Source organism: Streptomyces sp. NPDC002125, from assembly GCF_053593715.1.
Window position 1 is genome coordinate 1 of sequence record NZ_JBSFDD010000026.1, and the last position, 57,009, is coordinate 57,009.

A 57,009-nucleotide genomic window follows, 5' to 3' on the forward strand; every position below is an offset into this window, starting at 1 on the left:
TACGAAGGGTGGCCGCACCAGCCGATCACCGAGGCCTCGCCCGTACTCGACTGCCCGCCGGACGCCGACGAGACGTTCGGCCACACAGGGCCGGAGCCGACCGGCCGAGCGACGGCTCGGGCACCGGGCGCCGACGGCCCGCCGTCACCAGCGAGACGAGGGAGATCGCCACCGCCCCGAGAACGGCGGTCACAGCGAAGGTCGTGAATCCCAGGCCCGCATTCCCGCCGGCCAGGACCGCGCCGCCGAGGGTCGGGCCGACCACGGCGCCGGTGCGGCCGACACCCGTGACCCAGCCGAGACCGGTGGCACGCTCGCGGGGGGCGTAGACGCGGGCGGTGGCGGCGTAGACCATGACCTGCGCGCTGAACAGCCAGACACCCGTGACGAAGACGACCACGTACGCGACACCCAGCGGAAGCTCGTTGCGCAGCAGGAACGTACCGGCGGCGGTCAGCAGGAACCAGATCGCCGAGATCTTCACCGGGCCGAAGCGGTCCGCCGTACGGCCCGCGACCAGCATGCCGACGATGCCGCCCGCGTTGATCACCATCAGGAAGGTGACGGACGAGGAGAGCGAGTAGCCGGAGGCACGCATGAGTTCGGGCAGCCACGTCGAGACGCCGTAGACCAGGAGCAGACCGGCGAAGGACGCGACCCAGAGCAGCGGGGTGGCCAGGCGGGTGCCCGGCGCGAAGAGCGCGCCGATCGCCGCCATGCGGCCCTTGGCCCCGGCCGGGGGCGCCTCTTGGACACCGGGGCGGTCGAGGCCGTACCGGTCGGCGACGGCATATGCCTCCTCCGTGCGCCCTCGCGCGAAGAGCACACCGGGAGACTCAGGCAGCCACTTGACCACCAGTGGTACGGCGATGACGGCGGGCAGCACGCCCGCCCAGAAGACCCAGCGCCAGCCGTGCTCGGGGGCGACCGCGAGACCGATGCCGGTGGCCGCCATGCCTCCCGCGTGGTACGAGGTCATCATGAGCCCGGTGGCGAGCGCGGCCCGGCGGGGCGGGGCGAACTCGGCGACGATCGCCAGCCCGATCGGCATCAGACCTCCGAGGCCCAGACCGGAGACGAAGCGTCCGGCACCGAAGACGGCCGCCCCGGGGGCCAGCGCGCACAGCGCGGAGCCCAGCGAGAACAGCACGACGCTGCCGGTGACCAGAGGCTTGCGGCCGAGCCAGTCGGTGAGCGTACCCGCGGCAAGGGCGCCGATCAGCATGCCGAAGGTGGTCCAGCTGCCGATGGTGCCGGCGAGGCCCGGGGTGAAGCCGAGGCCCTCGTCGGCGAGAAGGTGCGGCATGGTCGCGCCGTAGATGTTGACGTCCATGCCGTCGAAGAAGACGGCCATCCAGCACAGGGCGATGACCAGGGCGACGTTGCGGAACGAGCGATCGCGCGGGGGTGGGGACGGAGTCACGGAGCACTCCCTTTCTGCCACTGCGGTGTGGCGTGCGGGTGGCCCTTCGCTCACGATGTTCGCGTGGCGAAATTTCATTCACCGGAGGGGCGATGTGAGTGTTCCGGCAGGGTCCCGCACTGTCAATGGTGGTGACTCACCTCGGCGGCATCGCCCCCGGCCGCTCCGCGGTGACGAGGCCGCCCGGACCTCAGGGCGCTCACTCGTCGAGCCGTAGGCTCGCACGCACGCCACTGTCCGGACTGCCGACCTGTTCGAACGTGACGAGGAGACCGCCGGTGAACGCCGAAGGAGCGCATACCGCGATCCAGCTTCCCGAAGGGTCCTGGTGGGACTGGGACGTCGTCGACTGGACGGGCGGTCAGCTCAGGCTGGCCGCGGGCCACGACTTGACCTACCAGCGGTTCGCCCCCTGGGTGTCACCCCCGGGCGAGTAGGCACACGGGCTGCGCGGCCCGGTGCGCCGACCTCGGGTCTACTTGGTCCTCCTCGTGTTCCACACGGGCAGTTGCTCGAAGACGGCGACGGCGTCCTCACGCCAGTGCCGCCGCCAGGAGGCCGCCTCGGCGGCGGCGGCTTCCGCGTATCGGTCGATGGCCGACTGCAGGCGTTCGTGCACGTCGTGGCGGTAGGCGATGTCGCGGATCCGGTCGATCGCCTGCGGTGTGCACTCCGGACTGCCGAGACCGGCCCTGATGGTGTCGTGCTCCTCCGCGTCCGTGGCGGCGAGCAGATCACGGACCAGGTAGGTGAGGCGTCCGGCCCTCAGGTCGGCACCCAGGGGTTTGCCGGTGACGTCCGGGTCGCCGAAGAGGTCGAGGTAGTCGTCACGCATCTGGCCACTGACGCCGGCCAGCGCGGCGTACCGGTGCAGGCTCTCCTCGTGCTCGGCCAGGTCCTCTCCCGCGGCCAGCAGGCCGAGGCGCAGGGGGGCGAGGATGGAGTAGCGGGACGTCTTGTACTCGCACACGGTCTCCAGCAGGCCGTCGTCCTCAGAGGAGACGACGTCGCGTTCGAGGTCGAGGATCTGGCCGATGACGGTATCCGTCGTCACGCCGAGCTGGACGTCGAGCAGGGCCTGTTTGCGATCGGCGGGGAGGTCCGCGTGGAACAGCACGCGCAGGGCCAGGAATCCGGCGAGATCCCCCACCATCATGGCCAGACCCAGCGCGGCCTGCGGGTTCTCGGGGAGATCCGCGCGGCACGCGTACAGCGTCGAGGGTCCCCCGCGGCGCAGAGGCGAGTCGTCGATGATGTCGTCGAGGATGAGCGCGTGGCTGTGGAGCAGCTCAAGGCTCAGCGCGGCTTCCAGCAGCCCTGGCACCTCCTCCTCCGTGACGAGGCGTGCCGCCTCGTGGAGCAGGGCGACCCGCACCCGTTTCCCGCCTCGCAGCGACAACTCCGCCAGCAGCTCCAGGCACCGGGGCGTGAAGCGTCCCAGCCTCGCGCCGTTGAGGTCACCGCCGAGCCCGGCGAAGTACTTCTCGAACGACGAGTCGAAGCGCTGCTGGTGACCTGCGGCACGCTCCAGGACCACCGTCAGTGCACTGCTGTTCATCCGCGTTCGGACCCGCCTTCCTCATAAATATGTCGCTGGACAGCCTGCCACTCCCCTGGACCACGCCACGACATCCCCCTCGGCCGGCGAGGGGCGCTGAGGTCGTACGGTGCGGGCGACGCGCGGGGCCGCCGGGTGCGGAGTCGGCTGGGTCGCGGCCGGCGGCTTCCTCCCATGAGCAGGGCCCGGACGATCGGAGCAGGTGATCTCTTCCTGATGTGCCTCGGTACCTTCAGGAGTGGTGGCGCGGGGTGATGGTGGGTGACGGGTACGGGGCTGGGATGTGCTTGGTGGCTCTGGGGCGTTTGTTGAGAAGGATGAGGCCGGCGATGGTGACGAGTCCGCCGAGAATCGCAAGGGGCCGCGGTTGCTCGCCGAGCCAGAGGTAGGAAGCGGCGAGTGTGACCGGCGGGACGAGGTAGAGCGCGGCGGTGGCGGCGGTGACGCTGAGCCGGGCGACGGCGTAGCCCCAGACGACGAACCCGGCGGCCGAGGGCAGCAGGCCGAGGAAGACGACCGCCGCGGTCGCACCGGCCGGGGCGTCGAGCGCGGCCCGGATGGCGCCGGGGGCGAAAGGAACGAGAAAGGCGGTTCCGGCCCACATCGCGTAGGAAGCGACTTCGAGCCCGGTATAACGGCGCAGCAAGGGCTTGATCGTCAGGTTGTAGACGGCCTGGCTGCACGCGGCCGCGAGGACGGCCCACGCCGCCGCCGTGTATCCGCTTTCCTTGCCGGACACGGCGACAAGGGCCGCGCCCGCGAGGGCGACGAGTGACCCGCCGGTCTTGGCCGGGGTGAACCGTTCGCCCAGGAAGCAGGCCGCCAGCACGGCGCTCATCGCGGGGACGGTGGCCACGATGAGGCTGGCGGTGCCCGCAGGCACATGGATCTCCCCCCAGTTCAGCAGCAGCTGGTAGGCGCTCATCCCGGCACCGCCTGCGAGGGCGATGCGCCATAGGTCGGTGCGCGCGGGGCGGCGCACTCCCAGCGACGGGGCGACGGCCGCGAGGCCGAGGGAGGCGACGGCAAGGCGGAGGAAGGACAACTGGGCCGGCCCGTAGCCGTCCAGTGCCACCCGGATCGCGGGGAAGGCGGTGGCCCACAGCAGCACGGTGGCGGCGAGGGCGAGCAGGGTCTTGTTGAGCTTCACCCTGTCGACTCTGCCGAGTAATATGCATTAGGTCTAGTTATCTTTTTCTTGTTGATCAGTTAGGGGACCTTTCTTGTTGGATGTCCGTCGACTCCGTGTGCTGGCCGAGTTCGCCTCGCACGGCACGGTTGCGGCCACAGCGCGGGCTCTGCATCTCACCGGGCCGGCCGTGTCCCAGCAACTGGCTGTGCTGGAAAAGGAAGCGGGGGTGCAACTCCTGGAGAAGCGGGGCCGGACCCTTCACCTGACCGGCGCGGGGCAACGTCTCGTGGATCACGCACGAGTCCTCCTCGGTAACCTCGCCGCGGCCGAGTCGGATCTGACGGCACTGCGCCAGGGCGAACGCGGAACGGTCCGCGTCGCGGCGTTCGCCTCCGCCGCCCGCACGATCATCCCCGGTCTCTGGCCGGAGCCCGGCACAGCACCGGCCCCGGAAGAGCCGGCCGTGTTCCTGGTCGAACACGAACCCCCGGCAGCGGAGGCCGCCCTCGGCCGCCGTGAGGTGGACATCGCGGTCACCCACTCCTACAGCCTGCTTCCCCGTCCCGCTCCCCCGGGCTGTGAACACACGGCCCTGTTCGACGAACCCGTGCATCTCGTCCTGCACCCCGCCGACGCCGCCGCCTACCGCCTTGCCCCCGGTTCGCAGGCAGACCTGCGCCGGTTCGCCGACGCTCCGTGGCTGCTTCCCGGCCCCGAGACCGCCTGCCACGAAATGACACAACGTGCGTGCGGCGCTGCCGGCTTCGTCCCGCGAGCCGCGGCGATGGCGGGCGACTTCGCGGTTCTGACCGCCCTGGTTGCACGCCGCGCAGGAGTCGCCCTCATTCCCCGCATGGCGTTGCCGGCCTCCAAGCCGAACCTGAGCATCCACACGCTGCGTGTCCCGGTCCACCGCAGCGTCCATGCCCTCCACCGCTCGGGGACGGGCCGGCGACCCGGCATCCGGCACGTCCTCGACCGCCTCACCACAGCCCTGGACGACTGAAGGCGGCCCCCTCGCTCAGCGGATGCCAATCCGGCCACCTGGACCATCTGGGCCGGCCTCGACCAGGACCGGCCTGCCTGCGCCGTCGCTGCGTCTGGCGCTGGCGCCTCAAGATCATCACATTGCCGGGCGTGTGTCTGTGGCCGTCGCGGGGTCATCCAACCGCAGTGGCGTATCGACCTGGCATCCGTCCGGCTCCGCGATACCGATGAGCCGGTCGAGTCGATCTCCGACGCGGTCGGATACGGTTCTCCGCACGCTTTCAGCCGTGCCTTCCGACGTGCCCGAGGCACGGCCCCGGGCGAATATCGTTCCCGCCTTCACGGGTGATCCGGCCTCGACCGGGACACCGATGGGCTCGCATGTCGAGGTGTCGCGCATTCGCCAGGCGCCGTAAGCTCCGCCCTTGCCGGTCAGTGCGAGCATCGGCGTCCAGGCCGGCAAGTCGAGGGCAATCTGCACGATCGCCGGCCGGATCCGGTTCCGGGCGGTGCGGTGCGGTGCGGGGGCAGGTTGCGCAGGCCGGTGGCCCGGGCGGCCCGGACGCGGTCCTCGCCGCGGGCCCGGTGACGGAGCTCCAGCTCGGCGATCGCCCGGCCCAAGGTGTTGGTGGCGAAGCACGTCAGCCGCATGCCGTCCGCATCCGTGAGCCGCAACTGGGCCCAGGGGTGCGGTCGTTCCTTCCTGACGATCAGCCGCACGCCCTTGGGCCAGCCGCCCAGGACACGACCGCCAGGACTGGGGCGGTGGCCGGGCGGGGTCTCGCAGGCAGGGGTGGGCTGCTGGTCGAGACGGTCCGCAAGGCCGGCTTGGGCACCGCGATATCAGCGGCGCTGGTGCCGTGGCGGAAGTCCCGGGCGGTGCACGCACTGAGAAGCGCCTCCGGCCGGTGCAAGGACAAGGACCTCGACAATCCTCGTTCTTGCTGGTCAGAGGCGTTTTGCGCTTACTTGACGACCCGTCGGACAGCCCGCTCCAGGAAGGTGCGAGGCTCACAGCGATCACTGACACGGCAACCCGGATTCTCGGGCCGGCCGCTCCCCCGGCCGGATGTGTGCGGCCCCAGCATGCACACCTGTCATGTTTCGGACAACGTCCGGGTCGAGTCCGTGCCCGAGCCGTCCCGCGGGGCGGGCCCGCCCGGCCGGGGCGGCGGCCCGGGTGCTCGGCGGAGGCGACGGGCGCTCTTCCGCGCGGCCACGATGGCAGACCCGTGGCCTGCGGAAACGAGGGATGCGGGGGCGCGCATGGGGCGCGACCGTGGGGTTTCCGGAATGCGGCCGCCGTCCGCGCGGCGCCGACGACACCGGGCGGCAATACTGCCGAAACGATCGAGGAAAGCGCCACGGTGGCAAGATTGCAACGGCCATTGATCGATGAAACCTTTGGCCCCGTTGACGCCCTGTGGGGAGTGTTTTAGCGTTGCGCCTCGTGCGACCAGCCGGTGGCTGAAATACGGGTCTTATCGCGTCCTTGAGGAGCGGTGAGCATGTCTGCAAAAGAACAGATATCTGCGCTGTCGGCCCAGGAATTCCCCACGCTCGTCCATGTGCTCCGGCACCGGGCGGAAAAGCAGCCGGACGACACCGCCTACGTGTTCCTCCTCGACGGCGAGAATGACGAACTGCGCATCGGGTACGGCGATCTCCTGCGCGCCGCCGCACGGGTGGCCGGCACGCTGGTCGCCCGGCACCGGCCGGGCGAACGGGCACTGCTCCTGTTCCCGCCGGGACCGGACTACGTCGTCGCGTTCTACGGCTGTCTGCTCGCCGGTATCGTCGCCGTGCCCGCCTATCCGCCCCAGGACGCCCGCGGCCTCGGGCGGCTGGACGCCATCGTGGCCGACGCGGGCGCGAGCATCGCGCTGACCACGAGGGACCTGCTGCCGGTTGGCCGTACCGCCCTGCGGGCACCGCTGGCCTGGATCGCCACGGACGCCCCGCCGGAGGAGGCCGCCGAAGCGTCCGCCGCGGCGGACCCCGCCGGACCCGAGCCCGGACAGGTCGCCTTCCTCCAGTACACGTCGGGCTCCACCCGGCTGCCGCGCGGGGTGGTGCTCACCCACGCGAACCTCACGCACAACGCGGAAGCCATTTACCGGGCATTCGCCGGAACGCCGCGCGACGTCATGGTGAGCTGGCTCCCTCCCTATCACGACATGGGACTCATCGGTGCCATTCTCGCCCCGCTCCACGGCGGATTCCCCGCCGTCCTGATGGCGCCGTTGCATTTCCTTCAGAATCCTTACCGATGGCTCCGGGCGATATCCGTGCACCGCGGCACCATCAGTCCGGCCCCGAATTTCGGGTACGAATTGTGTATCCGCAAGATCGACGACGAGCGGCTGGCGTCGCTCGACCTGTCCTCCTGGCGCGCGGCGGTGAACGGCGCCGAGCCGGTGCGGGTGGAGACGGTCGAGCGGTTCGCGCGGCGCTTCGCCCCGGCCGGCTTCGACCCCGCCGCCTGCCGCCCCAGTTACGGCCTCGCGGAGGCGACTCTGCTGGTGACGGGTGACCCGCTGGGCGAGGAGGTCCGGCGCTTCCCGGTGGAGGGTGTGGAGCGGATCGCCTGCGGGACGGCGAGGGGCGGCCAGTCGGTCGTCGTCGTGGACACCGCCACTCTCGCCCCCGCCGCACCGGGCCGGGTCGGCGAGATCTGGGTGGCGGGTCCCAGCGTCGCCACCGGCTACTGGGGCCGCCCCACCGAGAACGAGGCGCTGTTCGGCGCCACCCTGCCCGACGGCCGGGGCCCCTACCTGCGCACCGGCGACCTCGGGGCGCTTGACGAGCACGGCGCCCTGGCCGTCACCGGGCGGCTCAAGGACCTCATCGTGCTGCGCGGCCGCAACCTGTATCCGCACGATGTGGAGAACGCCGCCGAGCTCGGGCACCCCGCGGTGCGTCCCGGCTGCGGCGCGGCGTTCACCGTGCCCGTCGACGGCGAGGAGCGGCTCGTCCTGGTGGTGGAGACGGCGGACGGCGCGGACCTCGACGAGGTCGCCCTGCACGGCCGCCGCGCGGTGTGGGAGGAGTGCGAGGCGGAACTCCACGAACTGGTGCTCCTGCCGGCCCGCACCATCCCCAAGACCTCCAGCGGGAAGATCCAGCGGCGCGCGACGCGTGAGGCGTACCTCGCCGGGGAGCTGCCCCGGATCGGAGGGCTGCGGCCCGACGCAGCGGCGACTGCCTCAGGCCCCGACCGCACGCCCCCGGGCACCCCCCTGGAATCCCTGATCGCCACGGTCTGGGCCGAACTGCTCGGGCGGCCCGACGTCGGGGTCCACGAGGACTTCTTCGCCTCGGGGGCGCAGTCGCTGCTGCTCGCCCGGCTGGCCGCGCGGATCGAGGCCGAGCTGCCGGTGCGCGTCACCGTCGGCGACCTCTTCCAGGCGTCCACCGTGGCCAAGCTGGCCGCGCTCCTGGAGAGCCGGCCGCTCGCCCTGGACGAGGAGCACGCCGCCGGCCTCCTCGCCCGGAGCGACGACGGCTGAGCCGGACCTCACCTCCGCCCCCGGGTCCGGCCGCACCGCGGCCCGGCCGACCGCCCCGCACCTCTCGTACGCACGCCGACCGCCGAACCGGCAGGGGAGACCATGGATACGTCAGACGTGGTGGAGACGCTCGACCACCTGGTCGCCGACGCGACCGATCACCACTACAGCCCGTACACGCGCTTCGACTGGGTCGACGAACTCGCCGAGCAGCAGTGGTGGATGACTCCCGACCTGCTCAGCGTGGCCGGTACCCGGTACGCGCACGAGCTGGACGAGAAGCAGCTCATGCGGCTCAGCAAGTGGGAGAGCGTCAATTTCTTCAGCCTGAACATCCACGGGATCCGCGAGCTGCTCATCGAGGTGACCCGGCGCATCCACACCCCCGGGTTCGAGCTGCCCTCGGAGTTCTTCCACCGCTTCCTGGGCGAGGAGAACGGGCACATGTGGTTCTTCGCCCAGTTCTGCCTGCGCTACGGCGGCAAGATCTACCCGGACAAGTCGCTCCCCGTCGCGACGGCGGAGGAGGACATCGATGTCGCCCACTTCCTGGTCTTCGCCCGCATCCTGATCTTCGAGGAGCTGGTCGACCACTTCAACCTCCGGATGGGGCGCGACACCACCCTGCACCCGCTGATCAGGGAGGTGAACCAGGTCCACCACGACGACGAGTGGCGCCACATCATCATGGGCCGCAAGCTCGTCGGACTGCTCTACGAGCCGCTGCGCGAACGCGGCGACCAGGAGCTGCGCGACCGCCTCGACCTGTATCTGCGGCGCTACATCACCGCGAGCGTCCAGTCGCTCTACAACCCGTCGGTCTACCGCGACGCGGGCATCCCCGAGCCCTTCGCCTTCCGCGAGGAACTGCTGAAGGACCCGGCGCGGAACGGCTACCACGAGACCTTCTTCAAGCGCATCACCCGCTTCCTCACCAGCCAGGAGATCATCAGCGGTTCCCCGTTCGAGGGGGCCGGGGTCTGATGGCGGACGACGCGATCGAGCGGGTGCGCGCCTGGTTGCTGACACGCAACCCCGAGGTGTCCGCGATCGGCTGGGACGAGGACCTCATCGACAGCCGGCTCATCGACTCCCTCGACTTCCCCCAACTGCTGTTCCTGCTGGAGGACCTGGCCGGACAGGAGCTGGAGCTGACCGCGGAGAACGTCACCGGCTTCCGGACCCTGCGCGGCATCCGCGACAAGGTGCTGGCCGGCGTCACCGGTGGGGTGGACCATGAGTGACCTCTACACGGCGCGCGGCGGACTCGTCACCCTGGGGCCGGAACTGGTCCACCTCATGGACCTGCTGGACGGGCAGTTCCGGCGGTGGGCGGCCGAGACCGGCGCAGCCCCCATGCTCTTCCCGACCGTGATCGGCGCCGCCGACCTGGCCTCCATCGACTACTTCGACAACTTTCCCCAACTGGCGCTCATGACGGCCCCCTTGAGGCTGCCCGCCGAGGGCGTCGAGGACGGCCCCGGCCCGGTGGACGGCCCGGTGGTCGCCGCGGACCGGCTCGGACCGAGCGAGTACGGGCTGGTCTCCGCGGCCTGCTACAACGTCTACCTGCACCACCGTTCCGGCAGCCTCGCCGGGCCCACGTTCGTGACCACGGTCGCCAAGTGCTTCCGCAACGAGGACTACTACGACGGGCTGCGCCGGCTGCGCGGCTTCACCATGCGGGAGATCGTCTGCCTCGGCCCCCGGGAGGCGGTGCTGGAGCACCTCGCCGCGTTCCGCCCGAAGGTGGTCGAGTTCGCGTCCCGGCTGGGGCTGGGGCTGACGGTCGAGGCGGCCTCGGACCCCTTCTTCGAGAAGGACGGCGGACGGGCGCTGCTGGCCCAGCTCTTCCCGGTGAAGGAGGAGTTCGTACACGGCTCCACCCTGGCCATCGGCTCGCTCAACTTCCACCGCAACTTCTTCGGCGAGCGCTGCGACATCACGCTGGCCGACGGAGGTCCCGCCTACACGGGCTGCGTCGCCTTCGGCCTGGAACGATGGATCGCGGCGCTGCTGGAGACCCACTCGGACCCCGACGACCTCCTCGTACGGGTCGCGGAGGCCACTTCGTGAGCGATCTCCTGGGGCGGCTGGCGTCGCTGCCCGCGGCGGAACGGGCCCGGCTGATGGCCCGGCTACGGCAGGAGGGCGCCGGTCCTGACGCCGGTCCCGGCGCCGGGACCACCACCGGTCCCGACGCCGGAGCCGGTCCCAACGCCACCGACGCCCAGCGGCGGCTGTGGCTGCTGCAACGGCTCGACCCCGCGAGCCCGGCCCACCACCTGTCGGCCGCGTTCCGGCTGGCCGGGACGCTCGACACGGGGGCGCTGGGCGCGGCGCTGACGGAGATCACCGCACGGCACCCCGCCCTGCGCACCGGGTTCCGCGAGCACGACGGCCGGCCGGTCCCGCACGTCGTGGAGCCCGCCGCCGTCCTGCCGCGGACCGTCGACCTCGGCGCGCTGCCGCCGAAGGACCGGGAACCGCGGGCGCACGCGCTGCACCGGGAACACGGCACCCGCCCCTTCGACCTGGAGCGCCCGCCGCTCGTCCGGTTCACCCTCTACCGCTGCGCGGACGACCACCACGTGCTGACGGTCGTCGCCCACCACCTGGTCTGCGACGGATGGTCGGTGGCCGTCTTCGCGGAGGAACTGGCAGCCCTGTACGGGGCGTTCGTCGAGGGCCGTCCGTCCCCGCTGCCGCCCCCGCCGGTCGCCCCTGCCGAGGAGCGGCGGCCGGACGACGCGGAGTACGCCCGCTCGGCCGCGTACTGGCGCGCCGCGCTCGACGGCGATCCGCCGGCCCTCGACCTGCCCGCCGACCGGCCGCGCCCGGTCCGGGAGACGGTCCGGGGCGCCCGGCACGGCCTCCGTCTCCCGGCCGCGCTGCTCGACGAGGTGCGCGCGGCGGCCGGCCGGGACCGCTCCACCGTCTACGCCTTCCTGCTCGCCGCGTACGCCGTGACCCTGTACCGCGTCACCGGCGGGCGGGACCTGGTGATCGGCGCGCCCGTGGACGAGCGCCGGGGCGCCGCCGAGGAGCGGCTCATCGGCTTCCACGTCAACACGCTTCCGCTGCGGGTGCGGCTGCGGCCGGACCAGACGCACGCCGCCGCGGCCCGGCACGCGGGCGAGGTGCTCTCGGGGGCGCTGGCCCACGACCTGCCCTTCGGGGACATCGTCCGGGAGGTCAACCCGCCGAGGCCGCCCGGCCGTCCGGTGCTGAGGCAGACGGCCTTCTCCCTCCAGCCCGCCGTCGCCGGCGTCCTCGGGGCGGGCGGGATCGCCCTCACCCCGGTCGCTCCCGACGCCTTCCACCTCGGCGTCTCCCCCCTCGAACTCGCCCTCCATCTGCGCGAGCAGGACGGCGAACTGCTCGGCTGCCTCGAATACCGCACCGATCTCTTCGACGCGGTCACCGTCGCCGGATGGGCCGAGGAGTTCCAGGAGACCGTTCGCCGGGCCGCCCGCTCCCCCCGGGCCCTCCTCGCACCGCCCGCGCGCGAGCCCGCCCCCACCCCGGGGGCCACCGCCACCCCTTCCGCCCAGGCCGCCCCGGACACCAACCTCACCGACAGCCAGCTCGCCCTGTACTTCGGCAAGAAGACCTCCGGCGACGTGCGGCTCTACTACGAGAACGTCACCGCGCTCCTCACTCTCACCGGGACGCTCGACCACCCGCGCTTCCAACGGGCGTTCCAGAAGCTGGTGGACCACAGCGACTCCCTGCGCTCCACCTTCCACGAGGTGGAGGGCGTCCCGGTGCGGCGGGTGAGCGAGACCGTGCCCGCCCCGGTGGACCTGGTGGACCTGTCCGGCGCGGCCGACCCGAGGGCGGCGGCCCTGGCCTGGGCCCGCCGGCGTACGGCGACCGGCCTCGACCCCTCACGCGCGGTGTTCGACTCCGCCCTGCTCCGGCTCGGCCCCGACGCCTGGGCCTGGTACCTCGACGTCGACCACCTCGTCTGCGACGCCTGGTCCATGGCCCTGATCCTGCGCACCCTGTCCGACTACTACGACCTGGACCGGGAGGGGCGGCTCGGCGAGGCCCCACCGCTGCCGCCGTTCCAGGCGTACGCCGACCACGAGCGGGCGGGCCGCGGCAGCGAGCGCCGTCGGCGGGCCCGGCGCCACTGGGAGGCGCTCGCGGCCCGACCCGTCGAGCGGCTCGCCTTCCACGGCCGCGAGGAGGACCTCGCCGGGCGGACCCGCACCGCCCGGATCAGCCTCGACCTCGGCCCCCAACGCAGCGCCCGGATCGCCGGGTTTGCCCGCACGGAGGGGTACGCCTCGCCCGCCACCGCCTTCGGCGCGGCGCTCTTCGCCTACCTCCACCGGGTCGGCGGCGGCGAACTCCTGCGCATCGGCACGCCGTTCGCCGGCCGCCCCGCCGCCGAATTCCGCTCCACCATCGGCCTCTTCATGAACGTCCTGCCGCTCCAGGTACGGATCGACGGCGACACCACGCTGCGCACGCTCGCCCGGGAGGTCCAGCGCGCCTTCCTCGACGCGGCCCGCCACCAGGACCACGTCCCCCGGCACCGCGGCGGCACCCGTCTCTACGACGTCTACCTCAACTACCAGAACGCCGTCTTCGAGGGGTTCGGGTCCCCGGCGGGATTCGACCTCGTCGACACCGGCCACTCCCCGGACCGGCTCACCCTCCAGGTGCGCGAGCTGCGCCCGGACGCCGGCGCGGAGCCCCGGTTCGTGCTGGACTTCGACTTCCGCACCGCCTGCTTCGACGAGGCCGAACGCGAACGCGCCACCGGCCACTACCTCGCCCTGCTCGACGCCCTGACCACCTCGCCCGAAGCACCGGTCTCCGCTCCCGCGATGCTGTCGGAGGCAGAGCTGGCCGTCCTCGACGCCTTCAACGACACCGCACGCCCCTACGACCTCACCGCCCCGCTGCACGCACGGGTGGAGCAGCAGGCGCGGCGTACCCCCGACGCCCCGGCGGTGGTCTTCGAGGGCAGCACCCTCACGTACGCCGCGCTGGACGCGGACGCCGACCGGCTGGCCCGGCGCATCCGGCAGGCCGTACGGCTCTCCGGCGGCGGGCGGTTCGAGCCCGGCACCGCGGTGGCGGTCCACCTGGACCGGTCCGCACACCTGGTCGTCGCCCTGCTCGCGGTCCTCAAGGCGGGCGGCGCCTACCTCCCCGTGGACCCGGCGACCCCGGCCGAGCGGATGGCGTTCATGCTGTCCGACGCCGGAGCGGCCCTCGTCCTCACCAGCGGACCGCTGCCGCACGGCGGCCTGCCCGACGACGTCCCCGCCCTCCGGGTGGACGAGGCCGGACCGGCGGGCGCGGACACACCCGGCGGGAGCGGGGAAACGGCTGACCCGGCGGTCCCGGCCGATCCCGACCTGCCCGCCTACCTCATCTACACCTCCGGCTCCACCGGCGTCCCCAAGTGCGTCGAGGTCACGCACCGGGCCATCTGCAACCGGCTGCTGTGGATGCAGGAGACGTACGGACTCACCGCCGCCGACGCCGTGCTGCAGAAGACCCCGTTCACCTTCGACGTCTCCGTGTGGGAGTTCTTCTGGCCGCTGATGACCGGAGCCCGGCTCGTGGTGGCCCGCCCCGAAGGGCACCGCGACCCGGCGTACCTGGCCGGGCTGATCCGCCGCGAGGCGGTGACGACCGTCCACTTCGTGCCGTCCATGCTGCGCGTCCACCTCGACGACCCGGCGACCGCGGGCGGAGGGAGCCTGCGCCGCGTCTTCGCCAGCGGGGAGGCGCTGCCCCCGGACCTGGTGCGTGCGTTCTTCCTGCGGTACCCGCACCCGGAGGTCGAACTGCACAACCTCTACGGCCCCACCGAGGCGGCCGTGGACGTGTCGGCGTGGCGGTGCGCGCCCGAGGACGCCGACGGGCCGGTGCCCATCGGCCGCCCGGTCGCCAACACCACCCTCGACGTGCTGGACGGCCGGCTGCGCCCGGTGCCCCTCGGCATCGCCGGCGAACTCCACATCGGCGGAGTGCAACTCGCCGCCGGCTACCGCAACCGGGAGGCGCTCACCGCCGAACGGTTCGTTCCCGATCCCCGCCGGCCGGGTGGACGGCTCTACCGCACCGGCGACCTCGTACGCCAACGCCCCGACGGGGCACTGGAGTTCCTCGGCCGGGCCGACGGGCAGGTCAAGCTGCGCGGGTTCCGGATCGAACTCGGCGAGATCGAGACCCGTCTGGCCGCCCACCCCGGCGTCCGTGCCGCTGCGGTCCGCACCTGGCAGGACCGCCTGGTGGCCTACGTGGTCCCGGCCGTCGGAGCCGACGCGGCCCCCGGCCGGGACGAGCTGCGGGCCTTCCTGGCGCGCTCCCTGCCCGACCACATGGTGCCGGGCGTCTACGCGCCCCTGGACGCGCTCCCCGTCACCGTCAACGGCAAACTCGACCGCGCCGCCCTCCCCGAACCGGTCCCGCATCCCGCCTCCACCGCCCCCGGAACCGCCGCGCCCGCGCGGACGCCGGTCCAGCGCTCCGTCGCGGAGCTGTGGGGGGAACTGCTCGGACGCGACCCGGACGCGATCGGTCCCGACGAGGACTTCTTCGAACTCGGCGGCCACTCGCTGCTCGCGGCCCGCCTCGTCGCCGCGGTCGGCCGCCGCTTCGGGGTGCGGCTGCCGCTCACCTCCCTCTTCGAGGCACCGACCGTGGCCCGGTTCGCCGCGCTGCTGTCCGCCGGATCCGCGCACGCCCAGGTCCTGCCGCTGCGGGCGCCGGTCACCCCCGCCCCGCTCTTCCTGTTCCACCCCGCGGGCGGCGACGTCATGGCGTACCGGGAGCTGGTCGGCCTGTTGCCGGGGGGACGGGAGGTGCTCGGCATCCGGTCCCGCGCCCTGTCCGGCGAGCCCGAGGCGGAGAGCTTCGCCGCGATGGCCGCCCAGTACGCCGAACTGGTCCGCGGCCACCGGCCCAGCGGCCCCTACCACCTGGCCGGCTGGTCGATGGGCGGCGCCCTCGCCGTCGAGGTGGCGGCGCTGCTGGAGGCGGCGGGCGAGGAGGTCGCCCTGGTCGCGCTGCTCGACTCGTCCGTACCCGGCGCGGGCCGGCCCGACCCGCTGCTGGCCCCCGCCGTCGCCCTCGCCGACACCCTCCCCGACCTCGCCGTGACACCGCAGGAGGCTGCCGGACTCCGCGAGCGGCTGCGCGGACTCCCGTTGCAGGAACGGCTGAAGCTGCTGGTCGCCCGCGCCGAGGAGCGCGGCCGGCCGGCCGCCCCCACCGAGGCGCTGCTGCACCAGGCGGAACTGGCCGAACACCACGAGCAGGTGGTCCTCGGCCACCGGCCCACCGCCGTCGACGCCCCGCTCACCGTGTGGTGGGCCCGCGACCGGCTGCGCGAACCCCGCACCGACTGGGCTCCGTTGACGCGCGGCGGCATCCGCGAGGAGGCGACCCTCCCCGGTGACCACTTCTCCCTGCTGCGCCCGCCGTACGTCACCGAGGTGGCGAGGCGGCTGGCCGCGGCCCTGGACGCCGGCCCGGCCCCGGCCCCCGTACCGCCGGGCCGGGACGCACTGCCGCCGGTCACCCACGAACCCACCACCGGTAACGAGCAAGAACGAGAAGGAAGTGAACAGCTGTGACCTCTGCGCAAGCCAATCAGGGGACCACCCCGCCGCCGGAGAACCCCGCGCCCGCCGCGGGCACGCCCCCGCTGGCGGTGGCGGCGGGGGTGGTCACGGTCGTCCTGTGGGCTTCCGCGTTCATCGGCATCCGGGCGGCCGGCGACGACATCGACCCGGGCGCCCTCACCCTCGCCCGGCTGTTCATCGGAGCCGTGCTCCTGGGCGCGGTGGTCCTGATCCGCCGGGTGCCGCTGCCGCCCCGCTCGGACGCACCGCGCCTGATCCTCTGCGGATTCCTCTGGTTCGGCGTCTACAACGTCGCGCTCAACGCGGCCGAGCAGCGCATCGACGCCGGCACCACCTCGATGATCATCAGCCTCGGCCCGGTGCTCATCGCCGTACTGGCCGGGCTGCTGCTGAAGGAGGGCTTCCCCCGCTCACTGATCGTCGGCGGCAGCGTGGCGCTGGCCGGGGTCCTGCTGATCGGCCTGGCCACCTCCAGCGAGGGCCTGGACGCCGGGACCGGCAGCCTGCTCGCCCTGCTGGCCGCCGTGGCGTACGCGGGCGGCGTCGTCACCGAGAAGCCGCTGCTCGCCAACAGCTCGGCCCTCGTGGTCACCTGGCTCGCCTGCGTGGTCGGAGCGGTGCTGTGCCTGCCGTTCCTCCCGCAGCTCATCGACAACCTCTCGCACGCGAGCGGCGAGTCGATCGCCTGGACGATCTACCTCGGCGTCTTCCCGACCTCGGTCGCCTTCACCACCTGGGGCTACGCACTGGCCCGCTCCACCGCCGGGAAGATGGGCGCGCTCACCTACCTCTCGCCGCCGATCGCCGTCACCCTCGCCTGGCTGATCCTCGCCGAGACCCCGCCGTGGCTGGCGGTCGTCGGCGGCGCGCTCTCCCTCGGCGGCGTCGTCTTCAGCCAGCGCAAGAAGTGAGAGCGGTGCGCGACATGGCGGCGGAGCGGCACCAAGGCGCCGTAGAGCGCCCGGGCGCGGTGCCGGGCGTACGGGTTCCTGCCCCGCGCACGGTGGCCGGGGCCGCCGCCCCGGCCGTCGCGGTCGCGGACACCCGGGACGTGCTGGCGCTGCCCGGCGCCCGAACGTTCGTCCTCACCCCGGCCGAGACGCTCCGCCTCGCGGACGTCCGTACCGAAGCCGCCCGCGCGGACTTCGTCGCGGCGCACTTCCTCGCCCGCCTGTGCGCCGCCCGCCGGACGGGAGGCTCGCCGCTCGACGTCGTCCTGCTCCAGCGCTGTCCGGACTGCGGCGGCCCGCACGGCCGCCCCCGCGTCGCCGCGCGCGGCGGGGAACCGGCGCCGGAGATCAGCCTCTCGTACGCGGGCGGCGTGGTGGCCGCCGCCGCGGCGGACCACCCGGTCGGCATCGACGTCGAACGGCTCCCGCGCCGGGGCGTGCCCGGCCGCGGCATCCGTACACTCCGCCGCTTCCTGACGCCGGGCGAGGCCGGGCGGATCCGCGGATCGCCCGCCCCCGCGGACGCCCTGCTACGCACCTGGGTCCGCAAGGAGGCACTGGTCAAGGCGACCGGTGCCGGCCTGCCCGCCATGGCCGGCCTGGACCTTTCCGACCTGCCGTGCGGCCCGTCGGCCCCCGGCCGGCCGTACCGGATCCGCGTGCCCGGCAGCCCCGGACCCCACGAACTGACCGATCTGACCGACGTACCGCCCGGCGTGATCGGCGCGGTCGTGGTCGCCGTACCCGAAGTGCCGTCCCACCCCTGTTCCCCCGCCGCCTCCGGCACGCGGTCGCTGCGGTCGCCTGGCCCCGACGAACCGATCGACACCCCCTCAGACCAGGGAGACACATCATGACCGAGGTACAGAACCCGTTCACCCCGCACGAGAGCGTCGTCCCGGACGCCCTGACCACGGTGCTGCTCGGACACAACGCCTTCCAGTTCATGCGTGCCGGGGTCGAGCTCGGCCTCTTCGACCTGCTGGAGCGCAGCCCCGGAGCGAGCCGGCAGCAGCTCCTCGACGAGCTCGGTCTCCAGGAGCGGGCCCTGGACATCCTGGTGCTGGGCGTCAGCTCGCTGAAGCTGGTGGAACGCAGGGGCGAGGGCTACTTCAACACCCAGTCCGTCGCCGACCTGTTCACCGGCGGCCACTGGGAGCTGGTCAAGGCGGTCGTCGGATTCGAGGCGTACGTGACCTACCCCGGTCTGGTCGACTTCACCGAGTCGCTGCGGGACAACACCAACGTCGGTCTGCGCCGCTACCCCGGAGACGGCGCCACCGTCTACCACCGGCTGAGCGAGGACCCCGAACTCCTCCAGGTCTTCTACCACTTCATGGGCACCTGGTCGGCGGTCGCCTCCAAGCACCTCATCAACTACGGCGACTTCAGCACTTCCCGCCGCATCCTCGACGTAGGCGGCGGCGACGCCACCATGGCCATCGCGGTGGCCAAGGCGCACCCCGAGGTCGAGGTCACCGTGCTGGAGATCCCGAAGGTGGTCGAACTGGCCCGCAAGCGGGTTGAGGAGGCCGGTCTCAGCGACCGTGTCAAGGTCGTCGAGGGGGACATCTTCGAGGACGCCTACCCCGAGGGGTACGACACCGTGATGTTCGTGCACCAGCTCCAGATCTGGCCGCAGGACCGCATCCGGGTGCTGCTGGGCCACGCGCACGCGGTGCTGCCGGACGGCGGCCGGGTCATGATCCTCAACTCCATGTCCGAGGACGGCTACGACGGCCCTCTGATGGCCGCCCTCGCCAGCCCCTTCTTCGCGGCGGTCGCCGGCGAGGGCGGGATGCTCTACGCCTGGGAGAAGTACGAGGAGTCCCTGAAGGAGGTCGGGTTCGACTCGGTGCTGCGCACCCGCTGCACCGACGCCATCACCCCGCACGGCATCATCACGGCGACCAAGTGACCGCCCCGCTGCCCGCGTACGGGCCCGTGGAGGACCTCGTACGCCTGCGCGAGGACCTCCACCGGGAGCCGGAAGTCGGTCTCGACCTGCCGCGGACCAGGGCGAAGGTGCTGGCCGCGCTCGACGGACTGCCTTTGGAGATCACGACGGGCAGCGCCCTGTCGTCCGTCACGGCCGTGCTCCGCGGCCGTGGCGGCGGCACGGCGGACGGCCCCCCTCCGGTGGTGCTGCTGCGCGCCGACATGGACGCGCTGCCCCTCACGGAGACGACCGGCGTCCCGTACGCCTCCGCGTACGAGGGCCGGATGCACGCCTGCGGGCACGACCTGCACACCGCCATGCTGGTCGGCGCCGCCCGGCAGCTCGCCGGGCAGCGGGACGAGCTCGCGGGCGACGTGATCCTCATGTTCCAGCCCGGGGAGGAGGGACACCACGGCGCACGGCTGATGATCGAGGAAGGGGTCCTGGACGCGGCGGGGCCAGGCCGCCGCCCCGCCGCCGCCTACGCCCTGCACGTGGCGTCCTCGATGCTCCCGGCCGGCGCGGTCCTCACCCGCAAGGGACCGCTGCTGGCCGGCGGTGACGCGCTACGGGTGACCGTACGGGGCCGGGGCGGCCACGACTCCCAGCCGCACCTGCTCCGGGACCCGGTCCCGGCGGCCTGCGAGATGGTCCTGGCCCTGCAGACGTACGCGAGCCGGGGCTTCGACCCCTTCGACCCGGTGCTGCTCTCCGTCGGCAGCATCCACGCGGGCACGGCCGCCAACATCGTCCCGGACGAGGCCGAGCTGAAGATCGGCGTACGGACCTTCGGACCGGGCGCCAAGGCACAGGTGCTGGACGGGGTGACCCGGGTGCTGGAGGGGGTCGCGGCGGCCCACGGGGTGACGGTGGAGGTGGACCACGTCATGGACTACCCGGTCACCGTCGTCGACCCGGCCGAAGCGGACTTCGCCGCGGCGGTGGTCGACCGGACGCTGGGACCGGGCCGGCTCGTCTGGTCCCCGACCCCGCTCAGCCCGTCGGAGGACTTCTCCTTCGTGCTGGATCAGGTGCCCGGCGCCATGCTCTTCCTCGGCGCCTGCCCACCGGACCGCGACCCTGCGAAGGCGAGCTTCAACCACAGCCCGGACGCCGTCTTCGGCAACGAGGTCCTCGGCGACGGGGCCCGCCTCCTCGCGGGTCTGGCCGCGGACCGGCTGGCGGCAGCGGCGGGACGGACACCCGCATGAGCCGGTACGCCCAGGTGGCCTTCACCGGGAACGTCCGGCGCGTGCAGGAGGAGAGGGGAAGCGCCCGAGCGATGGACCGGCTGCGGGACGGGCCGGCGGAACCCGACCGGCTCGGCCCACGCGAAGCGGAGTTCATCGGGGCGCGGGACGGCTTCTACCTCGGCACGGTGGGGGAGGACGGGTGGCCGTACATCCAGCACCGGGGCGGTCCGGCCGGGTTCGTGCACGTCGTGGACGAGGGAACGCTGGCGTTCGCCGAGGTACGGGGCAACCGGCAGTACATCACCGCCGGCAACCTCCGGGGGGACGACCGGGTCTCGCTCTTCTTCATGGACTACGCGCACCAGGCACGGCTGAAGGTGCTCGGCCGCGCGGAGACCAGGGACGCCGGGGACTACACCGGGCTCCCCCGGGGGATCGCGGAGGAGATCGGGAGGCTCAGCACCGAAGGGCTCCGGGAACGGCTGATACTCGTCCGGGTCGAAGGGCTGGCGTGGAACTGCGCCAAGCACATCACTCCGCGCTACTCGCAGGCGGAACTCGCGGACTCGCTGGAGCAGGTCGCCGAACGTCTCGCGGAACTGGAGGCGGAGAACCGGGAGTTGCGGGAGCGGCTGGGAATTGCTGAAACGGCTGGGGGAAGGACAGTGAGCGGCTGAAACCGGCTGGGCGACCGACCGGTTGGGCGGCAGAGGGGCCCAGGACGGGATGCGGTGCCTTCGGGGCCTCGGGGTGCACGCCCCGGGGCCCCTGGGCGCCCGCCCGGCCCATCGGCGCTCACCGGCTCCGGGGTTCGGTTCTCACGGGCTCGGGACCCGGTTTTCACGGGCTCCGAGGCCCTGTGCCACGAGGTCCGATGCCTCCGAGTCCTCCGAGGCCTCCGGTTCTCCGGGCCGGTCAGCGGGCGAGGCCGGACTCCCAGGCCCAGGCGGCTATCTCGACCCGGTTGCGTACCCCCAACTTGGCCTGGATGTTCGTCAGGTGGGACTTCACGGTTCCCGTGCCGATGTGCAGGGCGGCCCCGATCTCGGTGTTGGTGTGCCCGCGCGAGACAAGGGCCGCCACCTCGGTCTCGCGCTGGGACAGGGGTGAGGGGCGGGGCGCGGCGACGGCGGGGCGGGCGAACTGCTGGAGCAGCCGGACCGTGATCGACGGGCTGATCAGCGCCTCGCCGGAGGCGGCGGAGCGAACCGCCTCGGCCAGCAGCCGGGGCCCCGCGTCCTTGAGCAGGAAGCCGCAGGCGCCGTGGTGCAGCGCCTGGTGCACGTACTCGTCGTCGTCGAACGTCGTCACCATGACCACCTTCGGCGTGTGCGCGACACCCGGCCGGTGCAGGTGCCGCAGGGCCTCGATGCCGTTCAGGCGCGGCATCCTGATGTCCATGAGCACGACGTCCGGACGGTGCCGCTCGGACTGCTGGATCGCGGCGACCCCGTCGGCGGCCTGGGCGACCACCTCGATGTCGTCCTCGGCCGCGAGGATCATGGCCATTCCGGTACGCACGATCGCCTGGTCGTCCGCGAGAAGGACACGGATGGTCATCTGGTCGCCTGTCGTAGGGGGTAGGGGAGTTCGAGTGCGACGACCCAGCCGGTGCCGGCATCCGTACCGGGCCCGAGGGCGCCGGCGGTGCGGGGGCCCGCGGTGAGGATGCCGCCGGCGGCGTCGGTGACCTCACGCAGGCCGCGCAGCCCGTAACCGGCACCGTCCGACGGCCCGGGCCGGCCGTCGTCCACTACCCGGGTGATCACCCGTCGCCCGGAGACGTCCAGGCTGACCCGCACGACGGTGCAGGACCGGGCGTGTTTACGGATATTCGTCAGCGCCTCCATGACGACGCGTTCCACCAGCCGGACGGCGTCGGCCGGAAGGGCGTCCACCGGGCCCGCCTCGACGAGATCGACCTGTACGCCGGGGATCCGGCAGTCCGCCACGAGAGCGCGCACCCCGTCCGCTCCGGGCGTGCGGGGGCCGGGAGCCGTGTCCTGCCGCAGCGCGCCCACCATCGTGCGCATGGCGCCCAGCGCCTCCGCCCCGGTGGACTCGATCAACTCCAGCGCCTCACCCACCATTTCGGGCTTCTTCGCGGCCATGGCGCGGGCTCCCTGGGCCTGCACCACGATGCCGGAGATGTGGTGGGCGACGAAGTCGTGCAGGTCGCGGGCGAACGCCAGGCGCTGTTCGAGCCGGATCTGCTCCGCGTGCTGCCGACGCGACGCGACCACCAGGCGGACGGTGAGGCCGGAGGCGAGGGCCCCACCGCCCACCAGGGTCAGGATGAGCGCGACGATGCTGCTGCCCTCGTCCACCTCGACCACCAGCGGACGCAGTACCAGGGCGGCCAGCAGCAGCGGCAACGCGACGGCCGTCCCCTTGGGCGACCCCCGGCGTGCCGTGAGGTGCAGCAGCACCGTCAGGGCGACCGGCTCGAACAGGGTGTATGTGTCGGATGCGTCGTCCGGCCCCGAAGGGCCGCCGGCCGTCACCCCCAGAGCCACGGAACAGGCCAGCGAAACCAGCGGGACCGCGCACGCCCCCCAGGCCAGCACCGGCGGCGGCAGCCGGATCCCCACGGCGGGGAAGACGCCCGCCGCCGCGGAGGTCGACAGGACCAGCAGGATCCCGGTGCCCTGCCGCATGAGGGTGCCGGTGTCGATGTCGAGCAGCAGGACCGCTCCGAGGAAGCAGAGCACCAGGGCGCTGACGGCGAACCTGCCGACAGCACATGCTCCGAGGGCGCGTATGCCGTCGATGGGCCCGCCGAGGGCGGCGGTACGACGTGGTCTGGACATGGTCAGCACCTTAGCCGCGCCGGAGACCGGGTCCACTCCGCCGAAAGTCATAGGCCGCGGCCGGGAAATGGGCCGTTCGGGAGATCCGCGGGGCCGGGGCCGGCAAGGAGGCTGAGTCCTGTCAGAACCGCCTGCCCCGACCGAAGGATCACCCTCATGGACATCCGCTTCCAGGTGGACTCCGCACCCGTTCTCGGCCCCGTCCTCGTCCTGTTCGCCGTCGCCGTCGTCGTGCGGGTCCGGCGCGGCCGGTGGAGCAGATACCACGCTCTGCTGCAACTGGCCGCGGGTGTCTACCTCTCGGCCGTGCTGTCCCTGACGGTATTCCCGCTGAACGTGACCTGGGGCATGTACGCCAACCAGGCGTCCTGGGTCGGCCAGATCAACTTCATCCCTCTCCTCACCGCGGACCTCACCTTCATCCCCAACGTCATGCTGCTGGTGCCGGCGGGCTTCCTGCTGCCGCTGTTGTTCCGGCACGCCGACTCGCCGGCGCGCGCCGCCCTGATCACGGCCACGGTGAGCCTGGCCCTCGAAGCCGGGCAGTTGCTCTCCTACCTCGTCCTCAACAACGGCCGGTCGGTGGACGTCAACGACGTCCTCGCCAACACACTGGGCGGGCTGGCGGGTTACGCCCTTGCCCGGCTCGCCCTGAAGGCGCCGAGCCTGCGCGCCCCGCTACTGGCCGCGGCGCGACCCGGCTCGGCCGCGCTGCGGGAGGAGCACCGCCGGACCACGGCCGGGGACACTCCCCCGCCCGCCTCGATCGCCGACCCCGTCGTCCGTCCCTGACCGCCTGCCCGTCACACCGCCGCGGCCACCACCCTGCTCCACCCCTCACGTATCCACCCCACCCACGTATCCACCGACCCACGTACGCAGAAGGAACCCTCACCATGCTGAACCGTCGCCTGCGCACCGCCCTCCTCGTCACCGCCGCCGTCACGGCCGGCTTCCTGACGACCGCCTGCGGAGCGGGCTCGACCGGAACGGACTCCACCGCCGCCTCCGACGCCGGCGCCTCCGGCACCCCCACGGCCTCGCCGAGCGGCTCCCCGAAGACGTCCGCCGGAGCCGATGACGACGGCGCCGCAAAGCCCGCCGCCGCATCCAAGGACAAGGCCCCCGCCGCCGGCTCGGGTGCGGGTTCGGGTTCGGGCTCCGGCGCCGACTCGGGCACCTCGGAGGCCGCGGACAAGACCGGTTACGGCCAGTCCTGCGGCACCAACGACCTTGTGTGGGGAGCCAAGGAGAGGAGCCAGGCCGGCGGCTACTACCGCATCAGCGTCAAGGCCAAGGCCGGTATCACCTGTGCCCTGCCCGGCGGCCTGCCCGTCATCGCCTTCGGCTCGGGCGGCACCCAGGCCGGCCCGGCGGAGCAGGTGGCGGGCGAGGAGATCACCCTGTCCGGCGGCACCACCGCGTACGCCGGAGTGAGCCCGAAGACCACCCCCGACGACGGCGGCACCGAGTACAGCACCGTCATCGTCTCCGTCACCGAGGCGGACCCCAACCCCGTCTCCCTGAAGGTCGGCAGCGTCCTCGTCGACGCCCCCATCGTCACCAACTGGCACACCGACCCCCAAGCCGCGGTCCCCTTCACCTCGTGACGCCCCACGGCTGACGGTCTACGGCCCACTCCGGATATCGGCACCACAACCGTTCACGCACCGCGCACGGAAACGGCCCCGGACGAGAAGTCCGGGGCCGAACGTCCACCTCTCGCAGGAGCGTGCTCACCAGCGCACTCACCTGGCCTGATCTGGCGTGCCGCTTCGCAGCTACCGCAGGTCAGCAACCTGAGCGGCACGGGCCGCCCGTCCACTCCTCCAGGGCGGAGGTGCACCGTTCGAAGCCCCCTTCCCCAACCACGGAGCAGTCGTTGAGCCGCAAAGGGACACGGGGCGCGAAGCATCCGAACCTGACCGACACAGTACGCGCCCGCTGGAAACTCAAGCCGCAGCTCGAAGCGGCCAGGGCGCTGGGATTCTCACGAGCAACGGTCTACGCGCTGGTGCACCAGAGACTCGTCCCGGCGCGCGTGCTCCAAATCGCCCTGAACCATGCCTCCCGGACGGCAAACGTCTCGACCACCACCGTTCGCCTGAGCGGCCTTTCCATAATTCGGCATGGGGGCCACAGGCATAGCACCCCCTCGAACTATGTTGCCCCGCCACATGTGCGCCTGACCTGCGGATTCCTACGGTGTGGCGACACGCAAACGTCCCCGTCACACGCCAGGAAGTGGTGCCGATGTCGTCGCCCGCAACCGCCCCACCCGCTCCGAACAATCTCAAGCGCATCGTCGCCGCGAGCCTCGTCGGGACCACGGTCGAGTGGTACGACTTCTTCCTCTACGGCTCCGCCGCCGCACTGGTCTTCAACAAGCTGTTCTTCCCCGACTCCGACCCGCTCGTCGGCACTCTTCTCTCCTTCCTCACCTACGCGGTCGGGTTCGCCGCGCGCCCCCTCGGCGCTCTGGTGTTCGGGCACTACGGAGACCGGCTCGGGCGCAAGAAGCTGCTGGTGCTGAGCCTGTTGATGATGGGCGGTGCGACCTTCGCCATCGGGCTGCTGCCGACGCACGCCACGATCGGTTCCGCCGCACCCGTCCTGCTCACCGTTCTGCGGCTGGTGCAGGGCTTCGCCCTCGGCGGCGAGTGGGGCGGTGCCGTGCTGCTGGTCTCGGAACACGGGGACGCGAAGCGGCGCGGGTTCTGGGCCTCGTGGCCCCAGACCGGGGCGCCCGCCGGGCAGTTGCTCGCCACAGGGGTGCTCTCCGCGCTGACGGCCCTGATGTCTGATTCCGCCTTCGAGGCGTGGGGCTGGCGCATTCCCTTCCTGCTCTCGGGCGTACTCGTGATCCTCGGTCTGTGGATTCGTCTCTCTGTCGATGAATCACCTGTGTTCAAGGCAGCCCTGGCTCAGGCCGAGCAGCGCAAGGCCGCCGAGGCAACGGCGGACAAGATGCCTCTGGTCGCCGTGTTGCGGGACCACTGGCGCGATGTGCTGATCGCCATGGGCGCGCGGATGGCCGAGAACATCAGCTACTACGTGATCACGGCGTTCATCCTCGTGTACGCGACGACGGCCGTGGAGCTGAGCAAGCAGACGGCTCTGAACGCCGTACTCATCGCCTCCGCCGTGCACTTCGCCGTGATCCCGCTGTGGGGCGCGCTGTCCGACCGGATCGGTCGCAGGCCCGTCTATCTGATCGGAGCGATCGGTGTGGCGGTGTGGATGTTCCCCTTCTTCGCGCTGATCGACACCGGGAGCTTCGGAAGCCTGCTCCTGGCCGTCACGATCGGCCTGGTCTTCCACGGCGCCATGTACGCACCGCAGGCGGCGTTCTTCGCGGAGATGTTCGCGACCCGGATGCGCTATTCGGGCGCGTCGATCGGAGCCCAGTTCTCGTCGGTCGCCGCCGGCGCCCCCGCGCCGCTCATCGCCACCGCGCTGCTCGCCGACTTCGACAGCTCGACCCCGATCTCCCTGTACGTCATCGCCGCCGCGCTGCTCACCGTGCTGGCGATCGTCTGCGCGAAGGAGACCCGGAGCCGGGATCTCGCCGATATCGAACCGGGCACCGACAGGCAGGCCGCGGAGTCCGCGGCACTGCCCGCCGACGCCCGTTCCGTCTGAACCGACGGTGCCCGGCGGATCCGGCTCCCCGGCGGGAGCCGGATCCGTCAGACCGCCCCCGTGGGCTCGAACCAGGTGGGGCCGTCCGTGAGGGACTGCTTGATCCGGAACAGCGAGAACTCGTTGAGCGGCGGCAGCGCGTCGACGTCGAACCACGCCACCTCCAGCGACTCGTCGTCGTTCACCTTGGCCTCGCCGCCGGTGGCCCGGCAGCGGAAGGTGATGTCGAGGTACTGGCAGCGGTCCCCGTTGGCGTACTGCACGGGCTTCAACGCCTGGGTGAGCACCACCCGTTCGGCGACGCAGTGCACGGCCGTCTCCTCGTAGACCTCGCGCTCCGCCGTGGCCGCAGGCTCCTCCCCCGGCTCGGAGATGCCGCCGATGACCGACCATTTGCCGGTGTCCGACCGACGGCCGAGCAGCACCCGGCCCTCGTCGTCGAAGACGATCGCGGTGATGCCTGGCAGCAGAAGCAGCTGGTGACCTGCGGTGGCACGGATGTCGCGGATGAATTCAGGAGTGGACATGCGGCGAGCCTACGTGGCCACCGGAGCGCGTTCCGGCAGCGGCGTCCCGCCCGTGGCCTCCCGGACCCGGGCCCTCACACCTGGACCGACGGGCCGATGAGCTCGTCGGCCGCCCACCGTGCGACGTCGGCGGGCCAGGGAGCCGGCAGCCCGAGGACGATGTGCGTGAAGCCGGCCCCGAGGGCTCGTGCGATCGCCTCGCGCGTCCCGCCGGGGCGGTCGTAGGAGACGGGCAGATGGATCGATCGGGTGATCGACGCGGGATCGCGGCCCATCTCCGCGCAGTAGCGGTCCAGCAGCGCGCTGCGGCTGACGACGTCCTCGATGTCACCGCCCGGGATGTTCCACAGGTCGGCGTGTTCGGCCACCACCCGCAGGGTCGCGGACGAGCGCCCGCCGATCAGGACCGGTGGGTGGGGCCGCTGTACGGGCTTGGGGTTGCCGAACGCTCCGGTGAGCCGATGGTGGGTGCCGTGGAAGTCGAAGGGCTTCTCCTCCGTCCACAGCCGTCGGATCACCGTGCAGGCTTCGGCCAGGCTCTCCACGGCATGTGCCGAGTCGTGGAAGGGCAGTCCGTGCGCCTCGTACTCGCGGCGGGTCACCGGGTGACCGGGGCGTGAGCCGACACCGATTCCGAAGTCGAGCCGGCCGCCGGAGACGATGTCCACGGTCGTGGCGATCTTGGCCAGCATCGCGGGCGGTCTGAACCGGTTGCTCGTCACCAGCACGCCGAGCCGCAGGCGCCGGGTCCGGGCGGCGAGCGCCGAGAGCAGCGTCCAGCCCTCGTAGGCCGTTCCGTCCAGGTCACCGAAGATGGGCATGAGGTGGTCGAAGAGCCACGCGTGCTCTATCTCCTCGATCGCGTCGGCCTCGTGCCAGACGCGCAGGATGTCCTCGTAGTCGGCCTGCGAGGGCGCGGTCATGATTCCGAAGCTCAGCCGGGGTGTGTGCGGCATGGTCATGGGTCCTTTCGGATCCGGAGGGGGTGGCCGGAGGGTCACCGTCGCCGCAGTGCCGGGTCGAGCAGCGCCGGCGGCGTGTCGAACTTCTCGTGCGCGGCAAGGTCGGTGCCGGGAGCGACGACGGCGTCGATCGCGTCGAGCACATCGGCGGAGAGGACGGTGTCCGCGGCAGCGAGTTGTGTGCGCAGGTGCTCGGTGGTGCGGGGGCCGATGATGGCGGCGGTCACGGCGGGGTGCGCGGTCACGAATCCCAGCGCGAGCTGGATCATCGTCAGCCCGGCCTCATCGGCGATCACCGCCAACTGCTCGACGGCGTCGAGCCTGGCCCTGTTGGCGGGAATCGTGAGGTCGAAGCGCTCCGGAAGGACCTTCGACCGGCTCGTGGTGACCGGCCGGCCCTCGCGGACCGCACCCGACAGCCAGCCCGAGGCCAACGGGCTCCACGCCAGCACCCCGAGCCCGTACTCCTCGGTCACGGGCAGCACATGGGACTCGATTCCGCGCTGAAGAATGGAGTAGCTGGGCTGTTCGGTGACATAACGCCCCACGTGGTGCTCGCGGGCGGCCCACTGGGCCTGCACCAGGCGGTAGGCGGGGAACGTGGAGGAGCCGAAGTAGCGGATCTTCCCCGCGCGCTGGAGATCGGTCAGCGCCGACAGCGTCTCCTCGTCGCTGACGGTCGGGTCCCATCGGTGGATCTGGTAGAGATCGACGTGGTCGACGCCGAGACGGCGCAGGCTGTTGTCCAGCTCGGTGACCAGCCAGCGCCGTGAGGCGCCCCGGTGGTTGCGCTCGTCGCCCATCGGCATGGTGGCCTTCGTGGCGAGCACGATGTCATCACGGCGGCCTGCGACGGCCTTGCCGACCATCTCCTCCGACTCGCCCTCGCCGTACATGTCGGCGGTGTCGATGAGGTTGATCCCCGCCTCCAGGGCGGCGTCGACGATCGCCGTGGCCTCGTCCTGGGTGGTGCGGCCGATGCTGCCGAAGTTCATGGCGCCGAGCGCGAGGGTGCTGACCTGCACGCCTGTGCGGCCCAAGGTGCGGTACTGCATGAGTTGTCCTCCATCACGGGTGAATCCTGGCGGCGACGCATGGGTTGGTACCAGGGCTCCCGCTCTGACAGAATGAGCAAACGGAACCCGGTTCCGCTAACGATACGGAACACGGTTCCGCTTGGCAAGGGCCGGCGGCGGAGGGAGTGACGTGGTGAACGACAGCGAGGTGGGCGCGGGGCAGACAGCTCCGCGCAAGCGGGCGGACGCCCGGCGCAACGAGATGACGCTGCTCGAGGCCGCGGCGGCGGCCTTCGTGGCGTCAGGCGTGGAAGCCCCGGTGCGGGACATCGCGGCCCGGGCCGGAGTCGGGGTGGCCACGATCTACCGCCACTTCCCGACCCGGGCGGACCTGATCATCGGGGTCTTCCGGCACCAGGTCGAGGCGTGCGCCGAGGCGGGCCCGGCCCTGCTGGCGACGAGCGCGACCCCGCACGCGGCGCTGGGAAGCTGGATCGGCCTCTTCGTCGATTTCCTGGTCACCAAGCACGGACTCGCCGCCGTGCTGCAGTCCGACAACACCGGCTTCGAGGCGCTGCACACCTACTTCCTCGACCGGCTCGTGCCCGTGTGCACCGAGCTGCTCGACGCCGCGGCCGAGGCGGGCGAGGTCACGGCCGACCTGACGGCGTACGAGCTGATGCGGGGCGTCGGGAACCTCTGCATCGGCGCGGAGAGCGATCCCGGGTACGACCCCCGCCGCCTGGTCGGATTCCTCATCACGGGGCTTCGCAAGCCCTGAGACGGCGGCCGGCGGGGGCCACGTACGGGCGCGAGAGGATCAGCCCCGGCTGGCCCTCCTGGCACGCACGGAGCGGACCGTCACCCACCCCAGACCGGCCACGGCCAGGAGCGAAAGGATGCCCTCCGGCAGCACTCCGAGCCGGGTCGCGGGCGTCAGCGAGGAGCGCAGGGGGACCTCGTCCACCAAGGCGTCCGCGGTGAACATCTCGGTCTGCTCCACGATCGTGCCGTCCGGCCGGATCACCGCGCTGACGCCGCTGGTGACGGGCACGACGACGGACCGCCCGTGCTCGACCGCCCGCACCTGGCTCATCGCCAGCTGCTGGTAGGTCATCTCGCTGCGCCCGAAGGTCGCGTTGTTGCTCGGTACGGCGATGAACTGGCCGCCGTTCATCACCGTGTCGCGCACCGCGTCTTCGAACGCGGCCTCGTAGCAGGTCACGAGCCCGACCTTGGTCCCGGCCAGGTCGAACACGCCGACCTGGCTGCCCGGACCGAAGTCACGCTGCACCCGGTCGACGTCCTTGCTGAAGATCCGCACGAAGGACCGCATCGGCATGTACTCGCCGAACGGCTGGATGTGCCGCTTGTCGTAGGTGTCGACGGGGCCGCTCTCCGGGTCCCACTCGATCAGGGTGTTGCGCAGCGGTCCGGTGTCCGGCGTGAGGACCGCGCCGATGACCGTGGGTGCGCCGATGGCGCGCACGGCCCGGTCGATGGCCTCGGTGGCGTCGGCATTGCGGTACGGATCGAGGTCGGAGGAGTTCTCCGGCCACAGGACCAGGTCTGGCTGGGGCTCCTTCCCCGCCTTGACGTCCCGGGCGAGCTGCTCCGTACGCGCCGCATGGTTGTCCAGGACGGCCCGGCGCTGGGAGTTGAAGTCGAGCCCGAGACGCGGCACGTTGCCCTGGATCGCGGCGACGGTGGCGGTACCGTCCTCGGCCGAGTCGTCGACCAGCGGGAGTGCCGCCAGCGCGGCGGCCACGGGAGCGGCGACGGTGACGGCCGCCGCGACCACGGCGGCGCGCGGCACGGTGCCGTAGGCGCGGTAGCGGCGGACCTGGCGAACGGCCTCCAGAAGACCGAAGCCGCACAGAACGACGGCGAACGAGAGCAGCGGTGTGCCTCCGAGCGCGGCGAGCGGCAGGAACGCGCTGTCGGCCTGGCCGAAGGCGATCTTGCCCCAGGGGAAGCCGCCGAACGGCACCCGGGCCCTGACCGCCTCGTCCAGTGTCCAGACGGCTGCGGCCCAGACGGGCCAGTACGGGAGTCGGGAGACGGCGGCGATCCCGACGCAGCCCACGGCGATGAACAGGGCCTCGGCGAGCGCGAGCGCGAGCCACGGCACCGGGCCGACCTCCTCGCCCGTCCAGTGCAGCAGCGGCAGCATGAAGCCGAGGCCCGCGAGCAGCCCGAGCCCCAGCGCCGCGCGCAGCCTGCGCGCGCTCAGGACCCAGCCCAGCAGCGCGAAGCCGGGCAGCACCAGCCACCAAAGGGGCCTGGGCGGGAAGCTCGCGTAGAGCAGCGCACCCGAGAGGACGGCTGCGGCCGGCCGGACGAGCCGCGGCCACAGCTTCCTGCTGCGGGACGCGGGGACGGACGGCGGATCGACGGTGGTGACGGTGGCGCTCACCTGCCGGAGTCTACGGTGAGCGGCCGTACGGGCGGCAGCCGCTCCCGCCTCCGTAGGGCGGTACGCCTCGCAGACGCACGACGCCCCGGGCGGATGCCACAGCCGGGGCGGGACCGAGCCCGGATCCCACAGCCGGGGCGGGACCGAGCCCGGATCCCACAGCCGGGGCGGCGACCGGAGCGCGCCTCGGCCTCACGGCCGCGCGGGCCTCAGGCTCCCGGAGGGCTCGGAGCCGTCGCCGCGGGAGCGAGGTGCAGGCGGTCGCGGATGAAGCGCACGGCGCCCTCCGCGTTGTCCACCGTCACGGTGAAGGTCCTGCCGTCACCCAGGCGGAGCACCAGCGCCTCCCCCCGCCGCACGACGACCGCGGTGCCCTGCTCCGGACGCCAGCGGTAGCCCCAGCCGCCCCACTGGCGGGGTGTGACCTTGGGGGCGAAGTCCGCGCCCACCACATGGGTGAGCAGGATGCGGCGCCGGGGAAGCCCCGCGTGGCCGCAGCGGACCTCGAGGGCGTCGCCGTCGACCTTGACGGCGACATGCACGAAGGCGAGGGTGCCGAAGAGGATGAGGAGTCCGGCGGCGACGCAGCCGATGACGGACATGAGCAGCGGGGCGATCCCCGCGCTCCAGGCCGAATCGACCGCCAGTTCGATGCCGAGCGCCAGGCACCCGGCTCCCACAGCGGCGAGCAGCCACTGGAAGCGATTGGTGGCCCGTCCCGTCCAGACCGTACTGGGGGCCTGGCTCGAACCGTGCCGCGCTTTGCCGGGGTGGTCCGTCATGCCAAGCAGCGTAACCGGGTTCCGCGCGCCTGGGAGGGGTCGCGCGGCCCCCCGGGGCGCCGGAACCGGTCAGAGCGCGGGGCTGACGGCCTTGAGCAGCAGGCCCTCGGTGTAGGCCATCGCGGGTTCGGGCAGGTCCCCGGCGTGTCCCGCGAGGAGCACGGTGAGGGTGCCGACCGGTTCGGCCGACGGAGCGGGTGCCGCTCCGATACGGCGCAGGGCCTGGGTCGCCACCGCCTCGGCGGAGCCGTGCAGCACGAGCGGGACGCGGCCGGGCCGGTCGCCCTCCACGGCAGCACGGATGCGTTCGGCCACCAGTTCGTAGTGGGTGCAGCCGAGGACCAGATCCGTCACTCCGGCCGGGGTGAGGGCGGCGGCAGCCGCCACCGCGCGGTCGATCGCCTCCTCGTCGGCGTGCTCGACGGCGTCGGCCAGCCCCGGGCAGGGCACCTCGGTCACGTGCGCGTCCCGGGCGAATTCACGGATGAGCCCGCGCTGGTAGGGACTGCCGGTGGTCGCCGGGGTGGCCCAGATGGCGAAGGGGCCGCCGCCCGCGGCGGCCGGCTTGATCGCGGGCACCGTGCCGATGACCGGCAGGCCGGGCTCCAGTTCGGCCCGCAGGGCCGGAAGGGCGTGCACGGACGCGGTGTTGCAGGCGACGATCAGGGCGTCCGGCCGGTGGGCCGCGGCGGCGCGCGCCACGGCGAGCGCCCGCTGGGTCACGTCCTCGGGCGTGCGTGGCCCCCAGGGCATCGAACCAGGATCCGACGACACCACCAGATCGGCGTCGGGCCGAAGCCGGCGTACCGCGGCCGCTGCCGCGAGCAGGCCGATTCCCGAGTCCATGAGTGCGATCTTCACCCGGTCACCATAGTCGACCACCCTTGCGGCGCCGCCGGAGTGGGGCACACTTCGACGGATGAGCGCCATTGCCTGGATCGCCGTGGGTTCGCTGGTCGTGTGGGTCTGGCTGCTGCTGGGCCAGGGGTTCTTCTGGCGGACCGACCAGCGGCTGCCCGTGCGTACCGGGGCCGAGCCGGAGCGCTGGCCGTCCGTGGCCGTGGTCGTGCCCGCGCGCGACGAGGCCCAGGTCCTGCCGAGGAGCCTCCCGTCGCTGCTCGCCCAGGACTATCCCGGCGAGGCCGAGATCATCCTCGTCGACGACTGCAGCGGCGACGGCACGGGCGAGCTGGCCCGCGCGCTGTCCGTACGCTGCGGAGGGCTGCCGCTGACGGTGGTGTCGCCCGGTGAACCCGAGCCGGGCTGGACGGGCAAACTCTGGGCCCTGCGGCACGGGATGGCACTGGCCCGGCAGCGGAGGCCCGAGTTCCTGCTGCTGACGGACGCCGACATCGCGCATGAACCCGACAGCTTGCGCGAGCTCGTCGCCGCGGCGGGGGCCGAGGGCGCGGACGGCTTCGATCTGGTCTCGCAGATGGCCAGGCTCCGGGTGGCGAGCACTTGGGAGCGGCTGATCGTGCCCGCCTTCGTGTACTTCTTCGGGCAGCTCTACCCCTTCCGGCGGGTGAACCGGCGCGGGTCCCGGACGGCCGCCGCTGCGGGCGGCTGCGTACTGCTGCGTGCCGGAGCGGCCGAGCGTGCACGGCTTCCGGAGTCCATCCGCCAGGCGGTGATCGACGACGTGTCGCTGGCCCGCGCGGTCCGCCGTGCCGGGGGCAGGATCTGGCTTGGCCTCGCGGAGCGGGTGGACAGCGTACGGCCGTATCCAGGGCTGGCCGATCTGTGGCGGATGGTCTCGCGGAGCGCCTACGCACAGCTGCGGCACAGCCCTCTGCTGCTGGCGGGCACGGTGCTCGGGCTGGGCCTGGTCTATGTCGCGCCGCCCGCCACCGTGCTCGCCGGGCTGCTGACGGGCGACCCGGTGGCGGCATGGGCGGGCGGGGCGGCCTGGGCGGTGATGGCGGGGACGTACATGCCGATGCTGGGGTACTACCGGCAGTCGCTCTGGCTGGCGCCGCTGCTGCCCTTCACGGCGGTCCTCTATCTCCTGATGACGGTGGACTCCGCCGTGCAGCACTACCGGGGCCTCGGTGCGGCCTGGAAGGGGCGTACGTACGCCCGCCCCGAGGCCGCACCGGAACCCTGAGCCGGGCGCACGGACTGCGCTGGCGCCCCCGCTGCCGGACCGGCACCGGAGCCCTGAGCCCCGCCGGACGGCAGCGGGGCCCGGGAGGGTCACTTGCGTCCGGGGGTCCAGTTCATGCCCCACCCGTAGGCGGCGTCTATGGTCCGCTGCGGGCTCACACCGCGCTGGGGCACGAGATAGCGGGCCTCGCGCTGCACGGTGAGGTCTCCCCCGTTGCCCGTGATCAGAGCGAGGGCGCACACGGTGGAAGGCACGGTGCATTCGTCGAGAGAGAAGTCGATCGCCGCGCCGTTCTGCGGCTGGAGCGTCACCGTGGCGTGCAGATCGGCGAAACTCCGGGCGCCTTCGTAGATGGTGACGAAGATCAGAACACGGCGCAGCCGGTCCTTGTGGTCGAGGTTGACCGTGAGGTTCTCTCCGGAGGAGACGGCGCCGGTGCGGTCGTCGCCGTCCAGATGGATATAGGGCGGCTGGCGCAGAGATCCGAAGGCGTTTCCGAGCGCCTGCACAACTCCCTTGCTTCCGTCGGTGAGTTCGTACAGCGCGCAGAGATCGAGATCGAGGTCTCCGTGCATGGCGACCGCTCTGCCGAGTTTCGCGCCCCAGCCCTTGAACTGCTTGCGCACTTCCCAGTTGAGATTGACGCGCAGTACGCCGGTGGTGCCGCCCTGTTTCGAGAGCGAGACCGAGGGCGTTTCCTTCGTCAGCGTGACCTTGGTCAGCCTCACGGCCTGGGTGACGGGGGGCGCGGGCGGCGGCACGGGGGCCGCTTGGGGTGCGACGGGAGGCGCGGCTGGACGGGCAAGCGTCTGCGGGGGCGCCGGCTGGGGCTCGTTGACGGAGATGCCGAAGTCGGTCGCCAGGCCCGCGAGTCCGGTGTCGTAGCCCTGTCCCACCGCGCGGAACTTCCAGGCGCCCTGGCGCAGATAGAGCTCGCCGAGGATGAAGGCGGTCTCGACCGTCGCGTCGGCGCTCTCGAAGCGCGCGATCTCCGCGCCGTTCGCCGCGTCCACGATCCTCACGTAGAGGCCGGTCACCCGGCCGAAGGTCCCGCCGTCCGCCGAGGCCGCGACGACGACCCGGTCGATCGCCGGCTCCATGCGTCCGAAGTCGACCGCGAGGCTGTCCGTGACCCCGCCCCCGACGGTCCGCTTGCCTTCGTGGCGCACCGCGCCCGACGCGTGCGCCGGCTGGTTGTAGAAGACGAAGTCCGCGTCTGCGCGCACCTTCCCCGAGACGAGCAGGAGCGCCGAGGCATCCACGTCGGGCGTGCCCGGAGAGGCACGCCAGCCCAGTTCGACGCGCACGGCGCGGGCCGGCACCGCGACATTGGTTCCCTTTTGCATGGTCATGCTCGCCCCCATCACGAGTCCGGATGCCCGGAGAGTCTCCCGTCAACCTAATCCCCGGCCCACCTGTGAGCCCACAGTCCGGACAGGGTTCGCTCGCATCGGGGAAGCGGCCGGCTCAGAGCCCGTGAACCGGCTCCCCCGGTGTCACTGGCCTTCGCCGACGACCTCGACGGCGTCACCGAGGTTCGGGGCCGCGCCCCTGGCGAGTTCCCCGGCCTGCTCCAGGTCCGCGCTCTGCGCGACGACGAGGCGTACCGCCGATCCGGACACGGCGTCGCGTCGCAGAGTCGCCGCGGCGACCGGATACTGGGCGCTCACCGCATCGTAGGCGGCGACCGCCTCGGTGGGGAAACGGTCACCGAAGGCGCTCTCCACGAGGAGACCCGGCCCCGTGACCTTGAGGACCATCACTCCCGGGAGCGGCCGGTGGCTGCCGCCCTCGGCGGAGATGTCCTTGAACAGCGCCATCCCGCCCTTCATCCCGGCCGCGTCGACCTCGATCTGCCAGCGGTCGGCCTCTCCCTTCCACGGCGCGTCCTCGATGTCGGCGCCCTCGGCCCGGCCGTCGGCATCCAACGACCGCCACAGCGCCAGGACTTCGCGGGTGCGGGTCCTGTCCGCGACGACGGAGAAGGTGATGCCGCCCGCCGTGATCCGGCCGCTGGTCGCGTCGTTACGCGCGACGTACTCGCCCAGCTCGTCCGCAAGCTCCCTCACCCGGTCGGCCGGAGTGCCGTCCTCCAGGACCAGTGTGCCGGTGGATGTTCCGCTGAAGGGCAGGGTGTTGTTCTTGGTGGTGCGGATGTCCGCCACGTCCGGCGTGCCGGCCCAGCTCTCCTCGAAATCCTCGGCAAGTGCCGAGCCCTTGTCGATGGCGCAGCCTGTCAGGGAGGCCAGGCCCAGGACGAACGCGCCGATCCCTGTCGGCCACCGCGAGGCGTGTCGTCTCATTGCCGTCTCCTTCGAAGCGCGGGTACCGGGCCCGGACGGGCCGTCAGGTCCTCAGGTCCGGCCGTGGACGGCCGTTGTGACGCAGCCGGAGGCGGCGCCGGGGGTGCGAGCGCAGCACCGGGTGGAGGTTCCAGCCCTGCTCCGTGGCGACACGCAGGACGTAACCGGCCCCGGCACCCCGGAAATAGTGCGCCCCGAGTTCGAGTTCGCGGTGGAGCGGGGAGGTCTCCACCCGTCGGGTCTGCTTCTCGACGCGCCGGTCCACTCTCGCCCGGTAGTACGCCGAGTCGCCCTCCTTCAGCAACGCCACGGGGGTCACGCACCAGAGCGGGAGGAACGGCACCTGTCCCAGTGTGGCGTCGAATACCCGTACCGCGCCGTTCTCAGCCCGCGGCACCACGTAGACGATCAGCTGGGCCACCGCCGCCACCCCGGAGAAACCGATCGCGAGGAGGACCCACACCAGCCACCAGAACGGCAGGAACAACACGGTCAGGGGGATCAGCAGCCATCGCAGTGCCGCGGGGCGTACGGGCAGCGGCCCCCAGGCCGGGTCGTCGTCATGCACGGCGGTGTCGTCCCCCTCGGCTTCGCCATTCCCGACGGTACGCGGCCGAGCCTACCCGGCACGCTCCGCGGGGCCCGACCCCGCCCGCTCCGGGGGTTGGCCGCGACGATGTCCGCCGCGCCGCCCTGTGCATCGGGCGGCCAAAGGAGGCTCGGTGGCCACGAGTTCGGGCTCCGGGAACGCGCGGCGCAATTCACTCAGGGCGGCCCGGTATACGGTCGGACGCGTCGGGGAAATCATGGTCGCGCACGAGTCCCCGCGGGGAACGCGAATCACTCGGCCCGGGCCTTCCCGGCGCAGGGGGAAGCGGGACGGCATGGGGATCGGCCCGGGCGGGCGACGGGTCCGACGGTCGTGGCTTCCGCGCTCCCGCGATCAAAGCCTCCGCCGCGAGAGGGCGCGACTGTCGCCCTTTGTAGCCTCTCCGCCACTTCTCGTTAACCACGGGCCCTCCCACGGAAAAGCCTCCGCGTTAACGGAGGCATTAACGATTTTGACGGGTCGGGCACACAGAACCAGCGTAAAACGGATAACCACATGATTGGGACTCCCCAACCAGCACATCGTGGGCTTAACTTATGTGTCATGACCTCCCCCCGCTCCACCTACGGCAGCGGCTACTACGCCGCGCCGTCGTTCCCCGACACCCCGATCTACGACTCCCTGGTCGCCGAGCGGGGGACCCCTCAGATCGCACCGATCCGGGTCCCTGCCGCCTACGACACCGGGAACAGCTATCTGCCGGCCCTGCCGTCGGCGCTGCCCGCCCTGCCCGCGGCCCCGTCCCAGAACACCGGGTCCTACGGCTACCCGCAGCAGACGGCGCAGCCGCAGTACCAGAACGCGGGAATGCAGCAGGCGCCGATGATGCAGCCCGCACAGCTGCAGCACGCTCCCGCGCCGTACATCCCTCAGCAGCCCTCGGCCCCGCGCGGCTACCAGCAGCAGCCGCAGCAACAGCCCCAGCGCCCCGGCACCGGGTACGAGGCGATGCGCCCCGCCTCGCCGCGGCCGGCGCCGGCGCAGTCGCCGTACGAGGACCCGTACAACCGTCCGTACCAGGGCCGGGGGTACTGACCGGCGCTGCCGCACCCCGTTCGGCGGGGGGTCGGCTGGCAGGATGGGGGCATGCCTCCCGCAGTACTGAGCGCCGTGCGCGTCCACCCCGTCAAGTCGCTGGCCGCGTGCGCGGCCGACGAGGCCGTCGTCGAGCCATGGGGACTCGACGGTGACCGCCGCTGGATGCTGATCGACGGAGAGGGCAGGGTCGTCACCCAGCGTCAGCAGCCGCGCATGGCGCAGCTGTCGGCGCGGGTGCTGCCCGGCGGCGGGCTGTCGCTGTCGGCACCTGGGAGCAAGCCGCTGCGGGTGGAGGTGCCGGACCCGGGCCTCCTGCTCGTCGCGCAGCTCCACAGGAACAAGGTCGAGGTGGTGGAGGCCGCCGAGGCGGCACACGCATGGTTCAGCACGCGCCTCGGTGCGGAGGTCCGGCTCGTCCATCTCGACGCGCCGTCGCACCGCAGGCCCGTCGATCCGGCGTTCGGCCTGCCCGGCGAGACCGTGTCGCTGGCCGACGGTTTCCCGCTGCTGCTCACCACGCGCGCCTCGCTCGACGCCCTCAACTCGCTGATCGCGCGGGGCGTCCATCCTGACGAGGGCCCGCTGCCCATGAACAGGTTCCGGCCGAACGTGGTGGTGGACGGCACGGCGCCCTGGGCCGAGGACGACTGGAAGCGGATCACGATCGGGGAGGTCGTCTTCCGCGTGGTGAAGCCGTGCGGCCGGTGTGTCATCACGACCACCGACCAGCGGACGGCGGAGCGGGGGAAGGAGCCGCTGCGTACGCTCGCCCTCCACCGCAGGACGGGAAAGGACCTCCTTTTCGGCCAGAACCTGATTCCCGACGGCACCGGCGTGATCCGGGTCGGCGATCCGGTGCGGGTCCTCGGCTGACGGTCCGGACCTCGCGGCCGGGCGGAACTCGCGGCGTCGGCGGGAGTGTTGGCGGCGTGAGGTTGCTCTCTCTTCTCCGTCCGCGGACGTATTCGCCCTTCCTTCGGGTTATCACGGACAGGGAAGGGGGTGCATGACTGTGCGAGCGGTTCTGGGAATCCGGCGGTGGAGGCACAATCCGGTGTGCCGGCCCACCGACCGTCATGAGGCGTGGGTGGCGCTGGCGGCTCTGCTGGTGATGGTGCTGGCGGCGCCGTTGCTCGGCTGGATGTGCGGTTCGCTGACCGATGACGCGCTCCAGCGGGCGGTGCGCGCCCAGCACGCGGAGCGCCATCTCACCTCTGCCGTCGTGGTCCGTGAGTCCTCGGGCACGTCCCGTTTCGCCCGGGACCCCGAGACCGCCGTCACGGAGGAGTCCACCCGCACCTCGGTGGTGGCCGGGTGGCGCGCCCCCGACGGCACGGCGCGCACGGGCACGGTGTCGACCGCGTCCGGGGAGACCGCTCCCGGCACCCGGATCAAGATCTGGACGGACGAGAAGGGGCGGCCCGCGATGCGCCCCATGGACACTCCCACGGCCCACACCCACGCGGTGCTCGCGGGCATCGGTGTGACCCTGCTCGCGGGCGGTCTGACGGAGGTCGCGCGCCGGCTCGTGGTCTGGCGCATGACGCTGCGGCGCTACGCCCGGCTCGACCGCGCCTGGGCCGAAGTGGGACCGGACTGGGGCAGAACGGGTACCGGAAGCTGACCGGGAGCGCGTTCGTCCCCCTCCTGTCCGGCCCGGCAGGGTGCTTCAGCGGCCGACCCGTCAACTCGCGCCCGCCATGCGCGCTACGGTGGACCGGCCCGCCCGAGTTCCTCGGCAGGCGGAGCGGCGGTCTGCCGGAGGACGGACGGACCGCGCACATGCGGACGGGCACGAGGCAGCGCACACAGCACGAGGTGGGGGCACAGCAGCACCATGGCACAGGGCACGGTCCAGGTGACGCACACCGGCACATCGCGATGGCGTCGCCGCACGGGCGAATACGCTTCCCTCACCGCTGCCCTGGAGGCCGCCGCGGACGGTGACGTGCTCACCGTCGCCCCCGGCACCTACCGGGAGAATCTCGTCATCAGCCGGGCGGTGACCCTGCGCGGCCCCGAGGGTTCCTCGGGCTCCGTACGGATCGCGCCGGCCGACGGGGTGCCCCTGACGGTCCGTGCCTCCGCCGTCGTCCAGGACCTGCACGTGGAGGGCCAGGACTCGGCCGCCCCCGCCCTGCTGGTCGAGGAGGGCGCGCCCGAACTGACGGATCTGCGTATCGTGACGAGGTCGGCCGCGGGCCTGGAGGTGCGGGGCGCGGCCCGGCCGACGGTCCGCCGCTGCACCGTCGACAATCCGGCCGGTGTGGGCATCGCCGTACTCGACGGAGCCGGCGGCGTGTTCGAGGAGTGCGAGATCGTCTCGGCCGGGCAGTCCGGTGTCTCCGTGCGCGACGGCGCGCATCCGCGCCTGGAGCGCTGCCGCGTGCACCACTCCTCGGGCGCGGGCCTGAGCGTGACCGGTGAGGGCAGCGGCCTGGAGGCGGTGGGCTGCGAGGTGTACGAGATCAAGGGCAGCGGGGTGCAGGTCACCTCGCGCGGCGCGGCGCACCTCACGGACTGCACGGTGCACCGCACCTCCGCCGACGGGGTCACCCTGGACACCGACGCGGTCCTCACGCTCGCCGACTGCGACATCCACGACATCCCGGAGAACGCGGTCGATCTGCGCTCCCGCTCGGTACTGACCCTGACCCGCTCCACCGTGCGCAGGTTCGGCCGCAACGGCCTCTCGGTGTGGGACCCGGGCACCAGGGTCGACGCCAACCAGTGCGAGATCCACGACAGCACGGGCGACTACCCGGCGGTCTGGGTCAGCGACGGCGCCACCGTCATACTCGACTCGTGCCGCGTCCACGACGTGCCCGACGCTCTCTTCGTCCTCGACCGGGGCTCGCGCGCCGATGTCGTGGACAGCGATCTCTCCCAGATCCGCAACACGGCGGTCTCGGTGAGCGACGGGGCCACCGCCCAGCTCGACGACTGCCGCATCCGCGAGGCGTCGACCGGTGCGTGGTTCCGCGACCACGGCAGCGGCGGCACGCTGAACAACTGCACGATCGACGCGGCGCAGACCGGTGTCATCGTCACCAAGGGCGCCGACCCGACCATCGAGCGGTGCACGGTCACCTCGCCCGCGGAGGCCGGTTTCTACGTCTCGGCCGAGGGCCGGGGCACCTTCGACAGCTGCCGGGTCACGGGGAGCGAGGGTTACGGCTTCCACGTCATGGACGGCTGCCGCTCCACCCTGACCCGCTGCCGGACCGAGCGGTGCGCACGCGGCGGTTACGAGTTCCCGGAGGGCTCCGCGCACGGCGACGGGCACACGGGCGGTCCGGTGGCCCAGGACTGCACCAGTGACGAGAGCGGTCTGCGCGGTGCGGCGCCCACGCAGCCGCCCACGGTCCTGACGGCGACGCAGACCACGCCCGGGCTGCTCGGGGCGATGCCCGGGCAGCGGACGGCCGAGCCCGCCGCCGCGCCTCCGGTGCCCGCCGAGCCGGTCAGGGACTCCGCCGCCGTGCTCGGTGAACTCGACGCCCTGGTGGGCCTGGACAGCGTCAAGCGCGAGGTGCGGGCGCTGACGGACATGATCGAGGTGGGCCGCCGCCGGAAGCTGGCCGGTCTGAAGGCGGCCTCGGTGCGCCGGCATCTGGTCTTCACCGGCTCCCCCGGCACGGGCAAGACGACGGTGGCCAGGCTGTACGGCGAGATCCTGGCCTCGCTCGGTGTGCTGGAGCACGGCCATCTCGTGGAGGTGTCCCGGGTCGATCTGGTCGGCGAGCACATCGGTTCCACGGCCATCCGCACGCAGGAGGCGTTCGACCGGGCGCGCGGCGGGGTGCTGTTCGTCGATGAGGCGTACGCCCTGTCGCCCGAGGACTCCGGCCGCGACTTCGGCCGGGAGGCCATCGACACGCTGGTGAAGCTGATGGAGGACCACCGGGACGCGGTGGTGGTCATCGTGGCCGGCTACACCCACGAGATGGAGCGCTTTCTCACCGTCAACCCCGGTGTGGCGTCCCGCTTCTCCCGGACCATCACCTTCAGCGACTACGAGCCCGAGGAGCTGCTGCGGATCGTCGGGCAGCAGAGCGAGGAGCACGAGTACAGCCTGGCGGACGGGACCGGGGAAGCGCTGCTCAAGTACTTCACGGCGCTTCCCAAGGGCCCGGCCTTCGGTAACGGCCGGACAGCCCGCCAGACCTTCGAGTCCATGGTCGAGCGGCACGCGGGCCGGGTCGCCCAGCTCAGCGAGCCGAGCACGGACGACCTGACCATGCTCTACCCCGAGGACCTTCCCGCGCTGCCCTGAGCCTCGGCGCCCGCCCCCTGGACACCGCCGGCCGCCTGCTGCGGCACGACGGGCCCGAGCCGCTCCAGGAGCGCGGCGCGCTCCACGGCGAAGACCGGGTCGGCCTGGTAGTCGGAGTGCCCCAGGACCGGTTCGGGGAGCGGGAGTTCGGGCGTCCGGCCGTAGGCGAGCGGGTCCTTGAGCGGGCCGCGGTCCACCTCCGGGCCCTGCCCCTCGTCGATCCTGACCGGCCCGCCGATCGGGTCCGTCGCACGCCAGAGGTTGCGCCAGCAGTGCACGGACCTGTCGAGCCCTTCCAGGGCCGCCGGGCCGAAGTACGCGGGGAACCACCGCCCGTACAGCCGCTCGATCGGAGAGCCGTAGGTGAGCAGCGCGACCCGGCGCCTGGCCGTGTCGGGAAGCTGCCAGACCGCGGCAGCGGCCAGCACACTGCCCTGGGAGTGGCCGGAGATGACGAGCCTGCCACGGGTGCTCCCCGTCCAGGCACACATCCGGGACGAGAGGTCGGGGACGGCGCGCTCGGCGTAGCAGGGCGGTGCGAAGGGGTGGGCGGCGCGCGGCCAGAACGTGCCGACGTCCCAGAGGATGCCGATGGTGCGCCTCGCCGAGGCGTCCCGGTAGGCGCGGCGGCCGCAGGTGACGAGCACGATGACGCCGAACCCTATGAGCCAGGAGCCGGTCGCCTGGGCCGCCTCGGCGAACGACTCGACGAACGGGGCCGTACCGTCCATGGCCAGCCCGGGGACCTCGCCGGTGAGCCAGGACCCGGTCACCGCCGCGGCCCCGAGCAGCAGCGTGGCGGCGGAGAGCAGGCCGAGGATCCCGGGTGCGGAGTCGGTGAGGGCGGCGGCGGCCCTGATGCGCGCGATCTGTCCGGTGCGGCCGGGCTCGGGGTGCTTCTCCGCGTACTCCGCCTCGATCACGGGTCCCAGCCGGCGGGCGCGCCGCACGGTGTGCACCGCCAGCCAGACGACGGGCACGAGCAGGAGCAGCAGCAGGACCGGGATGACGGCTGCCTGCCAGCTGAGGAGCACCGGCGGGCCCGCTATGGCGGAGTCCGCGCCCATGCCGGGTGTGCCGGGACCGTCGAGCCAGTCGGCGATGCGCTGGGACATTCCCCCGGACATCACACCGCCGAGCGCGCAGGCCAGCATCGCGACGGCGGGGCCGCCGAGTCCGCGCAGGGTGGTGCGCGGCTCGGGTGTGCGCCGGTACAGGGTCAATGCCACCGCGGCGAGTACGACGACGAGCACGCCCTGGCCGAGGGTGAGGACACGGAAGGCCGTCTCGCCGGGCAGGGTTCCCGAGGACGTCCAGCCGGTTCGCGACCATCCGGCGTACACCACACCGGTGGCGAGCAGGGCCAGGGCGGCGCCGGGGAGGTAGGTGATGACGGCACGGTCGAGCAGGTTGTCGACGCGCCGCTCGCTGCGCCCCCGGTGGCAGACGACCGCGACGACGAAGAGGGCGCAGAGGACGAGGGCTGCCTCGAAGAGGACTCCGATCACCGCGGGTACGGGGCTGTCGACGGCCCGGTCGTGCCGGGCCGCCGCTCCCCCGACGGTGGCGGCGACCGTGAGGAATCCGGCCGCGGTGTGCGCGGCGCGCAGCCGGGCCACCAGCCTGCGGCCGTACCAGAAGCCGGGCCGGCCGAGGGCCGGGCGGACCAGCGGTGTGGCCGTTTCCTCCGCCTCCTCGGCCTCGGCGGCTTCGGCGTCCGGTTCGGTCTCCTCCTCCCAGGTGAGGGGGCGCTGGGCCTCGTAGGCGCTCCAGGTGCGGTTGGACAGGTACCAGAGCAGTCCCACCACGGCGACGGGCACGAGCGCGGCGACGGAGAGCCGGCGGCCGGGCTGGGAGAACCACCCGCCCTGTTCGGTGGAGAGGAAGCCCAGCCAGGAGCGCCGGCCGGCGCATCCGGGGGTGCCCGCGCACTGCCAGGCCACCAGGTCGAGCGCGACCTCGCAGACCGCGGCGGTCAGGAGCACGGTGAGGCTGAGCGCGACCAGCCTGACCAGCACCCCGTACAGCCGGACCGCGCCGGTGCGGCTCCGGGCGGTGGGGCGCATCCAGTGGGCGAGGTTGACCACCATGAACGGGAGCAACAGGAGCCAGAGGGCCCGGGAGCCGTTGCCGGAGGTGAGGTTGGACCAGCAGTAGGCCTCGGCGACCGGCCCTTCCCGGTGACGCTCCGGGTGGTGCTCGGCCCCCACGTCCTCGGTGCGCCGGTAGATCGCGGCCGTGGTGTCACCGGTGATCCTGGTCGTGCGCGGATCGCCGAGCATCTCCTGCGGGGTGGCTCCGCCGACGCCGTGGACGAGCAGTTCCAGCGCGGCGCCACTGCCGGGCGCGGCCTGGGGGGCAGGGGCCAATTCGGTGGCTCACTCTCTGGACCGTCCGGCGCACGGCCGGCGGGAGGGGGACGGCTGGGGGTTCCGGGCTGATGCCCAGTCACCACCATCGCGGACGGAAGGCACCCGTCGCACGGGCTCTCACCGAATCTCCCCAGTGAACCGGCCCGCGACACTGCGTGGCAGGATGAGGACGTCCCGCAGGGCGGCTGCCGGACCGTGCGCACCACAGAGGGAAGGACCGGGCCCGGCCTTGAGCGAGAATCAGAACCTGCTCGCCGAGCAGCGGCGCGCCCTCATTCTCGACGATGTGCGCAAGCGCGGCGGGGTCAGGGTCAACGAGCTGACCCGCAAGCTCAGCGTCTCCGACATGACCATTCGCAGGGACCTGGACGCGCTGGCGCGTCAGGGGGTCATCGAGAAGGTGCACGGCGGGGCCGTCCCGGTCGTCGAGGCGAGCACGCACGAGCCCGGCTTCGAGGCCAAGTCGACGCTGGAGCTGAGCGCCAAGGAGGACATCGCGCGCACGGCGGCCACCATGGTCGTGCCGGGCAGCGCGATCGCGCTCTCGGGCGGTACGACGACGTTCGCGCTGGCCCGTCATCTCGTCGACGTACCGGGCCTGACGGTGGTGACCAATTCGGTGCGGGTCGCCGATGTGTTCCACGGCGCGCAGCGTCCGACGGCGGCGGGCGGGGCGCGGGCCGGGGCGGCCACGGTGGTGCTCACGGGCGGGGTCCGCACGCCCTCGGACTCGCTCGTCGGTCCGGTCGCCGACCGCGCGATCGACTCGCTCCACTTCGATGTGCTGTTCATCGGGGTGCACGGGATCTCGGTCGAGGCCGGTCTCTCCACGCCGAATCTCGCGGAGGCCGAGACGAACCGCCGTCTCGTACGTGCCGCGCGGCGGGTCGTGGTGGTCGCCGATCACACCAAGTGGGGGACGGTGGGGCTGAGTTCCTTCGCCGGGCTCGACGAGGTGGACGCCTTCGTCACGGACGCGGGCCTGCCGGACGAGGTCCGGGAGGAGATCGAGGAGCATCTGCCGGGCCTGACGGTGGCGGGCGGCTCCCCGGACGCGTAGCCGGCGGCTCGCCTTCCGCTCCGCGTAGCGCGGGCGCCGGGACGTCCTAGGATCGATGTGTGGCCGTATTCCGCATCGAGCGCTTCACTCCCCTCCCCGCCGCCGAGGCGTGGCGGCGGGTGACCGACTGGGAGCGGCACGGGGGCACGGTTCCGTTCACCTCGGTCACCGTCCCCACGGGGCTGCCCACCCGGGCCGGGACGGTCTTCGTGGCGCGGACCGGTGTGGGGCCGCTGGGCTTCGACGATCCGATGGAAGTGGTGCGGTGGACGCCGCCGGCCGCGGGCCGGGCGGGGCTGTGCCAGTTGGAGAAGCGGGGTTCCGTGGTGCGCGGCCGGGCCTCGATCGACGTGTGCCCGACGGGTTCGGGCTCGCATGTGATCTGGGTCGAGGAGGTCCGGGTGAAGCTGCTCCCCGGCTGGGGCGACCCCCTGCTGGCGCGCGCCGGGCGGCGGGTCTTCGGCCGGGTGCTCGGCGTCCTGCTGGACGACTAGGACGGCCTGCGCCCGGGGCGGGACCGGACGCCGGCCGGGCTCCGCGTCCGGCTCAGGGCCAGACGCCGGTGGCCAGGAAGTGGTCGATGGTCTCGGTGTACGGCCGGATGTCCATGCCCTGCCGGCTCAGCCACTCGTCGGAGTAGTACTTGTCGAGGTAGCGGTCGCCCGGGTCGCAGAAGAGGGCGACGACGCTGCCGGTGCTGCCCCGCTCCACCATCTCGGCGACGAGCCTCAGGGCGCTCCACAGCCCGGTGCCCGTGGAGCCGCCCGCCTTGCGGCCGATGGCGCGCTCCAGCACCCGTACGGCCGCGACACTGGCCGCGTCGGGCACCTTCATCATGCGGTCGATGGCTCCGGGCACGAAGCTCGGCTCCATGCGCGGTCTGCCGATGCCCTCGATGCGCGACCCGCAGTCGCTGGTCGCCTGCGGGTCGCCGTGGACCCAGCCGTCGAAGAAGCAGGAGTTCTCCGGGTCGGGTACGCAGATCCGCGTGTCGTGCTGCATGTAGCGGACGTAGCGCCCGATGGTCGCGGACGTGCCGCCGGTCCCGGCGGTGGCGACGATCCAGGCGGGCTCCGGATACCGCTCCAGCCGCAGTTGCTGGTAGATGGATTCGGCGATGTTGTTGTTGCCCCGCCAGTCGGTGGCGCGTTCGGCGTAGGTGAACTGGTCCATGTAGTGCCCGCCGGTCTCGGCCGCGAGGGCGGCCGACTCCTCGTACAGACGGCGTGAGTCGTCGACGAAGTGGCACTGGCCGCCGTGGAATTCGATCAGGCGGCACTTCTCGGGGCTGGTCGTCCGGGGCATCACCGCGACGAACGGCACGCCGATCAGCTTCGCGAAGTACGCCTCCGAGACGGCGGTCGAGCCGCTGGAGGCCTCGATGACCGGCTTGCCGCGGCGGATCCAGCCGTTGCAGAGCCCGTAGAGGAAGAGCGAACGGGCCAGCCGGTGCTTCAGGCTGCCGGTGAGATGTGTCGACTCGTCCTTGAGGTAGAGGTCGATGCCCCAGTGCTCGGGCAGCGGGAAGCGGAGGAGGTGGGTGTCCGCCGAACGGTTGGCGTCCGCCTGGACCTTGCGTACGGCTTCCTTGAGCCAGGCCCGGTAGTCCGGATCGCTGCGGTCGACGTCCAGGGTTTCCATGACGCCGCCGTCAGGTCTGTTGCCACTGGTGTCCATCGGCGCTCTCCTTCGGGTGACGTCCTGCTCCGCGACTCCCACGATATTCCCCCCACCTGCGCAAACGTTTACTTTGATGGCCCATAGCCCTCCCTTGGCCCAGGGCTGCGGCTCCCGCGCGGTCCGGGAGCCGTACGCCGGAGGAACCGGATCCCGAGGCGGCCTGGTGCGCGCGCCCCGCGCGGGGCAGACTTGCAGAAGTCTGCACAAGGGGGGCGAAGTCGCCATGGCCGAGACGGAATTCAGCGCGGTGGAGTACGGCACGGCGGAGTTCAGCGCGAGCGACGTGCGGATCCGCCGGTGGGCACGGTCGCTCACCAGAGCGGGCCAAGTGATCATCAAGGACGGCAGGCTCGCGCTGCTGACGAGCAACGGACGCGAGATCGCCAGTGCCCCGGTGACGGCGGTGAGCGCCGGGAAGCCGTGGTTCGCCGCCGCAGGCTCGGCGGTCGCGCGCATCAACGGGGTGCGCTACCGGCTGACCATGGGCCAGCGCAACCGCAGGCCGGGCGGCGCCGTGCCGGTCCGGCGGTTCCTGGAGGCGCTGAGGAGTCCGGCGGGGCGCCGGAGCTGACGCTACGGTGCGGTGCGGGCACCGCGAGTTGCGGAGCCCAACCCCCTGAGTCACGCTGGTCACACGTCACTGATGGTGCACCGGCGGTGACAGCGGAAGCAGCCCCGCCGGGAGCCGTTCAGGGCGGACCACGCATGACCAGAAACAGCAGTCAGCCATCTGCTGGATCCGTTCCTTCGTCTTCTTCCGGACCTATTTCGGGGAGTCGCAGCCGTGATCAGCGAGCCAAGCAGGCACTGCGCGGTGGAGCTCAAAGCTCTGCCGTCGCGGATCGGTCAGGTCCGCAGGATAATTTCGGCGCAACTGCGCTACTGGCATCTCGATCCTCTGATCGACCAGGCAGCGCTCGGTGTCACCGAACTGCTGACCAATGTCCACCGGCACGCACAGCCGGACAAATCATGCACCGTCGAGATCGAGCTGCTGCTCGACCGGCTGACGGTCTCCGTCCACGACCACGACCCCCGGCTGCCGACCGTGTGCGACGCCGATTTCTCCGCCACCTCCGGGCGGGGACTGGCGATGATCGCCGCGGTCAGCGAGAGCTGGGGCGTACGACCGAGCGATGACACCGGGAAGGTCGTGTGGTTCACCCTGCCCGCGCCTTCCTTCACCACCGCTCTCCCCCCTCTCCCGGTGTACGGGTCGACGACCGACGGGCCGTTCGACTCGGTCCCAGGAGGGCTCCTGGAGCCTGCGGCAGCACGGATCCGGGCCCGGTCGGCCGTCGTCGGCTGACGGGAGCGGGGCGGCGCTCCGTACGGAACGCGCACGGGAGCGCGTCGATCGCGAACGGGTCGACGCGCTCCCGCGTTTCCACGGCTCCGCCGTCACGACGGGCCGTCGCCGTACGGGCCGCCCTTGTCGTATGGGCCGCCCTTGTCGTACCGGCCGTAGGGCTCGTCCAGGACGGAGAGCCTGCGCCAGTACTCGTCCTCGTCGATCTCGCCCGCGGCGAACCGCCGGCCCAGGAGGCCGATCGGCGACTGCTCGCCGGGCGGGCCGCCCCGGCGGACGTCGTGCGGCTGCTGCCAGGGGGCGGGCCGGCCGCGCCAGACGGTGCGGCGCAGCAGCGCGACGACGCCGATGACGACGGCCGCCCAGATGAACGGGAAGAAGAGGATCCAGGGCCCGGGTCCTCCGGTGTACGCCAGGGTGTTCATCTCGGTCAGCTCCTCGGTCGGGGTCGGTCCGCTTCCTTTCGTCTACGAGCCTGTCTCCGGGAGGGGGTCCGGGGCGTCGTACGGGTGGCGGCAGTCCGCGTACACCGGCGGGAGTACGTCCTGGCCGGGGCCTGCTCCCGGGCTGCGCACCGGGCTCCGAAGACTCCGCGCCTGCCCACGACCAGGTGGCGGTCGCAGCCTGGACCGACCCGGTGGACCTCAGCCCGTACGTCCTCCGGGGACGTGCGGACCGGTCAGGCCAGTGCGGCCAGCGGGTCGTCGAGCACCGGCTGCCAGGCCAGTTCGGCGGCGCCCACGAGGCTGTTGTGGTCCAGCGTGCAGGCCAGGATCGGCACGCTGCCGCTGCGGCCCCACAGGCTGCGGTCCGCGACCACCGCGCGCAGGCGTTCGGGGTCGGCTTCCAGGAGGTCGCGGTGGAGTCCCCCGAGGATGATCCGGTCCGGGTTGAGGATGTTGACCAGCCCGGCGAGGCCGAGGCCGAGCCGGTCGATCAGTTCCTCGGCGGCAGCCCGTACCTGCGGGTCGCCGTACTCGGCGCGCAGCAGGTCGCCCGACTGCTTGAGCAGCGACTCCTCGGGGCCCGGCTCGCGGCGGGCGGCGGTCAGGAAGGCCAGGGGGTCCGTCTCGACGTCGAGACAGCCGCGCCCTCCGCAGTGGCAGGGGCGGCCCTCGGGGTTCACCGTGAGGTGGCCCACCTCCAGGGCCAGGCCTGAACTCCCGCTGTGCAGACGGCCGTCCAGGACGAGCGCACCGCCCACGCCGCGGTGTCCCGTGGCGACGCACAGGAGGTGCTGGGCACCGCGGCCCGCGCCGTGCCGGTGCTCGGCGAGCGCGGCGAGGTTGACGTCGTTCGCGGTGAAGGCGGGTCCGGCGATGCCCGCGTCACGCACGCATGCGGCGAAGATCTCCCGCACGGGTGCGCCGGCCGGCCAGGCGAGATGCAGGGGGTTGAGCGCCGTGCCCTCGGGTTCCGCGACGGCGGAGGGAACAGCGAGCCCCGCGCCGACGCAGCGCAGTCCGCTGTCGCGGAGGAGCCGGGCACCTGCGTCGACGACCTCGCCGAGCACCTGAGCGGGGTCGGCCATGACGGCGACGCAGCCGGGAGCGGTCGCGACGATCCGGCCTCCGAGCCCCACCAGCGCGGCCCGGAAGCCGTCGGAGTGCACCTGCGCGGCGAGCGCGACCGGGCCGCTGTCGAGGACGGAGAGCCGGTGCGAGGGGCGGCCCTGCGAACCGGCCGCGGAACCGGGGCTGGAGTCGACCTTGATCAGCCCGAGCGCTTCGAGCTCCGCGGCCACCGCTCCGGCGGTGGCGCGGGTGACGCCGAGCTCCGCCGTGAGCACGGCGCGGGTGGGGGCGCGCCCGGTGTGCACGAGCTCCAGGGCGGGCCCGAGCGCGCTGCGGCCCCTCTCCAACTTCGTCCGCGTGGTGGTCGACTTGCCGTTCATGGGGGCGAGTCTCCCATGATCCGGAGCCGTTGCCGACGCTCCGGCATCGCTCGGCGTTCACCGGGAGGTCACAGGGGCATCCGTCTTGCGTACGCCGTCCTGACGCCTCTATGCTCACTTTGTGCCGCAACTAAACAAACTGCGGACGGCCCTGTCGGGGGGATCTGGCGGAGACACCGCCCCACCCCCGTCCGCACGCCTCCGTACCGCGCTGACCGTGTTCTTCGCCCTCGACGGCTTCCTGTTCGCAGGCTGGGTGGTCCGTATCCCGGCCATCAAGCACCAGACGGGCGCCACCGCCTCCACCCTCGGTCTCGCCCTGCTGGGCGTGTCGGCGGGGGCGGTGATCACGATGATGCTGACGGGCAGGCTCTGCAGGCGTTACGGAAGCCATGCCGTCACGGTGGTCTGCGGTGTGCTGCTGTCGCTGAGCATCGCCCTTCCCGCACAGACGGGTTCGGCCCTCACCCTGGGCCTCGTGCTGCTGCTCTTCGGCGCCGCGTACGGCGGGATGAACGTCGCGATGAACAGCGCGGCCGTCGATCTGGTCACCGCCCTTCGGCGCCCGGTGATGCCCAGCTTCCACGCCGCGTTCAGCCTGGGCGGCATGGCGGGCGCCGGGCTCGGCGGACTCGTCGCGGGCAGCCTCTCCCCCGCGACCCACCTCTTCGCCCTCACCGGCGTCGGGCTCCTCGTCACCGCGGTGACCGGGCCCGTACTGCTGAGCAGCCGGGCCGCCGCCACGCCCCTTCCGGAGCGGTCGGCCGGCACCCCCGAGAAGCCGCGGCGGATGAGTGCCCAGGCACGGCGGATCGTGGTGCTCTTCGGCGTCATCGCCCTCTGTACGGCGTACGGCGAGGGCGCGCTCGCCGAGTGGGGCGCTCTGCACCTCAGCCAGGACCTGGACGCGAACGCCGGTCTCGCCGCCGCCGGATACTCCCTGTTCGCGCTGACGATGGCCATAGGCCGGCTCAGCGGCACCACCCTGCTCGAGCGCTTCGGGCAGACCCGCACGCTCGTGACGGGCGGGGTGATCGCGGCGGCCGGCATGCTGCTCGGCGCGCTCGCCCCGACCGTCTGGCTCGCCCTGGTCGGCTTCGCCGCCGCCGGCCTGGGCCTGGCCAACATATTTCCGGTCGCGGTCGGCAGGGCGGGCGCGCTGGCGGGCCCGAGCGGGGTGGCCGCCGCCTCGACGCTCGGCTACGGCGGGATGCTCCTGGGGCCGCCGGTGATCGGCTTCCTCGCCGACTGGATCTCGCTCCCGGTGGCGCTCGTGACGGTGACGGTGCTCGCCGCGACGGCGGCGGTACTGGGCTACGCGGCCCGCAACGCGACGAGCAGCTGAACGGTTGAGCTGACCTACCCGGTTCCTCCGCCTCTCGCCGCCCTCCCGGTGCCCGTGCGGACAGGCGCGCCGGGGTGGTTCTCGCGGCTGGTGGACGGTCCCGGCCGTGGCCGCTCGGCGCACCCTCAGGGTGCCTGACGGTTCTGGCACAATCGCGGGCGTGGAGATATCGGAGCACCTGTCATCCCTGTCCGCGGAAGGCCGTTCACTCGCCTCCGCCGCCCGCGAGGCGGGACCGGACGCACCTGTCCCGACGTGCCCGGACTGGCGGGTACGCGACCTCCTGCGGCACACCGGAGTGGTGCACCGCTGGGCGACCGCTTTCGTCGTGGAGGGGCATCGGACGTACCGCGCCGAGGGCGGGGAGCCCGATCTGGACGGTGACGCGCTGCTGGACTGGTTCACCGAGGGCCATGGCCTGCTGGTCGAGGCGCTGGGAGCGGCGCACGCCGACCTGGAGTGCTGGACGTTCTTCGCCGCCCCGTCCCCGCTCGCGTTCTGGGCCCGCCGGCAGGCGCACGAGACAAGGATCCACCGGGTGGACGCCGAGTCGGCGCGCGGCGGCCCGCTGACGCCCGTGGCACCGCTCCACGCGGTGGACGGAATCGACGAACTGCTGGCCGGCTTCCACTCCCGGGCCAAGAGCCGGGTCCGCTCCGGCTCCCCTCGCACGCTCAGGGTGCGGGCCACGGACACGGACACGGCGTGGACCGTGCACCTGTCCGCCGAACCTCCCCGGACGGTACGCGGCGCGGAGCCGGGAGCACCGGCGGACTGCACGGTGGAGGGGCCCGCCCAGGACGTGCTCCTGGCCCTGTGGAACCGCGTTCCGCTCTCGTCCGTCGAGCTGTCGGGTGACCGTGATGTCGCCATGCTCTGGGCCGAGAACTCGGCGGTCATCTGACCGCGGGGGGGCTCGCCGGATTCCTGTCCGGGCTCCCGTTCCCGCCGGTCGCGGTCAGGCGCTGCCCAGCATCCTTGTCAGCACCGCACGCTGGAGGGGCAGGGCGTCCGCGTGGCGGGACCGGCCCTCGTCCGTCAGCTCGACGCGCACACCGCGGCGGTCCTCGCTGCATATCGCGCGGCGTACGAGACCGTCCTTCTCCAGCCGTGCCACGAGTCGCGACAGCGCGCTCTGGCTGAGATGGGCCCGGGACGCGATCTCCTGGACGCGGAGACAGGCGGCGTCACCCACCCCACTCTCCACGAGGATGTCCAGCACCTCGAAGTCACTGGCCCCCAGGCCGTGTCCGTCGAGCGCGCGGTCGAGCTCGCCCAGCGTCCTGGCATGCAGCGCGAGCAGGTCACGCCACTCCTCGACGAGCGCCCGCTCGGACTTCTTCGCAGCCATGGCGGAACGCTAGCAGAGGCACACGTGGTAGATGCACGGGAATCAGATGCATGTGCACTCATATGGGGCGCGGGCGGAAATGCCCTGCCTTGCGGCTTGCCCAGCCGTGCCGGTTCTTGTACTCGGCCCGGCGGCCCGGTCGTGCCATCTTCCGTGCCCGGCCCGTCGCCGGTCGGTCGAGTGCTCACTCAGCCCAGCCAGCCGGGCCGTACGAGCCCCGACTCATAGGCCAGCACCACGAGTTGCGCCCGGTCGCGGGCGCCGAGTTTGACCATGGCACGGCTGACATGCGTCTTCGCGGTGAGCGGGCTGACGACGAGCCTGCGGGCGATCTCCTCGTTGGAGAGGCCGATGCCGACCAGGGCCATGACCTCCCGCTCACGTTCGGTCAGTTCGTCCAGGACCGTGGTCGATGCGGGCTCCTTGGAGCGGGCGGCGAACTCGGCGATCAGTCTCCGGGTCACCCCGGGGGAGAGGAGGGCGTCCCCGTCCACCACCGCGCGCACGGCCCGCAGGAGTTCATCCGGTTCGGTGTCCTTGACCAGGAACCCGGAGGCTCCGGAGCGGATGGCCTCGAAGACGTACTCGTCGAGCTCGAAGGTGGTGAGCATGACCACCTTCACCTCCCCCAGGGCGGGGTCACCGGTAATGGCACGGGTCGCGGCCAGACCGTCCAGCTTCGGCATCCGGATGTCCATGAGCACCGTGTCGGGGCGCAGTTCGCGTACGAGGCGTACGGCCTGTGCGCCGTCGGCGGCCTCGCCCGCGACCTCGATGTCCGGCTGCGCGTCCAGGAGGGCCCTGAACCCCGCGCGGACGAGCGACTGGTCGTCCGCGAGCAGTACGCGGATCACGGCGCCTCCTCCCTCTCCGCCTCGTCCGGCGAGGCCCCTGGACGCAGCGGAAGTTCCACGGTGACCCGGAAGCCGCCGTCGGGCCGGGGTCCGGCGTCGATCGTGCCACCCAGCGCGGCGGCCCGCTCCCGCATGCCGATGAGCCCGTTCCCGCTGCCGCCCGCGTCGTCGCCCGTGGCGGGCCCCTCGTCGTCGACCGACAGCCTGATGTGCGAACCCTCGTGGGTGATCCGGACGAGGGCGGTTCGCGATCCGGAGTGCCGCACCACGTTGGTCAGCGCCTCCTGCACGATGCGGAAGGCCGCGAGGTCGGCCCCCGGCGGCACCGGCCCCGGGGCCCCGTCCCGCTCGACGGTCACGGTGAGGCCCGCCCCGGCGGCCTGGTCGACGAGTTCGGGCAGGCGGTCGAGGCCGGGGGCGGGGGAACGGGGGGCGTCGCCCGGGGTACGGAGGTTCTCCAGGACCTGGCGCACCTCGCCGAGGGCTTCCTTGCTGGCGGACTTGATCGTGGTCAGGGCCGTGCGGGCCTGTTCGGGGTCGGCGTCGAGCAGGGCCAGCCCGACCCCGGCCTGGACATTGATGACGGAGATGCTGTGGGCCAGGACGTCGTGGAGTTCGCGTGCGATACGCAGCCGCTCCTCGTCGGCCCGCCGCTTCTCCGCCGCCGCGCGCTCCGCGCGGGCCGCCGCCCACTGCTCGCGGCGCAGCCGGAGCAGTTCCGCCGCGGCGACGATCGCCGCGACCCAGGCCGTGACGACCACCTCCTGCGCCCAGGGGGCAGGGCCGTCGCCGTCCGGCGGCAGCCATCGGTACAGCCAGTGCGCGGCGAGCAGATGCCCCGCCCACAGCCCGCCCAGCGACCACCATGCGGCCTTGCGGTGCCCCGAGACGATGGCGCTGAAGCAGCCGACGGCCACGGCGAGGAAGACCGGGCCGTACGGATAGCCGAGCCCGAGATAGACCAGCGTCGCGGCCGACGTACCGGTAACGGCGAGGACGGGGTGGCGATGACGCATCAGCAGTACGGCGACCGCCGCGAACAGCAGCAGCCCGGCGACGATGCCGAGCGGCTCCCTGTCCTGACCGTGGGCGGCGACGTGCGTACCGACCATCACGATCACTCCGAGCACGATGGTCGAGGCCCACGGAATCCGGTCCCCTCGCCGGTCGGGATCCCCGAACCGCCCCGGGCCTCCGAACCTTGCGAACACGCCGCGCCGGTCCGGATCCCCGAAGCTTCCGGAACGCTTCCCCCCGCGCCTTCCTGAGCCTCGGCCGCCGCGCCATCCTTGGCCCCGGCCGCCACGCCCCGGCCGGTCGGCGCAGTCCCGGCGCCACGGCGGGCCGTGTCCTGCCGGACGGCCGCCCGGACCCTCGCCCGGGTCCGTGGGCGGGTGCGCTCGCTGCTGGTGCATACCGGCAACGCTAGACGCGCGGGGCGCCGGCGCGCGTCAGCCGGGCGTGGCGGTGCCGCGTACTCCCTGCGGAGTACGCGTCCGGGCGGGCCTGGGGGGCCGGCCCGGAGTCCGGGGGCCCGGAATCGCCTCGCCCCTGGGTAGGTCGGGCGACTCGTCCGGAGCCGGGTTTCCCAGCCGACGCCTGCTCGCACCGAGCTGCCGGACCGGCGGCTCCGTGTGCCGGGGCCCCGGCCCGGGCCCCCTCCCCTCAGGCTCCCCCGCCTGCGGCTCCGGCGGACCCGCCGTCCAGCAGGCCGACCGAGCGCCCGAGCTCGGCGGCGGCCCGGCGGAAGAACGGCTCACGTGCCTCGACCACGCGGTTGAACTGGCCGAAGAGCTCGAAGGAGATCAGGCCGAAGAGCTGTGCCCACGCGGCGACAAGGGCGGCCACCGAGCCCGGCGGAAGGTCAGGGGCCAGGTCGGCCGCCATGCGCGCCGCCTCGGGACGCAGCTCGGCGTCGACCTTGGGGACGGCCAGGCCGTCGCCGCGGTGGGCGTCGCGTGCGAGGCCGATGAAGACGAGGCCCACCCGGGACGCCGGGCCCACCGTGTCCTGCGGGGCGGTGTAGCCGGGGACGGGCGAGCCGTAGATCAGCGCGTACTCATGAGGGTGGGCGAGCGCCCAGTCCCGTACCGCGCAGGCGACGGTGACCCAGCGGCCGGTGTGAGGGCCCGCCGAGCCCCCGGGGGTCTCCCGGGCGGCCTCCGCCGCCTCGCCCACCGCGTCGTAGGCGTCGACGATGAGAGCTGTCAGGAGGTCGTCCCGGCTGGGGAAGTAGCGGTAGAGCGCGGACGAGACCATGCCGAGTTCACGGGCGACGGCACGCAGGGAGAGCTTCGCGGCGCCCTCCTCCGCCAGCTGTCTTCTGGCCTCGTCCTTGATCGCTGCGG

The 57,009-nt window shown here is 72.5% G+C and carries 49 protein-coding genes and 2 pseudogenes (1 of these 51 only partly in view); 28 read left to right on the forward strand and 23 right to left on the reverse strand.

Going from position 1 to position 57,009, the window contains the following annotated elements; all coding sequences use genetic code 11:
• Positions 1–25 precede the first annotated feature (25 nt).
• Positions 26–1,423 (reverse strand): MFS transporter, encoded by a 1,398-nt coding sequence (locus tag ACWCQM_RS31960; RefSeq protein ID WP_450918559.1) that lies wholly within the window; start codon positions 1,421–1,423, stop codon positions 26–28.
• A 278-nt stretch (positions 1,424–1,701) separates the two neighbouring features.
• Between ACWCQM_RS31960 and ACWCQM_RS31965 the strand changes: the two genes are divergently transcribed.
• Positions 1,702–1,860, forward strand: a complete 159-nt coding sequence (locus ACWCQM_RS31965; RefSeq protein ID WP_450918560.1) for a hypothetical protein — start codon at positions 1,702–1,704, stop codon at positions 1,858–1,860.
• A 38-nt stretch (positions 1,861–1,898) separates the two neighbouring features.
• Here ACWCQM_RS31965 and ACWCQM_RS31970 read toward each other — a convergent pair whose 3' ends face one another.
• Together ACWCQM_RS31970 and ACWCQM_RS31975 are read right to left on the reverse strand one after the other, a co-directional pair.
• A complete protein-coding gene (locus ACWCQM_RS31970) occupies positions 1,899–2,981 on the reverse strand; it encodes a polyprenyl synthetase family protein (protein ID WP_450918561.1) in 1,083 nt (360 codons plus the stop codon).
• Positions 2,982–3,213: 232 nt separating this feature from the next.
• The gene (locus tag ACWCQM_RS31975) at positions 3,214–4,131 is read right to left on the reverse strand and encodes a DMT family transporter (protein WP_450918562.1); all 918 of its coding nucleotides are present in this window, start codon (positions 4,129–4,131) and stop codon (positions 3,214–3,216) included.
• A gap of 76 nt (positions 4,132–4,207) precedes the next feature.
• Between ACWCQM_RS31975 and ACWCQM_RS31980 the strand changes: the two genes are divergently transcribed.
• Positions 4,208–5,119 carry a LysR family transcriptional regulator gene (locus ACWCQM_RS31980; protein WP_450918563.1) on the forward strand — a complete coding sequence of 304 codons (912 nt, stop codon included), beginning with the start codon at positions 4,208–4,210 and terminating at the stop codon, positions 5,117–5,119.
• A gap of 159 nt (positions 5,120–5,278) precedes the next feature.
• Positions 5,279–5,449 (forward strand): annotated as a pseudogene (locus ACWCQM_RS31985) (helix-turn-helix domain-containing protein); the annotation flags it as partial.
• Positions 5,450–5,494: 45 nt separating this feature from the next.
• On the opposite strand, the pseudogene ACWCQM_RS31990 reads toward ACWCQM_RS31985, so the two are convergent.
• Positions 5,495–5,850, reverse strand: a pseudogene (locus ACWCQM_RS31990) (IS1380 family transposase); the annotation flags it as partial.
• 758 nt (positions 5,851–6,608) lie between these two features.
• Between ACWCQM_RS31990 and ACWCQM_RS31995 the strand changes: the two are divergent.
• From ACWCQM_RS31995 to ACWCQM_RS32040, 10 genes are all read left to right on the forward strand, one after another.
• Positions 6,609–8,609, forward strand: coding sequence for an AMP-binding protein (locus ACWCQM_RS31995; protein WP_450918564.1), 2,001 nt, complete (start codon positions 6,609–6,611; stop codon positions 8,607–8,609).
• 102 nt (positions 8,610–8,711) lie between these two features.
• Positions 8,712–9,593 (forward strand): diiron oxygenase, encoded by an 882-nt coding sequence (locus ACWCQM_RS32000; RefSeq protein ID WP_450918565.1) that lies wholly within the window; start codon positions 8,712–8,714, stop codon positions 9,591–9,593.
• Positions 9,593–9,853 carry an acyl carrier protein gene (locus ACWCQM_RS32005; protein ID WP_450918566.1) on the forward strand — a complete coding sequence of 87 codons (261 nt, stop codon included), beginning with the start codon at positions 9,593–9,595 and terminating at the stop codon, positions 9,851–9,853. Before ACWCQM_RS32000 ends, ACWCQM_RS32005 begins: the two co-directional genes overlap by 1 nt.
• Positions 9,846–10,685, forward strand: a complete 840-nt coding sequence (locus tag ACWCQM_RS32010; protein WP_450918567.1) for an aminoacyl--tRNA ligase-related protein — start codon at positions 9,846–9,848, stop codon at positions 10,683–10,685. Before ACWCQM_RS32005 ends, ACWCQM_RS32010 begins: the two co-directional genes overlap by 8 nt.
• Positions 10,682–16,216, forward strand: a complete 5,535-nt coding sequence (locus ACWCQM_RS32015; protein ID WP_450918568.1) for an amino acid adenylation domain-containing protein — start codon at positions 10,682–10,684, stop codon at positions 16,214–16,216. Before ACWCQM_RS32010 ends, ACWCQM_RS32015 begins: the two co-directional genes overlap by 4 nt.
• The gene (locus tag ACWCQM_RS32020) at positions 16,213–17,136 is read left to right on the forward strand and encodes a DMT family transporter (RefSeq protein ID WP_450918569.1); all 924 of its coding nucleotides are present in this window, start codon (positions 16,213–16,215) and stop codon (positions 17,134–17,136) included. The genes ACWCQM_RS32015 and ACWCQM_RS32020 overlap by 4 nt, the downstream gene beginning before the upstream one ends.
• Positions 17,137–17,150: 14 nt before the next feature.
• Positions 17,151–18,032, forward strand: a complete 882-nt coding sequence (locus ACWCQM_RS32025) for a 4'-phosphopantetheinyl transferase family protein (RefSeq protein WP_450918661.1) — start codon at positions 17,151–17,153, stop codon at positions 18,030–18,032.
• Positions 18,029–19,093 carry a methyltransferase gene (locus ACWCQM_RS32030; RefSeq protein ID WP_450918570.1) on the forward strand — a complete coding sequence of 355 codons (1,065 nt, stop codon included), beginning with the start codon at positions 18,029–18,031 and terminating at the stop codon, positions 19,091–19,093. The genes ACWCQM_RS32025 and ACWCQM_RS32030 overlap by 4 nt, the downstream gene beginning before the upstream one ends.
• Positions 19,090–20,325, forward strand: a complete 1,236-nt coding sequence (locus tag ACWCQM_RS32035) for a M20 metallopeptidase family protein (protein ID WP_450918571.1) — start codon at positions 19,090–19,092, stop codon at positions 20,323–20,325. Before ACWCQM_RS32030 ends, ACWCQM_RS32035 begins: the two co-directional genes overlap by 4 nt.
• Positions 20,322–20,984 carry a pyridoxamine 5'-phosphate oxidase family protein gene (locus ACWCQM_RS32040; RefSeq protein ID WP_450918572.1) on the forward strand — a complete coding sequence of 221 codons (663 nt, stop codon included), beginning with the start codon at positions 20,322–20,324 and terminating at the stop codon, positions 20,982–20,984. The genes ACWCQM_RS32035 and ACWCQM_RS32040 overlap by 4 nt, the downstream gene beginning before the upstream one ends.
• Positions 20,985–21,222: 238 nt before the next feature.
• Here ACWCQM_RS32040 and ACWCQM_RS32045 read toward each other — a convergent pair whose 3' ends face one another.
• On the reverse strand, positions 21,223–21,867 hold the full coding sequence (locus tag ACWCQM_RS32045) for a response regulator (RefSeq protein WP_450918573.1): 645 nt from the start codon (positions 21,865–21,867) through the stop codon (positions 21,223–21,225).
• Positions 21,864–23,117 (reverse strand): sensor histidine kinase, encoded by a 1,254-nt coding sequence (locus tag ACWCQM_RS32050; RefSeq protein WP_450918574.1) that lies wholly within the window; start codon positions 23,115–23,117, stop codon positions 21,864–21,866. Before ACWCQM_RS32050 ends, ACWCQM_RS32045 begins: the two co-directional genes overlap by 4 nt.
• A gap of 156 nt (positions 23,118–23,273) precedes the next feature.
• On the opposite strand from ACWCQM_RS32050, the gene ACWCQM_RS32055 reads away from it, so the two are divergent.
• The 3 genes from ACWCQM_RS32055 (at position 23,274) to ACWCQM_RS32065 (ending at position 26,759) form a co-directional block, all read left to right on the forward strand.
• Positions 23,274–23,909 (forward strand): VanZ family protein, encoded by a 636-nt coding sequence (locus tag ACWCQM_RS32055; protein WP_450918575.1) that lies wholly within the window; start codon positions 23,274–23,276, stop codon positions 23,907–23,909.
• A gap of 104 nt (positions 23,910–24,013) precedes the next feature.
• Positions 24,014–24,727 carry a DUF4232 domain-containing protein gene (locus ACWCQM_RS32060; RefSeq protein ID WP_450918576.1) on the forward strand — a complete coding sequence of 238 codons (714 nt, stop codon included), beginning with the start codon at positions 24,014–24,016 and terminating at the stop codon, positions 24,725–24,727.
• Between the two features lie 643 nt (positions 24,728–25,370).
• Positions 25,371–26,759 (forward strand): MFS transporter, encoded by a 1,389-nt coding sequence (locus ACWCQM_RS32065; protein ID WP_450918577.1) that lies wholly within the window; start codon positions 25,371–25,373, stop codon positions 26,757–26,759.
• 47 nt (positions 26,760–26,806) lie between these two features.
• Here ACWCQM_RS32065 and ACWCQM_RS32070 read toward each other — a convergent pair whose 3' ends face one another.
• The 3 genes from ACWCQM_RS32070 to ACWCQM_RS32080 all read right to left on the reverse strand — a co-directional run bounded on the left by ACWCQM_RS32070 (position 26,807) and on the right by ACWCQM_RS32080 (position 29,303).
• Positions 26,807–27,286, reverse strand: coding sequence for an NUDIX hydrolase (locus tag ACWCQM_RS32070; protein ID WP_267077351.1), 480 nt, complete (start codon positions 27,284–27,286; stop codon positions 26,807–26,809).
• Positions 27,287–27,360: 74 nt separating this feature from the next.
• Positions 27,361–28,242 (reverse strand): LLM class flavin-dependent oxidoreductase, encoded by an 882-nt coding sequence (locus ACWCQM_RS32075; protein ID WP_450918578.1) that lies wholly within the window; start codon positions 28,240–28,242, stop codon positions 27,361–27,363.
• 41 nt (positions 28,243–28,283) lie between these two features.
• The gene (locus tag ACWCQM_RS32080) at positions 28,284–29,303 is read right to left on the reverse strand and encodes an aldo/keto reductase (RefSeq protein ID WP_450918579.1); all 1,020 of its coding nucleotides are present in this window, start codon (positions 29,301–29,303) and stop codon (positions 28,284–28,286) included.
• 154 nt (positions 29,304–29,457) lie between these two features.
• Between ACWCQM_RS32080 and ACWCQM_RS32085 the strand changes: the two genes are divergently transcribed.
• Positions 29,458–30,045: a TetR/AcrR family transcriptional regulator gene (locus tag ACWCQM_RS32085; RefSeq protein ID WP_450918580.1), complete on the forward strand. Its 588-nt coding sequence runs from the start codon at positions 29,458–29,460 to the stop codon at positions 30,043–30,045.
• Positions 30,046–30,084: 39 nt separating this feature from the next.
• Here the strand turns inward: ACWCQM_RS32085 and lnt are convergent, their stop codons facing one another.
• The 3 genes from lnt to ACWCQM_RS32100 form a co-directional block, all read right to left on the reverse strand.
• A complete protein-coding gene (gene lnt, locus ACWCQM_RS32090) occupies positions 30,085–31,680 on the reverse strand; it encodes an apolipoprotein N-acyltransferase (RefSeq protein WP_450918581.1) in 1,596 nt (531 codons plus the stop codon).
• A 209-nt stretch (positions 31,681–31,889) separates the two neighbouring features.
• Positions 31,890–32,462 carry a hypothetical protein gene (locus tag ACWCQM_RS32095; RefSeq protein ID WP_450918582.1) on the reverse strand — a complete coding sequence of 191 codons (573 nt, stop codon included), beginning with the start codon at positions 32,460–32,462 and terminating at the stop codon, positions 31,890–31,892.
• 69 nt (positions 32,463–32,531) lie between these two features.
• Positions 32,532–33,323, reverse strand: coding sequence for a glutamate racemase (locus ACWCQM_RS32100; protein WP_450918583.1), 792 nt, complete (start codon positions 33,321–33,323; stop codon positions 32,532–32,534).
• A gap of 58 nt (positions 33,324–33,381) precedes the next feature.
• On the opposite strand from ACWCQM_RS32100, the gene ACWCQM_RS32105 reads away from it, so the two are divergent.
• Positions 33,382–34,569, forward strand: a complete 1,188-nt coding sequence (locus ACWCQM_RS32105) for a glycosyltransferase (protein WP_450918584.1) — start codon at positions 33,382–33,384, stop codon at positions 34,567–34,569.
• An 89-nt stretch (positions 34,570–34,658) separates the two neighbouring features.
• Here the strand turns inward: ACWCQM_RS32105 and ACWCQM_RS32110 are convergent, their stop codons facing one another.
• The 3 genes from ACWCQM_RS32110 to ACWCQM_RS32120 form a co-directional block, all read right to left on the reverse strand.
• The gene (locus tag ACWCQM_RS32110; RefSeq protein ID WP_450918585.1) at positions 34,659–35,933 is read right to left on the reverse strand and encodes a TerD family protein; all 1,275 of its coding nucleotides are present in this window, start codon (positions 35,931–35,933) and stop codon (positions 34,659–34,661) included.
• Between the two features lie 132 nt (positions 35,934–36,065).
• A complete protein-coding gene (locus tag ACWCQM_RS32115; RefSeq protein WP_450918586.1) occupies positions 36,066–36,872 on the reverse strand; it encodes a hypothetical protein in 807 nt (268 codons plus the stop codon).
• Between the two features lie 43 nt (positions 36,873–36,915).
• Positions 36,916–37,440: a hypothetical protein gene (locus tag ACWCQM_RS32120; RefSeq protein ID WP_450918587.1), complete on the reverse strand. Its 525-nt coding sequence runs from the start codon at positions 37,438–37,440 to the stop codon at positions 36,916–36,918.
• Between the two features lie 585 nt (positions 37,441–38,025).
• Between ACWCQM_RS32120 and ACWCQM_RS32125 the strand changes: the two genes are divergently transcribed.
• The 4 genes from ACWCQM_RS32125 to ACWCQM_RS32140 all read left to right on the forward strand — a co-directional run bounded on the left by ACWCQM_RS32125 (position 38,026) and on the right by ACWCQM_RS32140 (position 42,796).
• Positions 38,026–38,517: a DUF6643 family protein gene (locus ACWCQM_RS32125; protein WP_450918588.1), complete on the forward strand. Its 492-nt coding sequence runs from the start codon at positions 38,026–38,028 to the stop codon at positions 38,515–38,517.
• 51 nt (positions 38,518–38,568) lie between these two features.
• The gene (locus tag ACWCQM_RS32130; RefSeq protein WP_450918589.1) at positions 38,569–39,393 is read left to right on the forward strand and encodes an MOSC domain-containing protein; all 825 of its coding nucleotides are present in this window, start codon (positions 38,569–38,571) and stop codon (positions 39,391–39,393) included.
• Between the two features lie 133 nt (positions 39,394–39,526).
• The gene (locus tag ACWCQM_RS32135; protein WP_450918590.1) at positions 39,527–40,144 is read left to right on the forward strand and encodes an Rv1733c family protein; all 618 of its coding nucleotides are present in this window, start codon (positions 39,527–39,529) and stop codon (positions 40,142–40,144) included.
• 213 nt (positions 40,145–40,357) lie between these two features.
• Positions 40,358–42,796 (forward strand): right-handed parallel beta-helix repeat-containing protein, encoded by a 2,439-nt coding sequence (locus tag ACWCQM_RS32140; protein ID WP_450918591.1) that lies wholly within the window; start codon positions 40,358–40,360, stop codon positions 42,794–42,796.
• Here ACWCQM_RS32140 and ACWCQM_RS32145 read toward each other — a convergent pair.
• A complete protein-coding gene (locus tag ACWCQM_RS32145; protein ID WP_450918662.1) occupies positions 42,766–45,078 on the reverse strand; it encodes a hypothetical protein in 2,313 nt (770 codons plus the stop codon). The genes ACWCQM_RS32140 and ACWCQM_RS32145 overlap by 31 nt on opposite strands.
• A gap of 319 nt (positions 45,079–45,397) precedes the next feature.
• Between ACWCQM_RS32145 and ACWCQM_RS32150 the strand changes: the two genes are divergently transcribed.
• Positions 45,398–46,228: a DeoR/GlpR family DNA-binding transcription regulator gene (locus ACWCQM_RS32150; protein ID WP_450918592.1), complete on the forward strand. Its 831-nt coding sequence runs from the start codon at positions 45,398–45,400 to the stop codon at positions 46,226–46,228.
• Positions 46,229–46,287: 59 nt separating this feature from the next.
• Complete coding sequence (locus ACWCQM_RS32155) at positions 46,288–46,722, forward strand: SRPBCC family protein (protein ID WP_450918593.1); 435 nt, start codon at positions 46,288–46,290, stop codon at positions 46,720–46,722.
• A gap of 52 nt (positions 46,723–46,774) precedes the next feature.
• Here ACWCQM_RS32155 and ACWCQM_RS32160 read toward each other — a convergent pair whose 3' ends face one another.
• Complete coding sequence (locus ACWCQM_RS32160; RefSeq protein WP_450918594.1) at positions 46,775–47,905, reverse strand: PLP-dependent cysteine synthase family protein; 1,131 nt, start codon at positions 47,903–47,905, stop codon at positions 46,775–46,777.
• A 226-nt stretch (positions 47,906–48,131) separates the two neighbouring features.
• Here ACWCQM_RS32160 and ACWCQM_RS32165 point away from each other — a divergent pair, with 226 nt between their 5' ends.
• Both ACWCQM_RS32165 and ACWCQM_RS32170 read left to right on the forward strand, forming a co-directional pair.
• Positions 48,132–48,479 (forward strand): hypothetical protein, encoded by a 348-nt coding sequence (locus tag ACWCQM_RS32165; protein WP_450918595.1) that lies wholly within the window; start codon positions 48,132–48,134, stop codon positions 48,477–48,479.
• Between the two features lie 213 nt (positions 48,480–48,692).
• On the forward strand, positions 48,693–49,217 hold the full coding sequence (locus ACWCQM_RS32170; RefSeq protein ID WP_450918596.1) for an ATP-binding protein: 525 nt from the start codon (positions 48,693–48,695) through the stop codon (positions 49,215–49,217).
• Between the two features lie 92 nt (positions 49,218–49,309).
• Here ACWCQM_RS32170 and ACWCQM_RS32175 read toward each other — a convergent pair whose 3' ends face one another.
• The gene (locus ACWCQM_RS32175; protein ID WP_450918597.1) at positions 49,310–49,642 is read right to left on the reverse strand and encodes an SHOCT domain-containing protein; all 333 of its coding nucleotides are present in this window, start codon (positions 49,640–49,642) and stop codon (positions 49,310–49,312) included.
• Between the two features lie 254 nt (positions 49,643–49,896).
• A complete protein-coding gene (locus ACWCQM_RS32180; protein ID WP_267077332.1) occupies positions 49,897–51,111 on the reverse strand; it encodes an ROK family protein in 1,215 nt (404 codons plus the stop codon).
• Between the two features lie 121 nt (positions 51,112–51,232).
• On the opposite strand from ACWCQM_RS32180, the gene ACWCQM_RS32185 reads away from it, so the two are divergent.
• On the forward strand, positions 51,233–52,456 hold the full coding sequence (locus ACWCQM_RS32185) for an MFS transporter (RefSeq protein ID WP_450918598.1): 1,224 nt from the start codon (positions 51,233–51,235) through the stop codon (positions 52,454–52,456).
• 160 nt (positions 52,457–52,616) lie between these two features.
• The gene (locus tag ACWCQM_RS32190) at positions 52,617–53,360 is read left to right on the forward strand and encodes a maleylpyruvate isomerase family mycothiol-dependent enzyme (protein WP_450918599.1); all 744 of its coding nucleotides are present in this window, start codon (positions 52,617–52,619) and stop codon (positions 53,358–53,360) included.
• A gap of 54 nt (positions 53,361–53,414) precedes the next feature.
• On the opposite strand, the gene ACWCQM_RS32195 is transcribed toward ACWCQM_RS32190, so the two are convergent.
• The 4 genes from ACWCQM_RS32195 to ACWCQM_RS32210 form a co-directional block, all read right to left on the reverse strand.
• Positions 53,415–53,807, reverse strand: a complete 393-nt coding sequence (locus tag ACWCQM_RS32195; protein WP_450918600.1) for a MarR family transcriptional regulator — start codon at positions 53,805–53,807, stop codon at positions 53,415–53,417.
• Between the two features lie 188 nt (positions 53,808–53,995).
• Entirely contained in the window at positions 53,996–54,661 is a 666-nt protein-coding gene (locus ACWCQM_RS32200) for a response regulator (RefSeq protein ID WP_450918601.1), read from the reverse strand.
• A complete protein-coding gene (locus ACWCQM_RS32205; protein WP_450918602.1) occupies positions 54,658–56,076 on the reverse strand; it encodes a sensor histidine kinase in 1,419 nt (472 codons plus the stop codon). Before ACWCQM_RS32205 ends, ACWCQM_RS32200 begins: the two co-directional genes overlap by 4 nt.
• Before the next feature lie 250 nt (positions 56,077–56,326).
• On the reverse strand, positions 56,327–57,009 hold the 3' portion of the coding sequence (locus tag ACWCQM_RS32210; protein ID WP_450918603.1) for a TetR/AcrR family transcriptional regulator. 46 nt of this gene lie beyond the right edge of the window; 683 of the gene's 729 nt are visible here — the last part of the coding sequence; its start codon lies beyond the right edge, outside the window — the gene reads right to left on this strand; it ends in the stop codon at positions 56,327–56,329.

Coding starts and splice junctions, on each gene's coding strand:
- ACWCQM_RS31970 (WP_450918561.1), bottom strand. CDS start 2,981: ATGAACAGCAGTGCACTGACGGTGGTCCTGGAGCGTGCCGCAGGTCAC.
- ACWCQM_RS31995 (WP_450918564.1), top strand. CDS start 6,609: ATGTCTGCAAAAGAACAGATATCTGCGCTGTCGGCCCAGGAATTCCCC.
- ACWCQM_RS32000 (WP_450918565.1), top strand. CDS start 8,712: ATGGATACGTCAGACGTGGTGGAGACGCTCGACCACCTGGTCGCCGAC.
- ACWCQM_RS32005 (WP_450918566.1), top strand. CDS start 9,593: ATGGCGGACGACGCGATCGAGCGGGTGCGCGCCTGGTTGCTGACACGC.
- ACWCQM_RS32010 (WP_450918567.1), top strand. CDS start 9,846: ATGAGTGACCTCTACACGGCGCGCGGCGGACTCGTCACCCTGGGGCCG.
- ACWCQM_RS32025 (WP_450918661.1), top strand. CDS start 17,151: ATGGCGGCGGAGCGGCACCAAGGCGCCGTAGAGCGCCCGGGCGCGGTG.
- ACWCQM_RS32030 (WP_450918570.1), top strand. CDS start 18,029: ATGACCGAGGTACAGAACCCGTTCACCCCGCACGAGAGCGTCGTCCCG.
- ACWCQM_RS32040 (WP_450918572.1), top strand. CDS start 20,322: ATGAGCCGGTACGCCCAGGTGGCCTTCACCGGGAACGTCCGGCGCGTG.
- ACWCQM_RS32045 (WP_450918573.1), bottom strand. CDS start 21,867: ATGACCATCCGTGTCCTTCTCGCGGACGACCAGGCGATCGTGCGTACC.
- ACWCQM_RS32050 (WP_450918574.1), bottom strand. CDS start 23,117: ATGTCCAGACCACGTCGTACCGCCGCCCTCGGCGGGCCCATCGACGGC.
- ACWCQM_RS32055 (WP_450918575.1), top strand. CDS start 23,274: ATGGACATCCGCTTCCAGGTGGACTCCGCACCCGTTCTCGGCCCCGTC.
- ACWCQM_RS32060 (WP_450918576.1), top strand. CDS start 24,014: ATGCTGAACCGTCGCCTGCGCACCGCCCTCCTCGTCACCGCCGCCGTC.
- ACWCQM_RS32065 (WP_450918577.1), top strand. CDS start 25,371: ATGTCGTCGCCCGCAACCGCCCCACCCGCTCCGAACAATCTCAAGCGC.
- ACWCQM_RS32070 (WP_267077351.1), bottom strand. CDS start 27,286: ATGTCCACTCCTGAATTCATCCGCGACATCCGTGCCACCGCAGGTCAC.
- ACWCQM_RS32075 (WP_450918578.1), bottom strand. CDS start 28,242: ATGCCGCACACACCCCGGCTGAGCTTCGGAATCATGACCGCGCCCTCG.
- ACWCQM_RS32080 (WP_450918579.1), bottom strand. CDS start 29,303: ATGCAGTACCGCACCTTGGGCCGCACAGGCGTGCAGGTCAGCACCCTC.
- ACWCQM_RS32095 (WP_450918582.1), bottom strand. CDS start 32,462: ATGACGGACCACCCCGGCAAAGCGCGGCACGGTTCGAGCCAGGCCCCC.
- ACWCQM_RS32105 (WP_450918584.1), top strand. CDS start 33,382: ATGAGCGCCATTGCCTGGATCGCCGTGGGTTCGCTGGTCGTGTGGGTC.
- ACWCQM_RS32110 (WP_450918585.1), bottom strand. CDS start 35,933: ATGGGGGCGAGCATGACCATGCAAAAGGGAACCAATGTCGCGGTGCCG.
- ACWCQM_RS32115 (WP_450918586.1), bottom strand. CDS start 36,872: ATGAGACGACACGCCTCGCGGTGGCCGACAGGGATCGGCGCGTTCGTC.
- ACWCQM_RS32125 (WP_450918588.1), top strand. CDS start 38,026: ATGACCTCCCCCCGCTCCACCTACGGCAGCGGCTACTACGCCGCGCCG.
- ACWCQM_RS32130 (WP_450918589.1), top strand. CDS start 38,569: ATGCCTCCCGCAGTACTGAGCGCCGTGCGCGTCCACCCCGTCAAGTCG.
- ACWCQM_RS32135 (WP_450918590.1), top strand. CDS start 39,527: ATGACTGTGCGAGCGGTTCTGGGAATCCGGCGGTGGAGGCACAATCCG.
- ACWCQM_RS32140 (WP_450918591.1), top strand. CDS start 40,358: ATGGCACAGGGCACGGTCCAGGTGACGCACACCGGCACATCGCGATGG.
- ACWCQM_RS32145 (WP_450918662.1), bottom strand. CDS start 45,078: ATGCTCGGCGATCCGCGCACGACCAGGATCACCGGTGACACCACGGCC.
- ACWCQM_RS32160 (WP_450918594.1), bottom strand. CDS start 47,905: ATGGACACCAGTGGCAACAGACCTGACGGCGGCGTCATGGAAACCCTG.
- ACWCQM_RS32165 (WP_450918595.1), top strand. CDS start 48,132: ATGGCCGAGACGGAATTCAGCGCGGTGGAGTACGGCACGGCGGAGTTC.
- ACWCQM_RS32175 (WP_450918597.1), bottom strand. CDS start 49,642: ATGAACACCCTGGCGTACACCGGAGGACCCGGGCCCTGGATCCTCTTC.
- ACWCQM_RS32180 (WP_267077332.1), bottom strand. CDS start 51,111: ATGAACGGCAAGTCGACCACCACGCGGACGAAGTTGGAGAGGGGCCGC.
- ACWCQM_RS32195 (WP_450918600.1), bottom strand. CDS start 53,807: ATGGCTGCGAAGAAGTCCGAGCGGGCGCTCGTCGAGGAGTGGCGTGAC.
- ACWCQM_RS32205 (WP_450918602.1), bottom strand. CDS start 56,076: ATGCACCAGCAGCGAGCGCACCCGCCCACGGACCCGGGCGAGGGTCCG.